The following is a 57,100-nucleotide window of genomic DNA, read 5'->3' as shown; positions in this document are numbered from 1 at the left end:
GGTTGCATGATTTATCTCATGCAACCTATTCGGCGTTGATCATCAGTGCCGGCGCCTCACAACCGCCGCCGAAAAGCTTCGAGAATGTCCCGCGTTCCCTTTTTCATTTGCAGTTGGGCAATGGCGTCCAGCGGGTGCCAAAGGCAATCGCTGATTTCATTCTGTGGCTTGGCCGCCGTCGAGTCGCTGACCGATGCTTCGAACACATGATGTTCGGTCTGCCCGTCACTGATTCGCATCAAGTAGAGCAGGTTCTCGACGTCCAAGCCGGTTTCCTCTGCCAACTCCCGTATGGCTGCCCCGGCATGGGATTCCCCGCGCTCGACGGTACCGCCCGGCAACGCCCAGCGGCTATTGGCTTTGCGAACCAGGAGGATATGGCGATTTTCCTCGCAGATGACGGTCGCTCGAATTTTCATGGCCGTGCTCGATCTGTGACTGTCATTAAAATGAAATATATCTGCAATATTTGAGCCTGGCATTAGCTGCTCCGTTCAAATATCGAGTTTTTCAAGGTCTTATCCAATACGACCGCGACGGAGCGGAGAAGACTGAGCTTATTCGTGCCTGCCATCGCTCCAATCCATCTCTCCGACCACTAGCACTAGGTTTTCGACCGGTTATCGCCTCAAATGAATCAGCTTCAAAAAAATGAATCCATGTTGGGTGCATTGGCCGTCCCCGATAGGGGAAGGAAGCGAGAAATGACCACCGTTGAAGACTTCAAGATCAAATCCCATGAGCTCCTGGTGGAGCTCGATACGGCGACATCGGAAATGATGAAACTCATATGTGTTCATCAAATGAGTGGATCGACTTGGGATGAGGCGGTCCAGCGTCAACATGAGGCCTATGAGCAGTGGGTCGCTTATCTGAACGAGCGGGGATAGCCGCCAATGCGCATCTTGAGGGTGCAAATTCTTTGAACGGCGCCTCAACGGCTCTGCCTAATCCTTGAACCGACAAGAGGATTAGGCCATGTCTGAATTAGCCAGTTATTTCTGGATCGCTGTTGCGGTGCTTTTGCTGCTCGTCGATTTGTGGGCGATCGTCAGTGTCTTTCGAAGCGACAAGTCGGCCGGCACCAAGGCTGGCTGGGCCCTGCTGCTGATCATCTTGCCAGTGCTAGGCCTGGTCATTTGGGGCGTAGCCGGGCCTCGCGGGGTCAAGGAAGGTCCTTCATCGCCGGAGCACAGCAAGGGCTAGCCAGGAAGAGGCTGTGGGAGCCACCTCAATGGTTTATCCAATTGCCGCCGGTGGTTTCGCAGTCTTCCTGGGCCTGCTGCAACTGCTCGATACCGTAGTAGTACCACGTCAATTTTGCATTATCGGGAAGAGTGGCCGACCCACCGCGCTTGTCCTTGCTGGTTGAGTGCGGGTTGGCCAACGCTTCCTGGGTCGGCTTCGCCTGGCATGTCGCCACGTATCCTTCGGCACAACGCTCGACTTTAAGCTTTTGGGTCGTGAGCGTTCCTTTGCTTTCATTGCTGCAAGACCAATCGAGGGTTTCCGCGGGCATGCCTTTGTATTCGTAGCAACTGTGGCTTTCGATTACTGGGACGGCCTGGCTCTGGGATCGAGTGATGACATCGCAGCCTTGGGCGAAGACGGCGACGGGGCTCGCACAAACGATCAATAGCAGGATTCTGGCATTCATGAGTTTCTCCCTTTGCGGTTTCTGCACCGGTGCCTATCAATTTCGAGGTGCAAAAAAAGCCCGCGTTCCATCAGTTTTCCAGCCGGTAGAACTCAGGGAGAAACAGGTCTGGCGCAGCGCGTCAGCGAAACTTGGGCAGAGGGGGTTCAGCAGGCTTGAGCGACATTAGCGCGCTTTGGATCGACGGGGCATCTTTGTCGATGTCGTTGAGCCGGTCCCGGATGCGCACTGCGGTGGGATGCCCGCCCTGGTGGTCGACCCAGTCGGCGATTTCCTTGCAGGCTGCCGTGAGCCGGGCCTGACGCGATTCGAGCAAGGTGAGCAGGGTGGTGATGGACTCTTTTTCGGACATGTCACACCTCCATTCAGGGGTTGATGAGGCAGCACAAAACCCGCCAGGGGCGGGCTGTGCCGTGGTTTAAGCGTAGTTGAGTTATTTCAGGTCTGTCGAAGAATCCGGCGTCCGGCTAGACAGCCGGTGCGTCGCAAACAATGCCAATGGTATCAGCTGGACTCCTTGACCCAGGACGGCGTGACGCTCGCCCGCCAGCGCACGTCGGTAATACCGTATTTTTCAGCCAGGGGCTTGGAGACCCGCTTGACCTTCTCTCTCCCGAATTTCGGTATGCGCCCGACCCCCGCGTCGCAACTGGCCCAATGCCAAGCCTCGGAGTTATTCATCGCTTCTGCGCGAATAATGAATGACTTGGGTTCGCCATGGAGCATGTAGTCGATGATGTAAAGCGATGGCCCGCCCATAAATCCTCCCTAATTAGTCCTATACGGATGGATACAAAGGCATGCGGAAAATTCCATCGAATTTCCAGACGGTCAAATTAATACCGCCCAGGCTCGAGCACGGAGCAATACCAGAGCGGTCGGAATTCGCGGCAAGGAACCAAACCCGGTTACCCTTCTCCAAGGTGAGCTTCAACACCGTAGGCCAGGGATCAAAGGCGACGCAGCGCGGCATCAACAAAAGGCAAGACATGAAAAACATCGCCAGGGTGCTGTTCGTCGCAGCCCTCACCATCGGTTTGTCGGGTTGCATTGGCGCCCCCATCGAACTGACGCCGCAAACCGAGCAACGTTTGCGCGAACACCCCCCGATCCGTTTCCTGCTGACATTCGATGATGGTCCCAGTGCCTCGTCTTTCTGGAACCCTAGCCTGGAGGTGCTCGACGCACTCGCAGACAATCCGGTACAGCCCGGCATCAAGGCGGTATTTTTCCTGCAGACTCGCGCACCACGTGCTGGTGGCAGTGATATTGGCCGCTCGGTCATGCGCCGTGAACAGCAGGAAGGCCATGTGCTGGCCTTTCATACGGCGACCCACTGGCACACCAATCACCGGTCGCTGAGCCCTGATGAGCTGGAGCAATCGCTCAACAATGGTGGGAGCGACATCGCTGCCATTAGCGGTGCGGCACCGATTTTGGTGAGGCCGCCATTCTGGAGCTTCGACAAGCGCACTGCGGCCGCCTACCGACAGCATGGCCTGCACATTCTGTTGACCGACCTGAGTGCTAATGACGGCAAAGTCTGGGGCATCACGATGAGCCCGCGGCGGCGGATCAACCTGACCCGGCAACTTTCCGAAGTGCGCGAGCGCATCGCCGCCGGGCAACTGCCAGCGGTGGATGGGGTTATTCCAGTGGTGGTGACGTTTCACGACATCAATCGTTATACCGCCCGGCATGCTCGCGAATACCTGCAAATCCTGCTCGAGAGTGCCAAGGCTACCGGCGTGAGGACCGACGCCAAGCCGTTCTATGATGACCACCAGGCGCTGGAGCGAGCGGCCTTGGCTCGGACGGTCGATCACAGCGCTGGGCCCGTGCATTTGCCGGGGCTGTGGGACTGGTTGTGGGATTCGGATTCCCACTGAGAGCGCCACGAATGCGGCGGGTGTCGCGACGTTCGGTTGGCCGCCCAGCGCAATCCGCGTGTATGGTAGGCCGTGCACCCTTGGTTAAAGTCGGAGGTGACCAATGAGTACTGCAATGCTGACGAAAATGCACATCAACGGTTATGACGTGCTTAGCGTAAACAGCGGCCCGTGGAGGGTCTGCACCCAGGCTGACCGGTTGGGTTCCTTTGCTTCCCGTGAGGAAGCGCTGGCCTACGCCGCCGCGTTGCCGACCCGAAGAGCCCGTAGTGGCCGGCCTGTAAACACGAAATAGAGGGGGCCGGTACATCCACTCTCTCGGTGACAGGTACACCGCTATCGCGAGCAAGCTCGCTCCCACAGTTTTTCCGGCTGTTCACCAAAAATCCCCTGTGGGAGCAGCTTGCTCGCGATGCCGGCGGGCCAGCCCGCGCCCGTCACGATGATCAGGCGCGGGCCAATTCCAACGGGACTTCCAGGGTAAACAGAGCACCTTGCCCCGGTCCGTCGCTATGGACATAAAGGCGGCCATTCATTTCAACCGCCGCCAGGGCGCAGCTGTGCAAGCCAAACCCATGGCCGTCCTTGCGGGTCGTGAAACCGTGATTGAAGATGCGGGCCAGGTTCTCCGGGGAAATGCCTTCGCCTCGGTCCTTGACGCTGAGGCATAGTGTCGTTTCGTCGAGGATGCGGATCCCCAGGGTCATCTCCCGTGGGTGCTCGCTGATGTGCGACATCGCGAATTTGGCGTTGCTGATCAGGTTGATCAGGATCAGCAGCAACCTATGCTTGTCGCCCATGATCGCAGGAACGTCCTGATACTCCTTGATGACGGTGACGTGATGCCGACTGAGCGCGCCCGAGTTCATGCGTAGCGCATCTTCGAACAGATCGCTGACATTGAGCGGTTCGATCAGCCTGGCTGCCCCTGCATAGGTTTGTTGAGTGGTGACGATTTCCTTGATGTGATCGATGCTCTTGGTCAACTGCGCCAGCTCATCGATAAGCACGGCTTGTTCTGCGGCGATGGAGTCGACCAGTTCGTTGAAATAACGCGGCAACAACCGACCTTTTTCATCATGGGTGATGAACTGGCCAAGATCTTCGGCATGCTCATTCATCATTTTGACCGCCTTGGTGAGCCCGATCGTCTTGCTGTTCCTCAACTTGCGGGTGACGAGTTCGGCTGAAATGTTCACGCTGTTCAGCACATTCCCGACGTTGTGCAACACATTCGTGGCGATTTCGGCCATGCCCGCCATTCGGGCCGCATCTACCAGTTCGCGTTCTGCCTCCATCAGTTCTCGGGTGCGCTCCTGCACGCGCTCTTCGAGCCGTTCATTGGACGTTTGCAGTTGCTGGTTGATCTGGTTGATGACGGCGTAGCTGCGAACCAGTCGCACCGCCAGGTAGATCATCAACAGCGCCATGAGGCTGGCACACGCGCCCAGGTAGATATGGTATTGACGGTCCGCAGCGGCGGTCCTGCGCTGGGTCTCGTTCAATAGCTCGGTGATGCTGTCCAGTTCCTGGGCCACCGGAATCACGCTGATGCGATCCAGCAGATCATTGACGATCGGTTGTTCCTGGATAATGGATTTGACGTGCTGGGTCAGGGCAATGAAAAGGGGCTGGCTGGTCGCAGGCAGTTGATCGACGTATTTTTCCAGATCACTCAATTGGCGCTGCACTTCCTCGGCTTTGTCCGAGGTGACATAAAGTGCGTACTCCAGCGTCGTCAGCGTCAGCTCACGAACATTGGAAGCTGTTGCCAGATGTTCCGTCGGGCTTTCGGCGCTCATCCCGTCGAGCAAGGTTTGAATACCGTCCTCGACCATCGGCAACGCATCCAGGGCGGTGCGTAGATTGGCGTTGTGTTGCTGGAATTGATCGACCAGCACCGTTTTGTTCTTGACCGCGTCCACGTAGCCGTTGCGTCTGGATGCCCAAAGAACGGCCAGTGGGCCAGCGTTATTGAGCTGCTCCAACTGCTCCCATCGACTGCCGGCCTCGAGTGGCGGTGTCAACGACAGGTTGTTGTTCATGCCGATCTTTTTCCTGAGGATCTTGACGTTCCAGTTTGCGTCGGCTTGCTTGAGCTGGCGAATGAAGTCGCGGGATTCGAAGTAGGTCGATGAGTCGTACGTGTATGACTTGATCAAAAAGAATATCAGAGCCGAAAAAACAACAAGCGCGATGGCCAATAGGGCGGGCCATTTATATTTTTTGATAATAGTGGTCACGCTATTCTCCTGTTCAGGGCGCTTATCGAAGGAGTCGGTGAATGCTCGAGGGCGGAGAGAGGCTCGAGGGGGAGCCGGAAGGGGGAAAAGTAAACGTCGTGCGGGGGTGGCGTGCCGGTTTGCTTTGGCCTGGGTACACGTTGAGCTCCCTGCTAACGATGAACGTCGGTTTCATGGCTGAGTGTAGCGCTAACGAGAGGGGCGATGCTTGCTGCGCAGCGCGCCGCAGTGAAGCAGGCGCGGCCGGATAGCCGCGCCGGTGGCATTACTTGATGTCGATGAAGGGCAGGGCGCCGTTTGGCAGCACGGTGGTTGGCAAGACACCATTCCAGCGTTCGGCCTTGGTCAGTTCCACCAGGTTCTGGTTGCTGGCCAGGGCCTGGGCCCGTGCCTTGATGGCTTCGGCCTCGGCTTTGCCGCGCAACTCGGTCGCCAGTGCGTCTGCCTTGGCCTGCGCAACTTGCGAATCGGCCTCCGCCTGGGCCTGGGTCACGCGAATCTGTGCTTGTACCTGCTCGGTGGCGAGCTGTTGTTCGCGGGTCTTGACCTGGACTTCCGCAGCCATGCGCGCTTCGATGGCTTTTTCGTAGGCGTCACTGAAGTCAATGTTCTCGACCTGGACGCTGTCGATGATCACGGGGCCGGTAATGGTCGCCTTGATGGCCGTGGAAATATCGTTGACCAGTTGGACGCGGTTCTGCACGGCAGCCACGGCGTTGAACTTGCCGAATACGTTTTCCACCTGGGTTGGCACCTGGCGGCTGATCATCCGGTCGCGGATACCTTCCAGGTCCTTGAACTGGGTATAGACCTTCGCGACATCGGAAGGCGCGATGTGCCAGGACACGGACACCTTGAGCTGGGCGGACTGTTGGTCCTTGCTGTAGGCCTGGAGGTCTTCATAAGCCGTCACTTGGCTCTGGACGCTGATCAGGCGTACCGACTCGATAAAGGGCGTCTTGAAGGACAGTCCCGGTTCAATCACCCCGACCAGCGCCCCGTTGCGCAGCAGAACGCCACGCTCGGTTTCGTCGACCGTGTACCAACTGCCAAAGAACACGCACAACAGGACGATGCCCGCGATTGCAGCAACGATGGAGCCGATGGTTTTACTGGTCACTTTTCTTTCCTTGATTGGCTTGGGAGCGTTTGCCATAGCGGTGTCCAATGTTGAAGCTGCAATTGGCGTTCTGAATGCCAGACACGAAAAAGCCCTGAATAATCAGGGCTTTAACGTTAAAAAATGGCGGAGGCGATGGGATTCGAACTCATGGACCTGTTACAGTCGACGGTTTTCAAGACCGTTGCCTTAAACCACTCGGCCACACCTCCGTACTGCGTTGCGGGCGCCATAATACCCGAATGAAACACACTGTCAAACTCTCTACGTAGCTTGTTACAGAGCGTCTGTTATGATCCTTGCCACTGAATGTTTCAAAACCGGAGGAGTGTCGCCATGCGCGAACAGGATTACGCAGTGAACAACAGCGTGCAGGCTGAGCAGCTAGAGGTTAGCCGCGTCCTGCGCAACACTTATGGCTTGCTGGCACTCACGCTCGCTTTCAGCGGTGTGATGGCTTATGTCGCACAACAGATGCGGGTGGGTTACCCGAACATCTTCGTCGTGCTGATCGGTTTCTACGGCCTTTTCTTCCTCACCAACAAACTCCGTGATTCGGCCTGGGGCCTGGTGTCGGCTTTCGCCCTGACCGGCTTCATGGGCTTTTTGCTCGGCCCGATCCTCAATCGCTACCTGCAAATGCAGGGCGGCGCCGAAGTGGTCAGCTCGGCCTTCGCAATGACCGCACTGGTATTTGGTGGCCTGTCGGCCTACGTGCTGATTTCCCGCAAGGACATGAGTTTCCTGGGTGGCTTTATCACCGCAGGTTTCTTCGTGTTGCTGGGGGCGACGCTGGCCAGCTTCTTCTTCCAGATCAGCGGCCTGCAACTGGCGATCAGCGCCGGCTTCGTGCTGTTCTCCTCGGTCTGCATCCTGTACCAGACCAGCGCCATCATTCACGGCGGCGAGCGTAACTACATCATGGCCACCATCAGCCTGTATGTATCGATCTACAACCTGTTCGTCAGCCTGTTGCAGCTGTTCGGCCTGATGGGTCGCGACGACTGATTGCATGGATGATGAGGTGAGAAGCCCGCTTTGGCGTGATGCTGTTCACCTAGAAACAACGGCGTTTTTCAGAGATGAAAAGCGCCGTTTTTTTTGGTTTTCCGTTTTTAGGTGCATTTTTGGGGGAGGGGATATCCATTTCTGCGGCAACGGATATACACACCAAAGCAAGTAAATCCCGAACCCCTCTCAAAAAAAACGGCACCACCCTTGGAAAAAGGGAAGTGCCGCTTTTGGAGCCCAGGTAAACGGTATTGCCACATGAAGTGGACTTAAGAGGCAAACCGCCGCAACCCCACCGGTGGTACAAAGGCTTCCAGCTCGGCCTCCACGGCCTCGATTATTCGTTCAACATCCGGGGCATTCATCACCGTCGCGCAGGGGATACCCGCAATGGCGATCATGGTCTCGCCGCTGGCACGGTCAAACAGCCGGGCAACCATGCTGCCAGGCGCATCCATGCTTGCTTCGAATCCCATGGGATGGAAGTGCCAGCGCATCAACTGGCAAGCATTGGGGAACGTAACCTTGCTGAAGGATCCTTTATTCATGTGTTGCCCGCCTTCTTCAATCGAGCGCTTCCTTTTGCTCATGTCAGGAAGGAAGAGCCATCATGGCTCTACCAGTGAGAACTAAAAATAGCACCTGAAAATGAAGCTCATGTGGATTTTTTCAGTCCGTTTTGCGATTGGTTCACTTTTTTTGATCTGGATCACGACTTAAACGGCAATGTCCAGAATGCCATCACGCTTGGCTGGGCTTGTCCCGAGGCTTGGACAATGGCTCTGGGACGCGGCTTTTCCAGGCGATGAGCAGGGCCAGGATCATCATCGCCAGGGCGACGGCGAAGGTCATGTGCAGACCGTTCGTCACGGCTGCGGGGCTGGCGCCGGTAATGTCATTCGTCGCCGCCGCGGCTGCAAACACCGCGCCGAGCACGGAGGCTCCGGTGAAAAAACCCAGGTTGCGCGACAAGTTGAGCAGCCCGGCGATGACGCCTCGCCTCTGGGCTGCTACATCGGCCATGACTGCCGTGTTGTTGGCCGTCTGGAAGAACGCATAGCCAAGGGTCGTCACCACGATAGCCGCGAGGTAGCCGACGGTGCCAAGGGTAGGGGGGACCAGTGATAACATCAGGCAGCCGAGCACCATGTTCGCCAGGCCGGCGAGTCGCATGGGGTGCACGCCGAAGCGATCCACCAGGCGCCCGGCAGGTACTCCGGCCAGCGCCGCAACAGATGGGCCTACGGCCAGCGCCAGTCCCACAAAGGCCGCCGGCAGTGCGAGGGTGATGGACAAGTAAAAAGGCCCGACCAGCAGCGTCGCCATCATGACCGTCGCAACCAGGGCGCTCGTCACCAGGCCTGATACCAATGATCTGTCGCGGAACACTTTCAAGGGAATCAACGGCGATACGGCCCGGGACTGGGCCCGAATGAATAGCCCGCCGCCCACGAGGGCGATCAGCAGCAGCGCAAGATTCAATCCGCCAAAGCTCCCGCGTCCGGAAGTCATGGACAAGGCATAGGTGGCGAGCGTCACTGCCAACAGCAAGGTACCGGTTACATCGAAGCGGGTTCCTTCGGGCTTCGGCGGCACTTCACGCACCGGTAGCGAATACCACGCCAGCCCTAGCGTCAACAGGCCCAGAGGGATGTTGACCAGGAACAAGGCCGGCCAACCGAACCCGCTGATCAGCATGCCGCCAAAGGACGGTCCGAGGGCTGTGCCCACTGCAGACAGTGTTGCCAGTAGCCCCATGGCGCTGCCGGTTTTTTCCTGGTCGACCGTCTCGCCCACCAGCGCCAGGGTCAGCGTCATCATGATGGCGGCCCCCAGGCCTTGCAGCGCCCGACCGGCGACCAGCAGCCAAAGCGAGGGCGCCAGGCCGCATACCGCTGATGCCAAGGTGAACAGGGCGATACCGGCCAATAGCAGCTTGCGCCGGCCCATCAGGTCTCCCAAGCGGCCGACACTGACAATCAGCGTGGTGATTGCCAGCAGATAGGCCAGCACCACCCATTGGACCTGCTGGAAAGAGGCTCCGAGCACCTCGGCCAGCGTCGGCAGTGCCACCGCAGCCACACTGGCGCCAAGGGAGGCCAGCAGCGTCGAGAGCGCAAGGCTGGCCAGGGCCCAGCGAGGTGAAAAGAGCCGGTGTGCGGGCGCGGTTGCCGGCCGGTTTTGTTGCGTGTTGACGGGTTTCATCGTGTCACCTGTATCCGTGGCGCTCGAAACGGAGCTGTCAGAACGTTACGCCTGGGCATAACATGGCGGAAGACGCAGCATTTGCACGTTATAGCTGCAACAAACGCCATCTGTTCAAATCGAGATACCGCCATGTCCTCGCCTGATCTCAATCTGCTCGTCACCCTTGATGTGCTGCTCTCGGAAGGCAGCGTGGCCCGGGCCGCCCGGCGCTTGCAGCTCAGCCCGTCGGCCATGAGCCGGGCACTGGCGCGGTTACGTGAAACCACCGGTGACCCGCTGTTGGTTCGGGCCGGGCGAGGGTTGGTGCCGACACCTCGTGCGCTGGAGTTGCGCGAACAGGTCAGCCACCTGGTGCAGCAGGCCCAGGCGGTGCTGCGGCCAGTGACGACCCCGGATCTTGGGCGCTTGAGCCGAACCTTCACGTTGCGCACCCGTGAAGGGTTCGTGGAAAACTTTGCCATCGACCTCATCACTCGCATCCACGAGCAAGCGCCCGGCGTGCGCCTACGCTTTGTGGAAAAGACCGACCGGGACAGCACGACACTTCGCGAAGGCACCGTGGACCTGGAGACCGCCGTCGTGGACAAGGACACCAGCCCGGAACTACGAACCCAGGCGTTGTTCAGCGACCGCTTGATTGGCGTTGTGCGCGCGGGACACCCGCTGAGCCAGGCAACGGTGAGCGCTGCCGGTTATGCCGCAGGCGGGCATGTCGGTGTGTCGATGCGCGGCCTGGATCATGGCCTTATCGACCAGGCCCTTGCGGCTCTGAATCTGTCCCGCGAAATCGTCACCACGGTGCCAGGCTTTTCCTCGGCGCTGGGACTGGCCCGCTCCAGTGACCTGATCGCCAGCGTGCCCGAACGCTACACCGCGAGCCTGCGGGTCGGCCTGCACAGTTTTACGCTGCCGTTTTCCGTACCTGGGTTCACGATCGCCATGCTCTGGCATCCGCGGATGGACGCCGATCCTGTGCATCGTTGGCTTCGAAGTTGTCTGCGGGAAGTATGCGCACGTAAACCGTAGAGATTTAGTAGATATTCGTTAATAGCATTTCGCTGGCACTTAGTTGGCGAAAGTGCGACGCCGTACGCAAATTGCTAGTTATCGATATTTAATATTTAAATAGTTTTTTGTCCGACAATCCGCAACTCGGGCGGTTTAGTTGGGGCACTAACGAGGCAGAACCCTATTGTTTATGGGCGTTACGGGCAGGGCGTGAAATTGAACGAAAAAAATTGCTAGACGTTTGATTTCCAATTGTGTCAGGTTTCTTACGTCCTCATTGGGCGAGTGATAGGACGATCTCGCCAGAGATTGTCTGTCTGACTAAAACTGTTCCATTTGCAAACAAGGAAGTGTGTTTATGTCGAAAGTCAAAAGCAGCGCTATTGATTCTGCCGAACAACTCCTCTGGGCGCCGCAATCATTGGCGGCTGCCAGTAATGCGTTCAACCAGATCAATAGTTTCAGCCACCAATACGACCGGGGCGGTAACCTGACCGTCAACGGCAAACCGTCGTACTCTGTCGACGAGGCGGCCACTCAGTTGCTGCGCGACGGTGCGGCTTACCAGGACCGGGACGGCAGCGGCAAGATCGAGCTGACCTACACTTTCCTGACTTCCGCCTCTTTCAGCACCATGAACAAGCATGGGATCAGCGGCTTCAGCCAGTTCAGTGCGCAGCAGAAAGGCCAGGCCGCCCTGGCCATGCAATCCTGGGCGGACGTGGCCAATGTCACCTTCACCGAAAAAGCCAGCGGCGGCGACGGTCACATGACCTTCGGCAACTACAGCGGCGGCCAGGATGGCGCGGCTGCGTTTGCTTATCTGCCAGGGACGGGTGCCGGCTATGACGGGACCTCCTGGTACCTGATCAACAGCAGCTACACCCAGAACAAGAACCCGGAACTGAACAACTATGGCCGCCAGACCCTGACCCACGAAATCGGTCACACCCTCGGCCTGGCCCACCCGGGTGACTACAACGCTGGCGAAGGCAGCCCGACCTACGATGACGCCACTTATGGCCAGGACACCCGTGGCTACAGCGTCATGAGCTACTGGAGCGAAAGCAATACCGACCAGAACTTCAGCAAGGGCGGCGTCGAAGCCTACGCCTCCGGTCCGCTGATGGATGACATCGCGGCCATCCAGAAGCTCTACGGTGCCAACACCACGACCCGTACCGGCGATTCGACCTACGGTTTCAACTCCAATACCGGTCGCGATTTTCTCAGTGCGTCATCATCGTCGGACAAAGTGGTGTTTTCGGTATGGGACGCAGGTGGCCGCGATACCCTGGATTTCTCCGGTTTCACCCAGAACCAGAAAATCAACCTCAATGACGCCTCGTTCTCCGATGTTGGCGGCATGGTAGGCAACGTCTCCATCGCCAAGGGTGCCGTCATCGAAAACGCCATCGGCGGCTCCGGCAGCGACTTGCTGATCGGCAACACGGTAGCCAACGAGCTCAAGGGTGGAGCGGGCAACGATATCCTTTGGGGGGCCGGTGGTGCAGACAAACTCTGGGGCGGCTCGGGGTCGGACACGTTCGTGTTCGCCGCCAGTTCCGATTCGCGGCCTGGAGCGACGGACCAGATCCTCGATTTCGTCAGCGGCCTGGACAAGATCGACCTGACCGGTATCACCAAGGGCGCGGGCCTGCACTTTGTGAGCGCGTTCACTGGTACGGCGGGCGATGCGGTGTTGTCGACATCGGGTGGCAACAGCCTGCTGTCGGTGGACTTCTCCGGGCACGGCGTGGCTGACTTCCTGGTCAGCACCGTTGGCCAGGCTGCGGTCTCGGATATCGTGGCCTGATGTCCCTTTCCCGTGGGGGCGGCTGCTCCTGCGGGACCTCGGCCAGGATGAAAAAATGCGTAGAAAATTCATGCCCAGTAGCGTTCGAGCAACCGCCGGGTTGCTCGCTACGCTGATGATGTTTTGTGGAGAAGCCGCCATGGCGCGCAGCCTGTTGTTAGCAGAACCCTCGCAGTTGGCCGGTCAGTGGCAGGCTGTTTTGTCGAGCCCGCAGGACAACGCGCAAACCCAGGCGCTGCAGGACAAACCGTCCAACAGTTGCCTCGTCGAACTCAAGGCGGATCAGACCCTGGGCGGGCAAACCGATTGCCTGGGCCAATGGCTGGGGGATGAGCCGGTTCGTTGGTTCACTGAACCCGACGGACTTTCCCTGATTGGCAAACAAGACTCCAGGACACACTTGGGCCTGCGTCAGGGAGACCATTATCAAATGACGTTGAAGTCCGGTTTGATACTCAGGCTTGAACGAAACAAGTCCCAGAGTGCTCATTAACGAATGAGTACAGTTGAGTCTTGAACGAAGTGCGCTTGTTTGAACAGGCGTGCTTTTCGGTGTCGGCCGAATCGAAAAACAAAGATTGGCAAGTTGAATAACGGCCAGTTCGCTGGCGAAGCCAACAACAAGGAAGATCATGAATAGGGTAAGGAGCGCTGCTGCGGCGCCGCTGTTTAAAGCGCTAGGCGATTATAAAAATATTTTGATCAGTGTTGGATGTTTTACCGCGCTGATCAATGTCCTGATGCTCGCGCCTTCGATTTATATGCTCCAAGTGTATGACCGCGGGTTGTCATCACAGAACGAGACCACGCTGGCGATGTTGTCATTGATGGTCGTCGGCTTCTTCGTATTCATCGGGCTGCTGGAAATGGTCCGCAGCTTCGTGGTCATCCGCATCGGCAGCCAGTTGGAGCGACGCTTCAATCTCCAGGTGTACAAGGCCGCGTTCGAGCGCAATCTGCGCCAGGGTGAAGGCAACGCCGGGCAATCCCTGGGCGACCTCACGCATATTCGCCAATTCCTCACCGGGCCGGCGCTGTTCGCGTTCTTCGACGCACCGTGGTTTCCCATCTATCTGCTGGTGATCTACCTGTTCAACGTGTGGCTCGGCGTGTTTGCCTCCGTCGGCACGCTGCTGCTGATCGGTTTGGCCTGCCTGAACGAGGCCATGACCAAAAAGGCCTTGGGGCAGGCCAGCGTCTACTCGCAACAATCCAGTCAACTGGCCACCAGCCATTTGCACAACGCCGAGACGATCCAGGCCATGGGCATGCTCGGCGCGCTGCGCAGCCGCTGGTTCGCCGTGCACTCACGGTTTCTGGGCCTGCAGAACCAGGCCAGCGACACCGGCGCGGTCATCAGCTCCTTGAGCAAGACCCTGCGCCTGTGCCTGCAGTCGCTGGTGCTGGGTTTGGGCGCGTTGCTAGTGATCAAGGGCGACATGACCGCCGGGATGATGATTGCCGGCTCGATCCTGATGGGCCGGGTGTTGAGTCCTATCGACCAGTTGATCGCCGTGTGGAAGCAGTGGAGCGGCGCCAAGTTGGCTTACCGGCGTCTCGACGTGCTGTTGCAAGCGTTTGCGCCCCAGGACGACGGCATGACGCTGCCTGTGCCTAAGGGCCAGGTGAGTTTCGAACACGTCAGCGCCGGGCCGCCAGGGCAACGCAACGCGACGCTGCAGCAGGTCAGCTTCAGCCTGGCCGCGGGGGAAGTGCTGGGTGTGCTGGGGGCGTCCGGTTCCGGCAAGTCCACCCTGGCCCGGGTGCTGGTGGGCGTGTGGCCGACCCTGGCGGGTACGGTGCGCCTCGACGGGGCCGATATTCATCGTTGGAATCGCGAGCAACTCGGCCCGCACATCGGCTATTTGCCACAAGACATCGAGCTGTTTTGCGGCAGCATCGCCGAGAACATCGCCCGGTTTCGCCAAGCCGATCCGCAAAAGGTCGTCGCCGCCGCGCAGCAGGCTGGGGTCCATGAGCTGATCCTGCGCCTGCCCCAGGGCTATGACACGGTGCTGGGGGAGGACGGCGGTGGTTTGTCCGGCGGACAGAAACAACGGGTTGCGCTGGCCCGGGCGATGTACGACCGGCCGAGCCTGGTGGTGCTCGATGAACCCAACTCCAACCTCGACACGGTTGGCGAAGCGGCGCTCGCCAGTGCCATCGCGCAGATGAAGGCCCAGGGCACCAGTGTCGTGCTGGTCACTCATCGTTCCTCGGCACTGGCCCAGGCCGACAAGTTGCTGGTGCTCGACGAAGGCCGGCTACAAGCCTTCGGCCCAAGCCAGCAAGTGTTGCGGGCGCTTTCCGGCCAGTCGGGTTCACAGGACAACGCGCCACGCAGCTCACCGCCGAACAGTCCCCAGGTGGCCCCCACCGGACTGAGCATGAGTCGCCAGTACCAGGCCGCCAGCAAACCCGGCGGCGCATGAGCAAGGAGCTCGACATGAATCTCGAACATACGCAGGACGTTGAGCGGCCGGAGCGCGACGCCCACTTCTTCACGCGCGTGGGCTGGGCACTGGCGCTCGTTGGCGCGGGCAGTTTTTTCACCTGGGCCAGCCTGGCGCCGTTGGACCAAGGCATCCCCGTGCAGGGCACCGTGGTGGTTTCAGGCAAGCGCAAGGCGGTGCAGTCGATGAGCAGCGGTGTGGTCAGCCGGATCCTGGTGCGCGAAGGCGAAGCGGTGAAGCAGGGCCAGCCGCTGTTCCGCCTGGACCAGACCCAGGCCGCCGCCGATGTGCAATCGCTGCAGGCGCAGTACCGGATGACCTGGGCGAGCCTGGCGCGCTGGCAAAGCGAGCGGGACAACCTGTTACAGGTAAGTTTCCCGGCTGAGCTGAGTCGCGATCCCGATCCACGCCTGGCCCTGGTGCTTGAAGGCCAGCGGCAACTGTTCAGCAGCCGCCGCGAAGCCTTCGCCCGGGAGCAGGCGGCGTTGCGCGCCAACATCGAGGGTGCGGCGGCGCAATTGGCGGGTATGCGTCGGGCCCGCAGCGACCTGACCGCCCAGGCCGAATCCCTGCGTCTGCAACTGGGCAGCCTGCAACCCTTGGCCGACAACGGCTATATCCCGCGCAACCGCCTGCTGGACTATCAACGCCAGCTGTCGCAAGTGCAGCAGGAACTGGCGCAGAACAGCGGCGAAAGCGGGCGGGTGGAGCAGGGGATCGTCGAGTCGCGGCTCAAGCTGCAGCAGCACAACGAGGAATACCAGAAAGAGGTGCGCAGCCAGTTGGCCGACGCCCAGCTCAAGAGCGAAACCCTGCAAGAGCAACTGAAATCCGCCGGCTTTGAGCTGCAACACAGCGAAATCCTTGCCACCGCCGATGGCATCGCCGTCAACCTGGGGGTGCACACCGAGGGCGCCGTGGTGCGCCAGGGCGACACCTTGCTGGAAATCGTCCCCCAGGGCACGCGGTTGGAAGTGGAAGGGCATCTGCCGGTGCACCTGATCGACAAGGTCGGCGCGCATTTGCCGGTGGACATCCTGTTTACCGCCTTCAACCAGAACCGCACGCCAAGGGTGCCTGGGGAAGTCAGCTTGATTTCTGCCGATCAAATGCTCGATGAGAAGACCGGCGCGCCGTATTACGTCCTGCGCAGCAGCGTCAGCGACGTGGCGATGGACAAGCTCAACGGCCTGGTGATCAAGCCCGGCATGCCGGCCGAGATGTTCGTGCGCACCGGCGAGCGCTCATTGCTCAACTACCTGTTCAAACCGCTGCTCGACCGAGCCGGCTCTGCGTTGACCGAAGAATAAGGATGTCCGGCGGTATGAAGCGTTTCTATTGGGTAGCCGTGCTGGCCGCTTCCGTGTGCAACAACGCCTGGGCCATGGGGCCTTTCGAGTTCTACGAGCGGGCCCTGCGCAATGACCCGGTCTACCTGGGCGCGATCAAGGAGCGCGATGCGGGCCAGGAAAATCGCGCCATTGGCCGCGCCGGGCTGCTGCCGCACCTGGGCTACAGCTACAACAAGGGTCACAACCAGTCCAAGGTCACGTACCTCAACGATCGCGGCGCCAGCCAGCATGATGATCGCAACTACAGCAGCTACGGTTCCAGCCTGACGTTGCAACAACCGCTGCTGGACTACGAGGCGTACGCGGCCTATCGCAAGGGCGTGGCCCAGGCGTTGTTCGCTGATGAAAGTTTTCGTGGCAAGAGCCAGGAGTTGTTGGTGCGAGTGCTGAGTCATTACACCCAGGCGCTGTTCGCCCAGGACCAGATCGACATTGCCCAGGCCAAGAAAAAGGCGTTCGAGCAGCAATTTCGCCAGAACGAGCATCTGTTTCGCCAGGGCGAAGGTACGCGCACCGACATCCTTGAGGCGCAGGCGCGCTATGAATTGGCAATCGCCGAAGAGATCGAGGCGCGAGATGAGCAGGATGCCGCCTTGCGCGAGCTGGGCTCGCTGATTGGCGTCCCGGCCCTGGATATCGGCGACCTGGCGCCGCTGCATGACACCTTCCAGACCTTTGCCTTGCAACCGGCCAGTTTCGACACATGGCACGCGCTGGCGGTGAGCAACAACCCCAGCCTGGCGTCCCAGCGACAAGCCGTCGACGTGGCGCGTTTCGAGGTGGAGCGCAACCGCGCCGGGCATCTGCCCAAGGTCAGCGCCTACGCGACGATGCGCCAGAACGAATCGGAAAGTGGCAATACCTACAACCAACGCTACGACACCAACACCATCGGCCTGGAAGTCAGCGTGCCGCTGTACGCCGGTGGCGGGGTCTCGGCGTCGACCCGCCAGGCCAGCCGCACTATGGAACAGGCCGAATACGAGCTGGAGGCCAAGACCCGCGAGACGCTGATCGAATTGCGCCGCCAGTTCAGCGCCTGTGTGTCCGGGGTGAACAAGCTGCGCGCTTATCAGAAGGCCCTGAGCTCCGCTGAAGCGCTGGTGGTCTCGACCCGGCAAAGCATCCTTGGCGGCGAGCGGGTCAACCTCGATGCACTCAATGCCGAGCAACAGCTCTACAGCACCCGCCGCGACCTGGCCCAGGCCCGTTACGACTACCTCATGGCCTGGACCAAGCTGCATTACTACGCCGGCACTCTCGGCCCGCAGGACCTGGCGAAGGTGGACGAGGCGTTTGTGTCCCGGGCGCCCATTCAATGACCTGTGGCGAGGGAGCTTGCTCCCGCTCGAGTGCGAAGCGCTCGCAGGCTTTTTTTGGGGCCGCTACGCAGCCCAGCGGGAGCAAGCTCCCTCGCCACAAAGACAAAAGCAAAGGCAAAGGCAAAGGCAAAGGCAAAGGCAAAGGCAAAGGCAAAGGCAAAGGCAAAGCAAACCACTAGGCCAGGACAGGCTCCATCAGGCCGCGCAACTCCAGGATTCTTGCAACAACTAAGGATGGTTCGTGATGAAAATCGATAACAACAAACAGCCCCGACAGACGGGGCGCGTGTTTCTGCCCAAGGCCCTCAACCGCGCCGTGCTCTGTGCACTGGCGACCTTGGGCACGGCCCAGGCGGCGCCTTATGTCGAGAGCGGCAGGGCGGGTAATCCAGACAGTTGGCGCAGCAGTGAATTCAACGCCGAATGGGGGTTGGGGGCAATCAACGCGCAACAGGCCTACGCCGCCGGGTATACCGGCAAGGGCGTCAAGCTGGGGATCTTCGACCAGCCGGTCTACGCGGCGCACCCGGAGTTCTCCGGCACTGGCAAAGTCGTGACCTTGGTCACCAGTGGTATCCGCGAGTACACCGACCCCTACATCCCGGTGAAAGCCGGTGATCCGTTCCGCTACGACGGTTCGCCCACCGTTGGCTCCGATGGCAAGCTGGGTTCCCACGGCACCCATGTCGGCGGGATCGCTGCCGGCAGTCGCGATGGCAGCCCGATGCACGGCGTGGCGTACGATGCGCAGATCATCAGCGCCGACAACGGCGACCCGGGCCCCGAAGACGGCATCATCCTGGGCAACGATGGCGCAGTGTACAAGGCGGGTTGGGACGCGTTGATCGCCAGCGGCGCACGCATCATCAACAACAGCTGGGGCATTGGCATCACCGATCGCTTCGACCAGGGCGGCCGCGATCCGGCGTTCCCGCACTTCACCGTGCAGGACGCGCAACTGCAATTCGATCAGATCAAGCCGCTGCTGGGCACCAAGCCTGGCGGCGCCTACGAGGGCGCCATCGCCGCAGCCCGCAGCGGTATCGTCACGATTTTCGCCGCCGGCAACGACTACAACCTCAATAACCCTGATGCCATCGCGGGCCTGGCGTATTTTGTGCCGGACATCGCGCCGAACTGGCTCACCGTGGCGGCGCTGCAAGTCAATCCGGACACCGCCAGCGCCGATCCTTACACCATCAGCACCTTCTCGTCGCGCTGTGGCTACAGCGCCAGTTTCTGCGTGTCGGCCCCCGGCACCCGGGTCTACAGCGCCGTGATCGGCGGCACCAGTGCCGACGACCTGACTGTCGGCTACGCCAACAAGAGCGGCACCTCCATGGCCGCGCCCCATGTTGCCGGCAGTGTGGCGGTGTTGATGGAGCGTTTCCCCTACATGACCGGCGCCCAGGTCGCCAGCGTCCTGCGCACCACCGCCACCGACATGGGCGCGCCGGGCGTCGATTCGTTATACGGCTGGGGCATGATCAACCTGGGCAAGGCCATCGACGGTCCATCGATGCTGGTGACCGAGCAGGACATCCCCGCAGAGTTTCGTATCGATGGCGCCTATGGTTCCGGTCAGTTCGTGGTGGACCTGCCGGGCATTGGCGCGATCATCGATGCCGGCAAACCCACGGAACGGGTGTGCAGCGGCATCCAATGTGGCCTGGACGTTTGGCGCAACGACATCGCCGGCCACGGCGGCCTGACCAAGGAGGGCATCGGCACCCTGGTGCTCACCGGCGCAAACACCTACAGCGGGCCGACCCTGGTCAATCAAGGGCGACTGGCGATCAATGGCTCGCTGGCCTCGGCCGTTACGGTCAACGACGGCGGCATCCTCGGTGGCAACGGGCGCATCGCCAGCCTGACCGCCAACCGCGGCGCCAGCGTGGCGCCAGGTAACTCCATCGGCACCTTGCAAGTGGCCGGCGATGTGACGTTCCAGCCCGGTTCGAACTACGCAGTGGAAGTCTCGCCCACCGCCAGCGACCTGATCGTGGCGGGCGGCAAGGCGTCCGTTGACGGAGCGACGGTGTCGTTGTCCCTGGAAAACAGCCCGACACTGCTGACGGCTGGCGAGGTGAAAAGCCTGTTGGGCAGGCAGTTCAATATCCTGCAGGCCGCCGATGGTATTGACGGGCGCTTCGCTGGCGTCTTGCCCAACTATGCGTTTCTGGGGGGCGACCTGGCGTACAGCACCAGTGGCATTCAACTGGCGGTCGAGCGTAACGACGCGTCATTTGCCAGCCTCGGCCTGACACCAAACCAGCGCTCCGTCGCCTCGGCCGCCGAACGACTGGGCGCGGGCAACGGACTCTACGAGGCCTTGCTGCTTTCGCCCAGCACCGCCGTGGCGCAACAGGCATTCCAGCAACTGTCCGGTGAAATCCATCCGGCCATTGGCACACTGTTGATCAACGACAGTCGTCAGTTGCGCGACGCCGTCGGTGATCGCCTGCGCCAGGACGCCCTGTACGACGCCGGTACGCCGACCGATGCCAGCAGCAATGCCTGGTTCAAGGTGCTGGGCGCTTGGGGCAAAAACGATGGTGGAAATGATCACGCCAGTACGACCAGTTCCATCGGCGGGCTGCTGGCCGGTGTCGACGGACTGATCAGCGACCAGACGCGACTGGGCTTCGTCACCGGCTACAGCGACAGTTCGTTGAGCATGGGTGAAGGCACCCATTCCTCGGCCAAGGCCGACAGCTATCACCTGGGGGCCTACCTGGGACATGAAATCGACGCGCTACGCCTGACCGTTGGCGCTGCCCACAGTTGGCATCGCATCGACGTCAAGCGGGACCTGCAATGGGGCGACGTCAGTGGCCGGGAGAAAACCAAGCGCGATGCCCGGACCACCCAGCTCTTCACCGAAGCGGCGTATCGCCTCAACTTGCAACCGGTAGCCCTGGAGCCGTTTGCCAACCTGGCCTATGTGCACCTGGACAGCGACAGCTTCCATGAAAACGGCGACAACGCGGCCCTGCACGGGGATGCCGACCGCCGCGATGCCGTGCTCTCGACCCTGGGCGTACGGGCCAGCCATGCCCTGGCCCTGTCGGATCAACAGCAACTGCAACTGTCCGGCTCCCTTGGCTGGCAGCACAACCTGAGCCATACCACGTCCGAACAGGACCTGGCCTTCGCCGGCAGTAGCAACACCTTCGCGGTGCAGAGCGTGTCCATGGACCGCAACGCCGCCGTGATCGGTGCCCGTGCCGGGCTTGCGGTCGCCAAGGATGTGCGGGTCAACCTCGACTACAACGGCCTGATCGGCTCCCGGGATAAAACCCACGGCGTGGGCCTGACCCTGGATTGGCAGTTCTGACCAAGAAGAAGGGCTGGATATACCCCCGTGGCGAGGGAGCTTGCTCCCGCTCGGGTGCGTAGCAGCCGCCCCGGGGGAGCGCTTCGCACTCCAGCGGGAGCAAGCTCCCTCGCCACAACAGCTGTACCTCCCGGTTCCCGTATTCCAACAACAAAAGAGAGCAACAACCATGGGCATCTACGACTACAAGAACCTCGGCACTGCCGAATCCAAGGCACTGGTCAGCGACGCGATGGCGATCATGCTGTATTCCTACCATAACCTCGACAATGGCTTTGCCTCCGGTTACCAGCACAACGGCTTCGGTGCCGGCCTGCCGGCCACCCTGGTGACCGCACTGCTGGGGGGCACCGATTCCCAAGGGGTGATTCCCGGCGTGCCGTGGAACCCCGATTCGGAAAAACTGGCCCTGGAGGCGGTACAGAAGGCCGGCTGGACGCCCATCAGCGCCGCGCAACTGGGTTACGCCGGCAAGGTGGATGGCCGCGGGACGTTTTTCGGTGAAAAGGCCGGCTACACCACTGCGCAGGTAGAGATCCTCGGCAAATACGACAGCGCGGGACACCTGCAGGAAATCGGCGTGTCATTTCGCGGCACCAGCGGCCCTCGGGAAAATCTGATCGGCGATTCCATCGGTGACGCGGTCAACGACCTGATGGCCGCGCTGGGACCCAAGGACTATGCGAAAAACTACGTCGGCGAAGCCTTTGGCAACCTGCTGGGCGACGTCGCGAAATTTGCCCAGGCCCATGGCCTGACGGGCAACGACGTGCTGGTCAGCGGCCACAGCCTGGGTGGGCTGGCGGTCAACAGCCTGGCGGACTTGAGCACCAGCCAATGGTCGGGGTTCTACTCCAGTGCCAACTACATCGCCTACGCCTCGCCAACCCAGAGCAGTACCGACAAGGTCTTGAACATCGGTTACGAGAACGATCCGGTGTTTCGCGCCCTGGACGGCTCGACGTTCAACCTCGCCTCGGTGGGTGTGCACGATGGGCAACAGGAATCGGCCACCAACAACATCGTCAGCTTCAACGACCACTACGCTTCGGCGACGTGGAACGTGTTGCCGTTTTCCATTCTCAACATTCCCACCTGGATTTCCCACCTGCCTACCGGCTACGGCGATGGCATGGGCCGGATCATGGGGTCGGTGTTCTACGACCTCACCGAAAAAGACTCCACCATCATCGTCGCCAACCTGTCGGACCCCGCGCGGGCCAATACCTGGGTGCAGGACCTCAATCGCAACGCTGAACCCCATACCGGCAGCACGTTCATCATCGGCAGCGACAGCGACGACCTGATCCAGGGCGGCCAGGGTAACGACTACCTGGAAGGCCGCGCCGGCAATGACACTTTTCGTGATGGCGGTGGCTACAACGTGATCCTGGGCGGGCAGGGCAGCAATAACCTGCAACTGCAGCAGTCGGTGAAGGATTTCAGCGTCGCCCATGACGGGGCCGGAACCCTGTATGTCCGCGACGCCCATGGCGCGATCAGCATCACCCGCGACATCGGCACGCTGGTCAGCAAGGAGTCCGGATTGTTCTGGGGGCTGCTCAAGGATGAGGTGAGCCACAGCGTCACCGCCAATGGCCTGGTGGCCGGCGCCAACCTGACGGCATATGCCTCGTCGATCAAGGGCAGTGTGGCCAATGACACCCTGGTGGCGGGAGCGAAGGGCGACTGGCTGTTCGGCCAGGACGGCAACGATGTGCTGATAGGCGGCGCGGGTAACGACACCTTCGTCGGTGGTGCGGGCAATGACCAGATGCAAGCGGGGGCCGGCAGTGACACCTTCCTCTTCAACGGCGCTTTCGGCCAGGACCGGATCAGCGGCTACGACGCGGGGGACAAGCTGGTGTTCCTCGGCGTGCCGGGCGCCGGGGCTGGTCATGACTACAGCCAGTACCTGTCACAGGTGGGCAATGACACGCTGTTCAAGGTCGGCGACAGTTCCGTGACCCTGGTGGGCGTTGGTCTGGGTCAGGTGGGGGGCGAAGGGATCGTGTTCGCCTGATATCGCCTTTGCGAGCAAGCCCGCTCCCACAGGGATGGATGGTGAATACAGGATTCTGCGAGCACCGGAAAACAAGTGTGGGAGCGAGCTTGCTCGCGATGGCGGCATTCCAGGCAAGTCACTGGAATTCAGTCAGTCTTCCTTGCGAATGGTTGCCACATCATCGGCGCGGACCCGGACTTTCCTGCCGGAAATATCCTCGAACTCGTAGAAACCGTCAGCGGTGCGGGTATTGGGGGTGTCCTTGGTCAAATACTGGGTACCGTTCTGCAAGGTCACCACGGTTGGCGACGCGCAGCCAGCCAGAGCCAGAAATGCCACGGCGACCATGGGCAGGCCCAGAAACCTGATGTTCATAACCATAACCTCTCAATTAAAAGGACACGGAGCAACTGATTCGACCGCGCCATCACGTTAGTCAACCGCCATTGGTCTCGCTTGCCGTAGGAAAGTTCATCGCTGACTGAAGGATTTCACCTTAAATATAGGAGACCGTTCATCTTTTGCTGTTGCCTGGCCGGTTTACAGCTGTTATCTGTATGCATAACCAGTGCTTAATATCCTTGGCGTTCTTTCCGTGGCAGTCCGTTCCCTCGACGATCCGTTTTACTACCTGAACAACTTCCAGCAGGTGCTCGCTTGGTTGACGCAGCGTTATGCCGATGTGCTCAGCACCGACGAGCAGCGCTTCATCGAGCACTTCGCAGCGCTGCCGCGTGGCGCCCAGGGCTTGCTGGTGCGGATGGTGATGCGCAAGGGGCTACGGTTTCGCCATAGCAAGCTGCATTACCCGGAAATTGGCGACATTGGTGCCGCCGTCGCGCCACTGTTGGCGCTGGGTTGGGTCGAGGAACAGGCCCCCATCGGGCTCGTCGAGCTGTTCGAGGTGCTGCTCAAGCCGGAAATCCTCCTGTGCCTGGGCCACCTGATCGAACACCCCAAGGCGAAAAAGACCGAATGGCTCCACGCCTTGGACGAACGCGTCAACCAGCCCCAGCCGTTCGATGCCTGGTGCCCGCAGTTGGATGACCGGCTGTACAGCCTGACGATCATGAGTCTGTGTGACCGGCTGCGGTTGATGTTTTTCGGCAACCTTTACCAGGACTGGTCGGAATTCGTCCTGGCGGACCTGGGCATCTTCACCTACGAAACCGTCGAGTTCAGCGCCGAGTCACGGGGCTTGCGCAGCCGCGAGGACGTCGATGCCTGCCTGTTCTTGCACGACTGCCAGCAGCGCTTCGAAGCTGGCGAGCCCCTGGATGAGATCGTCGCCCAGGTCAACGAACTGTCCCTGGACAATCCGTGGCTGGAGCGGCGCCGGGGCAAGTTGTTGTTCCAGATTGGCCAGCACGGCGAGCGCATCGGCGACTTCGCCTTGGCCTTGGGCATCTATCGCGATTGCACCTACCCGGGCGCGCGGTTGCGGATGGTCCGGGTACTGGAGCGCATCGGCGAATACGGCTTGGCCCTTGAACTCGGCGAGGTGGCGATGCAGGCACCGCAAAGTGCCGCCGAAACCCAGGCCTTGCTGCGGATCGTGCCCCGTCTTCGGCGCAAGTTGGGCGGCCCGCCGGTGCCACGGGGCCCGGTCCGGGAAGTGGAGCGCCTGGAGCTGCAACTGCCTCGCGTCGATCCGACCTTGTCGGTGGAGTACCACGTCCAGGCCCACCTGCACGACGACACCGCGCCAGTGCATTACGTCGAGAACAGCCTGATCAATTCGCTGTTCGGCCTGCTGTGCTGGCCGGCGATCTTCGCGCCGTTGCCGGGTGCATTTTTCCACCCGTTCCAGCGGGGGCCGGTGGACCTGCTCAACGAAGATTTTCATGCCCGTCGCGCCGAGCTGTTCGCAGCTTGCCTGGCAGAGCTGGACGATGGCCGCTATCGGCAGACCATCAGCCGTCGCTATGCCGAAAAGTGGGGCGTGCAGTCGCCTTTCGTATTCTGGGGCGCGCTGTCCGAGCCCTTGCTGGAGCAAGCCCTCGATTGCTTGCCGGCCGCGCATCTCAAGCACTGGTTTGACCGTTTGCTGCTGGACATCAAGGCCAACCGCGCCGGCATGCCGGATCTGATCCAGTTCTGGCCGCAGCACAAGACCTACCGCATGATCGAAGTCAAAGGCCCTGGCGATCGGCTGCAAGACAACCAGCTGCGTTGGCTGGAGTTCTGCCATGAGCACCAGATGCCCGTTGCCGTTTGTTATGTGCAATGGGCAGAGTCGGCTATCGTGAGCGAGCTTGCTCGCGATGGGGCCGCATGACCCCGGCATCCAGCTACAGCATCGCCGTGCGGGCGTTGTGTGAGTTCACCGCCAAGGTGGGTGATCTTGACCTGCGCTTCACGCCGTCGCCCACGGCCTTGGAAGGCATCGCTGGCCATCGCACCGTGGCGGCGCGGCGCAGCGATGGCTACCTGGCTGAGGTGGCCCTTGAAGGTCTCTACCAGACACTGAAAGTCAAAGGCCGGGCCGACGGCTACGACCCGACCCGCAACTGCCTCGAAGAAGTGAAGACTTACCGGGGCGACCTGAGCAAGCAACCGGCCAATCACCGCCAACTGCATTGGGCCCAGGCGAAAATCTACGGCTGGCTGATGTGCCAGAAACTACAGTTGCCGCATATCGACGTCGCCTTGGTGTATTTCGACATCGTCAGCGAAAAGGAAACCTGCTTTACGCAAAGCTTCGAGGCGGCGCAACTCCAGGCGTTTTTTGAAGCACAGTGCGCGCTATTCCTCGCCTGGGCCGAACAGGAAATGGCCCACCGTCAGGCCCGCAATCTCGGCGCACACACATTGGCTTTTCCTCACGCCAGCTTCAGGCCAGGACAGCGGCACTTGGCTGAGTCGGTGTTCAAGGCGGTCAGTACCGGCCGTTGCCTGATGGCCCAGGCGCCCACCGGCATCGGCAAGACCGTCGGCACGCTGTTCCCGATGCTCAAGGCCCTGGCGCCGCAGCGGTTGGATAAAGTGTTCTTTCTCACCGCCAAAACCCCGGGACGCAAGCTGGCGTTGGACGCCGCTCAAGTAATCACCCGCAGCGCGCCGTCGATGCCGTTGCGCGTGCTGGAAATGATCGCCCGGGACAAGGCTTGCGAACACCTGGACAAAGCCTGCCATGGCGAATCCTGCCCGCTGGCCCGTGGTTTCTACGACCGCTTGCCGGGCGCCCGGGCAGCGGCGAGCCAGGTCACGTTGCTCGACCAGGCGGCGTTGCGCGAGATTGCGCTGGCCCATGAGGTCTGCCCGTATTACCTCAGCCAGGAAATGGCCCGCTGGGCCGACGTAGTGGTGGCCGACTACAACTATTACTTCGACTTCAGCGCGTTGCTCTTCGGCCTGGCCCAGGCCAACGGCTGGACTGTCGCGACCTTGGTGGATGAAGCCCATAACCTGGTGGAGCGCGGGCGGCAGATGTACAGCGCGACCCTCGACCAGGCCACGCTGACCAGCGTGCGCAAAACCGCCCCTGAACCGCTGAAGAAATCCCTTGATAGGGTCAATCGCCAGTGGAACGCCTTGCATGCGCCCCAGGTGGCGGCCTATCGGGCCTATGAAAAGTTGCCGGACAAATTGCTCCAGGCCCTGGCTACCTGCACTACGGCTATTGGCGATTATCTAAACGATCATCCCCAAGGCCTGGACAGCGGATTGCAGGCGTTCTACTTCGACGCGTTGCAGTTTGGCCGGGTGGCGGAAACCTTCGACGAGCACTTTCTGTTTGACATCCACAAGCGCGAACTCGGCCGCCAGCGCAGCCTATCTACGCTGTGCCTGCGCAACGTGGTGCCGGCCGCATTCCTGCGACCCAGGCTGACGGCGGCCCGCAGCACGGTGCTGTTTTCCGCGACCCTGGGCCCCCGGCATTACTACGCAGACTTGTTGGGGACGCCGGGCGACACGGTATGGATCGACGTGGAATCGCCGTTCAAGGCCGAACAACTGGACGTACAGGTCGTCAGCCGCATTTCCACCCGTTTTGCCCATCGCCAGGCGTCCCTGGAGCCCATTGCCGCGTTGATGGCCCGCCAGTTCAACGAGCGCCCAGGCAACTACCTGGCTTTTTTCAGCAGCTTCGATTACTTGCAGCAAGTGGCTGGGCTGTTTGCCGAGCGGTACCCGCAAATTGCGCTCTGGACGCAATCGCGCGGCATGGGCGAAGCCCCCCGGCAGGCGTTTCTCGAACGGTTCATGGAGCACAGCCAAGGCATTGGCTTTGCGGTGCTGGGCGGCGCGTTCGGCGAGGGCATCGATTTGCCGGGTTCACGCCTGATCGGCGCATTCATCGCCACCTTGGGGCTGGCGCAGTTCAACCCGGTCAATGAGCAGATGAAACAACGCATGGCCGCAATCTTCGGCGATGGCTACGACTACACGTACCTGTACCCTGGCCTGCAAAAAGTCGTGCAGGCGGCCGGTCGCGTTATCCGCACCCAGCAGGATCGCGGGGTGGTGATGCTGATCGATGACCGGTTTGGCGAGGCGAGGGTGCAGCACTTGTTGCCGCGCTGGTGGTCAGTTACCCAAGAGGCCCACAAATCCCCTTGTGGGAGCGAGCTTGCTCGCGATGGCAGACTGTCAGCCAGTATTGATGCAAACTGACCCACCGCTATCGCGAGCGAGCTCGCTCCCACAGGTTGGAAGGCTTGAGGATTTTTCCTGGCGCCTGACTTGCTCCATACTTCGCGAAAAAAGAATCCACACGGATGCCCCGGCCAGATGCTTGAGAACGCCCCCAAGTCCCCACTCATGAACGAGGAGCAGCGCTTTCGCCTGCTCATCGACGCGGTGGTCGACTACGCCATCTACATGACCGACCCATCGGGCCTCATCACCAGTTGGAACTCCGGCGCCAGGCGCTTCAAGGGCTACGAGGAATCCGAGATCCTGGGCCAGCATTTCTCCCGTTTCTACACCGATCAGGATCGCGCCGCCGGCCTGCCGCAACGGGCGCTGGACACGGCCGTGCAGGAGGGGCGCTTTGAAGGCGAGGGTTGGCGGGTGCGCAAGGACGGCACGTTGTTCTGGTCCCATGTGGTGATCGATCCGATCATCGACAGCCAGAGCGGCACCTTGCTTGGTTTCGCCAAGATCACCCGCGACCTGACCGATCGTAAAATGGCCGAGGAAACCCTCAAGCAAAGCGAGCAGCAGTTCCGCCTGCTGGTGCAAAGCGTCACCGATTACGCCATCTACATGCTCGACCCGCAAGGCCAGGTCACCAACTGGAACCTGGGGGCGCAGCGGATCAAGGGTTATCTTCCCGCCGAGGCTATCGGCCGGCATTTCTCGATGTTCTACACCCCCGAGGATCGCGATAGCGGCGAACCACAACGGGCGTTGAGCATCGCCGCCAGCGAAGGGCGCTTCGAGAAAAAAGGCTGGCGCATGCGCAAGGATGGCACGCGCTTCATGGCCCACGTGGTCATCGATGCGATCCGCAGCGACACCGGCACGCTGTTGGGATTTGCCAAGATCACCCGTGACATTACCGATGCCACCCAGGCCCAGCAGGCCCTTGAGCAAGCCCGCGAGGCGCTGTTCCAATCCCAGAAACTGCAAGCCATCGGTCAGCTCACCGGCGGTATTGCCCATGATTTCAATAACCTGTTGACGGTCATCCTTGGCAACCTGGAAATCGTACGCAAGCGCATGGCCAACGAACCGAAACTCACTCAATTGCTGGACAACGCGACCCAGGGCGCGCTGCGCGGGGTTTCGTTGACCCAGCGCATGCTGGCGTTTGCCCGCCGGCAAAAACTGACCTACGAATCGGTCGAGCTGGCGGCCCTGGTGCAGGGTATCAGCGGCCTGCTGCAAAGCTCCCTGGGCCCATCGATACACATCCAGACCCGCTTCGCCGAGGCGCTGTCGCCGGTGCTGGCCGATGTCAACCAACTGGAACTGGCGATTCTCAATCTGGCGACCAACGCCCGGGACGCCATGCCCCATGGTGGCAAGCTCATGATTAGCGCCGATGAGCGGCAAGGGTGTGATGCGGCCCACGACAAGCCGATGGCCCCCGGGCGCTACATTTGCCTGGCGATTACCGATGAAGGCGAGGGCATGGATGAAGCCACGCTGGCCTCGGCCGTGGACCCATTTTTCACCACCAAGGGGGTTGGCAAAGGTACGGGCCTGGGGTTGTCCATGGTGCATGGCCTGGCGGAACAGCTCGGGGGGCGTCTGACGCTCAGGAGCGAGAAAGGTGTCGGTACCACCGCGCAGTTGTGGTTGCCGGTGGCAAACAACCCGGCACCGGGCAAAGCGTCGATCCAGGAAACAACGCAGCCAGTCGATGAGTTGAAAGTGCTGGTAGTCGATGATGACAGCCTGGTGCTGACCAGCACGCGCCTGTTGATCGAAGACCTCGGGCACCGGGTCCTTTGCGCGCCATCGGGCGCCCAGGCACTGGAGCTGTATGAGCGCAACCCGGACATCGACCTGGTCATCACCGACATGGCCATGCCGCAGATGGACGGTGCGCAGTTGGCGAAACTGTTGCGTGACCGCCAACCGGACCTGCCCATCATCCTGGCCACCGGTTATGCCGAACGCCTGGAAGGTTTCGCCACCCAATTGCCTCGGTTGATCAAGCCGTTCAAGCAGATTGACCTGGTGCAGATCATTGGGCAGACGATGAAATAGTCAGCCTCCTGTGGCGAGGGAGCTTGCTCCCGCTGGGTCGCGAAGCGGCCCCCATGTGGCGAGCGCTTCGCACTCGAGCGGGAGCAAGCTCCCTCGCCACACAAGAGCAGGCGCTTATTCAGTGTTCTTCTTGAACCCCCGCAAATTCATCGCACACAGGCAAAACTGCAACACGATCAACGCATACGCGTGGGTATGAAGGCCCCAGATCACCCACAGAATATTGCTTGCAATAAAACAACTGAATCCCGCCATCCGGCGTCGCGGTTGGCGTGAGCCGATCAACCAGGCGGCCAGCACCGTGACGAGCATCGCTGGCCATTGCACCCATCCAAGATAGTCCACACAAGCGTCCTCTTGCCCTTACGAACTAGAGACCCTGGCGGTTGGGGAGCGTTTCCCCGGATGTTGGATGCACCTGCGGTCCATTGGCTTGAACTTGCCGTGCGTCGGGTTCTTCTAATGAATCCGAATCATCAGAGAGGCTCGTCCTTCGCAATGCCCAGAATACTCACCGGGCCAACCCCGGAAGAAGAACTGACGGAACACAACGCCACACTGTTCGGTTCACCCAAGGAACGACTGGATTTCTATCGCCGGGAAATCCAGTACGAAACCAGTATCCTGGCCAACCGAACCGATGCTTACCTGGCCGCCCAATCTTTCCTGGTGATCGCCTTTGCTTCGTGCATGGCCAACCTGAACCCGGAGTGGGGCAAGTTGTTCACGCTGATCGTACCGCCATTCCTGGCCTTGCTGGGATTCCTCAGCTCGCTCAATGCCTGGCCGGGCATCAAGGCGGCCTACGAGATCATCGATCACTGGCATTTCAAGCAGAGCGAGCTATTGCGTGCCGAACCCTTGATGGGGCTGGCCTACGACGAATCGCCGCTGTTCAGCGAGCGGGAGTCGACGCACAAAGGCTACCGCAAGTCGCTGCTGTTCTCGGTGCGTACGCCATGGATCTTCGCCACCTTCTGGGTATTGCTGGGGGTGTATTCGGTCTATATCCAGATGGGCGATCCTGGCGGTTGAGCCACACGATCTTGCGGACGAACATCATTGTGGCGAGGGAGCTTGCTCCCGCTGGGCTGCGAAGCGGCCCCAAGCTTTGCGGTTGCTGCGCAACCGAGCGGGAGCAAGCTCCCTCGCCACAACAGCGTTCATCTCCTGCCGCAGTGCCTCACCTCGGCTGCTTGTGGCGCTCATACCATGCCAGGGTCGGTTGGGTCGTGACACCATGGACCAAAATACTCAAGGCCACCACCGACAGGGTGAGGTTGATGCACAGTTGCTCCACCTCCGGCTGCAGGTCGTTGTTCAAGGCGAAAAACAAATAAAACAGGCTGCCGATCCCGCGGATGCCGAACCAACCGATCAGCAGCCGTTGCGGTCCGTCGAGCAATCGCCCCCAGGGTAATGCCAGCACACTCAACGGGCGGATGACGGCAAACAGCAGGGCACCGATCGCCAAGGCCCGCCAGTCCCAATGGTTGGCCAGCACGACCCCAAGCAGGGTGACCAGAAACACTTCCATCGATCGCTCCACCAGGCTGCCGAATGCGAGCATGTCGCTCATCATGACCCCTGCGGCCAATTGACCATCGTCCAGCGACTCGGTATCGCCCAGAACAGCCTGTTGGGGATCGACGGTTTCGTGGCCCACCACCGGTTGCACCAGGTGTTCTGCCGGCGGCGCCGCTTCATCGGTGGATTTGACCTCAGCCTGGCGCAGCCCCAGGCCGGCGGCAAACACTGAGAGAAAACCATAGCCCTGGATCCACTCGGCCACGACGTAAGCCAGGGCAATCAGTGCCAGGGCCAGGTAGTCATTGGGCGACAGCGTGCTGTCGGCATTCCGGATGCGCATCGACAAGGTCAGCTTGCCAATGCCGCGGCCCATCCAGTAGCCGACCAGCAAACCGGCCGGCACCGCCCAGAGGACGTTACGCAGCAGCCATTCACCGAGAAAACCGCTGCCGTCTTCACGCAGCATCAACAGGCCGAGGATCACAAAAGGAAATGCCGTCCCGTCGTTCAGTCCCGCTTCGCCCGACAGGCCGAAACGTACCCGGTCGTCATCCCGCGCGTCATTGACCTGCACCAGCGCCGCCAGCACCGGGTCGGTAGGTGCCAACATCGCGCCGATCAGCATCGACACGCCCCAACCCAGGCCCAACAGATAATGCAATGCCAGGCACAGGCCGGCGATGCACAGGATCATCACCGGCCCGGCCAGCCCATAGGCGACACGCCAGGTACGGTTCTTGAGGGGCAAACGCAACTTGAGGCCGCTGACGAACAATGAAAACACCACCGCGACCTCCGTGAGGTGTTCCATCCAGACCGCCGAGTCGCTGATGTCCAGCTTCAGCACGTCCAATCCCATCGGCCCGATGGCAACGCCCAGTACCAGGCACATCGCCGAGGTGGTGACCGGCATCCAGCGCAGATAGGAGGAGGTCAAGGCCAGGGTCAGCAACACCGCACCGAGCACCGCTACCCATACCGTGAAAGTCATCGTTGCTCCTTGGATAGCGCTTGGTACAGCCGGCGAGTGAACCCCGTGGCGAGGGAGCTTGCTCCCGCTCGGCTGCGAAGCAGTCGTAAAAACCTTTTGACCGCGCCCCCTTGCATGGGCCGCTTCGCCTCCAGCGGGAGCAAGCTCCCTCGCCCCAACAGCGCCGTTGCCACATTCAACAGCTGGGGTGGTTCTCAGTATTCGAGGGCTGGAGCGAAACGAGGGTTCCCCTCGTGAATGGACAACCCGTTTATCCGCCTGCCCTTCAACCCAACGGAATTTTTCGTCGTTGCCGGTGCTCTGCAACAGAAGAGACGTGCTGATTCAGCGTCCGCCGAAACCCAAGAGGCCCTTATGACTGCGCTGACACCCCTCCAATCCCAGCCGGGAACCGTGCACCCTGTTACGCCTGACGGGCACGTACGCCAATGCTATGAACGACTGTTCCAGGGCCCCGACGACGCTGACAAGCAAGCCGTCGCCCAAGCGCTCCTCCAGGAATGCATCGCAAAGGCCGCGGCGCTTCCCCAGGAGATGCCCGATGACCCCATGGCGCTGCTGGCCTGGGTCGAGCAGCACAGCGCCGGCGTGGCCCGGCAATACGCTGACTACCTGGAGCGGCGCAAAAATGGCGGCGCGCGGGAGTTCTTCAGCAGCAAGGCCCACGCCTTGTACTTCCTGCAGGCTGTAGCGCCGACCAAACGGGTGGACGGCGCCTGGCTATATGGCGTGGTCAAGCACTGGCACGACCATCGTTTCGAGGGGTTGCTGTGCACCTACCTGGAAGAACTGGGGGACGGTCATCCCGCGCAAAACCATGTGGTGCTCTATCGAAAATTGCTCGCCGAACACGATCTGTCGGATGCCCCGGACATCGACGACGCCCTTTATCTGCAAGGCGCCGTGCAACTGGCCTTGGGGTACGCCGGCGACGAATACCTGCCAGAAGTCATCGGCTACAACTTGGGCTATGAGCAATTGCCCCTGCATCTGCTGATCAGCGCCTACGAGCTGAGCGAGCTGGACATCGATCCGTACTATTTCACCCTTCATGTCACCATCGACAACGCCAGCACCGGCCACGCCCATAAGGCCGTACAAGGGCTGCTGCAGCTGATGCCGATGGAAGCCGACCGGGAAGCCTTCTGGCACCGGGTCACGTTGGGCTATCGCCTCAACGACCTGGGGCAGGGCAGCCGGGACATCATCGGCGCGTTCGACCTGACCCGCGAAGTGCTGGACATGCTTGAACGCAAACGCCCGTTCGGCCAGCACATGCATTCCGATTACTGCAAGTTCGAAGGCAAGACCGTCAACCAGTGGCTTTCGGCGCCAGGCCAGTTGGAAGGATTCTTGGCGGCAATGCAGAACAAAGGCTGGATCAAACGCCATGAAGACCCGCAGAACAGCCGCTTCTGGACGCTGATCAACGGGGCTGGAGCGGCCATGTTCGGGGTGTTCAGCCCCTACGAAAAACAGCTGTTGCACGATTGGATAGCCGGTGACTGGCTGGACGAGGGTACAAGATCCGGCGTCCGGCGCGCTCCGGTTGCTGCTTGCGAGCCGACGACGCCGATGGACGATCCCGATGTACAAAGCTTGCAACAGGCACTGCAAGGGCGGACGCCCAACGAGCAGATGCAGGTTCTGATGCCCTGGCTCTGTGCTCGGCGTCATAGCCATCCGGCCGGCCTGTTGGCGACTCGTCGGTTCATCGAACTCAAGTCCGCACTTCGTTAGGGAGCCCTGCATGAATGAAGAACGCCTGTCCGAGCGGGACCTTGCGCTGTTGCAATTGGGCCGGCGCCTGCAAGCCGACGGCTACCGTTTCATTACCCCAACGCCGTTGACCCACGAGCGAGTCAACCAGCGACCCGGCAATGAACGCTCCAAGACCTTGCGGGACGTGTTCGGTTGGTCGCGGCCATTTGCGCCGGGACTGATCAGTGCCGATGAACAGCGGCAACTGCAAGAAGCCCATGTGCTGGAAGAGCGCGACGGCCTTCTGCGCAGCCGGGTGCGCTGGTCGAGCCTGGATGGCTTGCTGTTCGCTCATTCGCCGTTCCCCACCCAGGCCACCGATGCGGTGTTTTTCGGCCCTGACAGCTACCGTTTCGCCCAACTGATCCATACTCATCTGCAGCAGAACTTCACGGCGGTACATCGCGCCGTGGACATCGGTTGTGGCGCCGGCGTCGGTGCGATCGTGATTGCCCGCGCCCGGCGTGAAGCGCAAGTACTGGCGGTGGACATCAACCCGCAAGCCTTGCGCCTGAGCGCCGTGAACGCCGCGCTGGCCGAGGTGGGCAATGTCGAGGTCGCTCGCAGCGACGTGCTGCAGGACGTGCCAGGCAACTTCGACCTGATCGTCGCCAACCCGCCGTACATGGCTGATCCATCCGAGCGCGCCTATCGCCATGGCGGCGGCGCACTGGGCGCCGGGTTGTCGTTGCGTATCGTCGAACAGGCCTTGCCCCGGCTGACACCGGGCGGCTCGCTGGTGCTCTACACCGGCGTGGCGATGGTGGATGGGCGCGACCCGTTCCTGGAAGCGCTGGGTCAATGGCGTGACTCGGCGGATTTCGGCTGGACCTACAAGGAATTGGACCCGGACGTGTTTGGTGAGGAATTGCTGACGCCGGGTTATCAGGATGTGGAACGGATCGCCGTGGTGGCGTTGGTTGTAACCCGCATTGGCGCAGGTATCGGCGGGGTTATCGGAGGGATTATCGATGAACAGGCGCATGAAATTCGGCATTGAAGAGGAGTATTTCATCACCGATCTGCAAACCCGTTGCATGCCAGGCGAGCCACCCGCACAAGCGATCGCAGCTTGCCAGGCCGAGCTGGGCAAGCATTTCGCCCATGAAATGTTCCTGTGCCAGGTCGAGATGGCATCGCCCATCTTTCGCAGCCTGTCAGAGGCGGCCGATTACCTGAGCCAGGTGCGTACGGGCTTGAACCAGCGGTTGGCACCCTATGGCCTGGGTCTGCTCAGCGCCGGTTCACATCCGATGACGACCCAAGTACTGCAGCCGACCGACGAGCTGCATTTCCAGCAACTGTTCGATGATTACCAACGGGTGGCGAGGCGCAGCGTGCTGTCGGGCCTGCATATCCATGTGGAAGTTCCGGCCATTCAGGATCGAGTGCGGGTCATGAATGAGATCCTGCCCTGGTTGCCGATGTTCCTGGCCCTGAGCGCTTCATCACCGTTCTGGAACGGTGGCTACAGTGGCTTCAGCAGCTATCGACAAGTGGCCTGCGATGAATGGCCACGCATGGGCGTGCCGGAGTTTTTCGAAGATGAGTCGGCGTTCGCCAGCTACGTCGACATGCTCATGCGTACCGGGTCCATTCGCCAACCCAGCGATTGCTGGTGGGTGATACGGCCTTCCTCACGTTACCCCACGCTGGAACTGCGCATTTGTGATGCCTGTCCTCGGGTCGACGACGTCCTGTGCCTCGCTTCGCTGTTTCGCCTGATGGTGGCCCATGCCGTGGCGCAGCGCCGGCCTGGCGCCAACTACAGCCAGATGTCCCAGTGGGTCCTCAAGGAAAATCGCTGGCGGGCCAAACGTCATGGGATTCTCGCGGAGTTCATCGTCGAGGGGCAGGAGCAGCCGATGCTGATCGGTGAATGGTTGACCCTGGCCGAGCAAACCTTCGGTGAGACCGCAGCAGAGCTGGGTGTCCAGGATGTATTCGGGCAGGTGCGCCGCATGGTGCAGGAAGGCACCAGCGCCGACCGGCAAATCGTCCTTTTCGAACAGGGGCTGTTGCTGGGCGATTCCGTCGAACAGGCCCTGGGCCGCGTGGTCGATCAACTGCTCGCGGAAACCGTCGGGCTGCCGGTTGCCGATCCGGCGTTGCAACAGGTGGCAGGTGGTCCATGAGCAGCAAGACCCTGGATGACTACAACCGTATGCGTGACTTCGCCGCCACTCCGGAGCCAGCGGCGAAGCGCTCGCGCAAATCGGCGAAGACGGCCCATGCCTTGCAGTTCTGTATTCAAAAACACGACGCCTCGCGGCTGCATTACGATTTTCGGCTGGAACTGGACGGTGCACTCAAGAGCTGGGCGGTGCCCAAAGGCCCCTCCCTGGACCCGAAAGCCAAGCGCCTGGCGGTGCATGTCGAAGACCATCCGCTGGATTACGCCACGTTCGAAGGCAATATCCCCGAGGGCCATTACGGCGCCGGTGACGTGATCGTCTGGGACCGAGGCGTCTGGATTCCCCAGGGCGATCCCCACGAGGCCTATGAAAAAGGCCGGCTCAAGTTCGAGCTGCAAGGGGAAAAGCTCAGCGGCCTGTGGAACCTGGTGCGCACCCACATGCCCGGCAAGCAGGAGCAGTGGTTCCTGATCAAGCACCAGGACCAGGCCGCCCGCCCCGAAAGCGAATACGACGTGGTCCAGGCCGAGCCGGACAGCGTGCTCAGCGATCGCACCCTCGTGCCCAAGCGTCGAGCCAAGGCTGGCGCCAAAGCGGTGAAACAACCGGAAAAAGCCGCGCAGCCGAAATCGCCGAAGCGCACCTCGAAAACCTCCCTCAGCGGTGCGGTCGCCGGGCCGCTGCCAGACACCCTCAAGCCGGAACTGGCGACCCTGGTGGAAAGCGCGCCCGACGGCGAATGGCTCTATGAAATCAAGTTCGACGGTTACCGGGTCATGGCGCGGATCGAAAACGGTGACGTCAGGCTCCTCACCCGCAACGGCCATGACTGGACCCACAAATTGCCAAGACAGGCCGAGGCCTTGGCCGCACTGGGCTTGGAATCGGCCTGGCTCGACGGCGAGATGGTGGTTGCCAACGACCAGGGCGTGCCGGACTTCCAGGCCTTGCAGAATGCCTTCGAGGGCGGCAGCAGCGGCAAGATCGCCTATTACCTGTTCGACATGCCTTACCTCAACGGCATGGATTTGCGCAAAGTGCCGGTGCAAGAGCGCCGGGCCGCCTTGGCGGCCGTGCTGGAGCCCAACGAAAGCCCTTTGCTGCGGTTTTCCGATGCCTTTGAAGAAACCCCTGAAGCGCTGCTCAATAGCGCCTGCCAGATGCAGATGGAGGGGCTGATCGGCAAGCGCGTCGGCAGCACCTATGTGTCCCGGCGCAGCAACGACTGGATCAAGCTCAAGTGCAAGAATCGCCAGGAGTTCGTGGTGGTGGGCTTCAGCGAGCCCAAGGGCGCTCGCAGCGCCTTCGGTGCCTTGCTGCTGGGGCTGCATGATGCCGACAGCGGCCAGTTGCGCTACGCCGGCAAGGTCGGCACCGGGTTCAACGAAACCACCCTCAAAAGCATCTACCAGCAATTGCTGCCCCTTGAGACGAAGAAGGCCGCCGTGGTAAACCCGCCCACCGGTTACGAAACCAAGGGCGTGCACTGGCTCGAACCGAAGCTGCTGGCCGAAGTGGCCTTTGCCGAAATGACCAAGGACGGCTCGGTGCGCCATGCGGTTTTCCATGGCTTGCGCGACGACAAGCCGGTCAAGGACATTACCCAGGAGCTGGCCAAGCCCGTGAAAAAAAACGCTACGGCAAAAAAAACCAAAGCCAAGGATGAGCCTGGCGCGACACCGGCCAGGACCAAGAGCAAGGCCAAGGCAGCGGCCTTGGACGGCAAGGTCCGCATCACCCATCCGGAGCGGGTCATTGACGCCAGCAGCGGCACCACCAAGCTGCAACTGGCCGAGTACTACGCCAGCATGGCCGAATTCATCCTGCCGGAACTGGAAGACCGCCCGGTCGCCTTGGTCCGGGCGCCGGATGGCATCTCCGGTGAGCTGTTCTTCCAGAAGAACCCCGAGCGCCTGGCGATTCCCGGTATCACCAGCCTGGACAAGGAACTGACCGGGCAGCCGGTGATGATCATCAACAACGCCGAGGCGCTGATCGGTGCGGTGCAGATGAGCACGGTGGAGCTGCACACCTGGAATGCCACCTCCATCGATCTGGACAAGCCTGACCGTTTCGTCCTCGACCTTGACCCGGACCCGGCGCTGCCCTGGAAAAGCATGGTCGAGGCGACGCAGCTCACGTTATCGGTACTTGATGAGCTGGGGCTCAAGGCGTTCCTCAAGACCAGCGGTGGCAAGGGCATCCATGTGGTGGTGCCGCTGACGCGCAAACTGGGTTGGGACGAGGTCAAGGGGTTCAGTCATGCGATTGTCAGTCACATGGCCAAGCTGCTGCCAGACCGTTTTTCGGCGGTGTCCGGGCCGAAGAATCGGGTAGGGCGGATTTTCATCGATTACCTGCGCAATGGGTTGGGCGCTACCACCATTTGCGCTTATGCCGCCCGGACTCGGGAAGGGTTGCCGGTGTCGGTGCCGATCTTTCGCGAGGAGGTGGCCGAGCTCAAGGGGGCGAATTTGTGGAACGTGCACAATGTTCATGAGCGTCTGGCGGAGGTTGGGCATGAGCCTTGGGCTGGGCTCAAGCGAACTCGGCAGAGTATTACGGTTGAGATGCGCAGGCGTATCGGTATGAAGAAAGTTTAACCGGATCACCTCAAGCCGCTGTCATCGGCATTGTGCACCCCGAAGACGCATTCAGCCCACCGGGACACGCATATATTCCGGCTGCAGGTAGTTGAACCAGAGCAGGATCATTTCCACCAGGATCGTCACCAGGACCAGCAGGCCGACGCCCCAGACACTTGCCGAATACAGCAGGCCCTGTTCCTTCTTGAGGCCCATGAACTTGGGCAGCCCGACGAACAGCAGGAACGTCGAGTAGGCCGACGCCAGTAACAGCACTGCCACGGCCAGCCAGCGGCTCGGGTAAAGCCCGAAGATTCCGGCCAGGAAGTACGGCGTTGCGGTATAGGCGGCGAAGCCGATGCATTGGTTAACCGTCGGGCGCGCTTCGAAAGTGCGGGACATCCAGCGGATGAACAGCCCCATCAACGTGACGCCGACGACGATGGTCACGTACAGCAGCACGCACAATTGAAGCGCGCTGGCACTGCTGAGCCGTACCGTTTCGTTTTCGGCCAGGCTCCATCCGGTCCATGTCGTGCCGATGAACAGGCATACCGTGGGGATCAGCGCGAGCAGCAGCAAATGAGCCAGGTAATGGCGTGGATGCGCCTGTTCTTGCTCGCGTATGTCGGCCCAGGCGAATTCGGGCTGCGTGAACAGTTTGACGAAAGGTGCGGACATGACGACCTCCTGATCAGGACGGCCTCTGCATGAGGCCCTTATGGAGTTTGAGGTACAGAAAAAGACTCGGGTTTCATTTATTTGCTGGTCCTGGCCGACGGGGCGATAAAGGGAATGAAACACAACGGTAGAGGTCAACCCATCAGCATCCCCGAAGGACCGTCTGCCATGACTGTTGCCCAAATCCTGGTTGATTATTTGCGCAATCATGACCTGCGCCTGACCACAGCCGAATCCTGCACCGCCGGACAGATCGTCACATTGCTGGCCGAGGTGCCCGGCAGTGGTTCACTGATCGAAAGTGGTTATGTGGTGTACTCCCCTGAGGCCAAGCAGCGCTTGCTCGGTGTCAGCCCACGCACCATCGAGACCTTCAATCTCACCAGCCGTGAAGTCGCCGAAGAAATGGCCCTCGGCGCCTTGCACGATGCCAATGCCAATGCGGCGGTGGCCACCACCGGTCTGCTCGGGCCAGACGACAAGGACGGAATACCCGCCGGCACCGTCTGCTTTGCCTGGGCGTTCGATGTGGACGGTCAGCGAGCACTGTTCAGCCGTTGCGTGCGCTTCTTCGGCAGTCGCGGTCAGGTGCAATTGTGGGCCGCCGAATACGTGCTGCAACAACTGCCCGGCTTTCACCAGCGCGCCGTGGCCGGCGAGCGGCGATAGGAGGGCGGGCCATGAGCGATCCATACGAGCAGGACGACCACCGCAGCCGCCAGTTTCCGGTATGCGAAGACATGGCGTTCCAGCACAAGGTCTGGCGTTTCGAGCGAGTTGGCTGGTACGTGTTGGTGCTGTTGGTGATCCTGGCCTTGCTGGGGCTGTTCTCCCGTGGCCCGCTGAGCAACCGGGAGCTGCACAGCGACGACGGCAGCCTGGGCGTCGAGTATCAGGCCTTCCACCGCAACGGCTCCAGCAACGTCCTGGTCATCCGTCTCAAGGGCCAGCCCAACGCCGTGTTGGAAGTCGAGTTGGGTGGCGATTGGCTGGAAGGTTTCGAGGTGCAAGCGTTGCAACCTGCACCGCTGCGCTCGGCGGGCGCGGGGCAGGGCATGACCCTCTGGGTACAGGCCGATGAACGAGGGCAGGCCAGCCTGCACCTGTCATTGCTCGGCGACGGTTTCGGGACCTATCACAGCCGCATCGCAACCCCTGGCGGTGCCTCGGTGAGTTTCAATCAGTTCATTTTTCCTTAGGTGACCTATGGATTCGGTGCTGCGAGCGGCCGTGATGTACGCGGCGTTGATGGTGTTGTTCAAGATCGCCGGGCGACGTTCGCTGGCAGAAATCACCACCTTTGATTTCGTGTTGTTGATGATCATCGGCGAGGCCACTCAACAGGCGCTGTTGGGGGATGATTTCTCGATGACCAACGCGCTGATGGTGATCGTGACGCTGATTGCCATCGATGTCGGCTTCTCATTGCTCAAACTGCGCTCCCAATGGGTTTCGCACCTGATCGACGGTGGCCCGACCATCATCGTCGAGGACGGACGAATTCTGCACGGGCGGATGCGTCATGCGCGGTTGGTGGAGGCGGACATCATGGAGGCGGCACGCTCCAGCCAGGGCATCGAGGCCCTGGAGCAGATCAAGTTCGCGATCATCGAGCGCAATGGGAAGATTTCGGTGATTGCCAAGGAGTAACCCCGAGTGCTGGCGAACTTCATTGTGGCGAGGGGATTTATCCCCGTTGGGCTGCGAAGCAGCCCCAATAGGCCAACACTCGGGATCAGCCTGATATACTAGGTGAGCTTTTTAGGGCTGCTTCGCAGCCTAGCGGGGATAAATCCCCTCGCCACAAAAGCAGTCTCAACCTTGATCAGAGCATCGGCTTGCCCCCGGTAATCCCATAACGGGCTCCGGAAATGTAACTGCCTTCGTCCGAGGCCAGCAGCACATAGATCGGCGCCACTTCAACCGGCTGGCCGGGACGGCCAAGGGGTGTCTGGGAGCCGAAATTCTGTACTTCTTCCTCGGGCATGGTCGCCACGATCAGCGGCGTCCAGATCGGTCCGGGTGCCACGCTGTTCACGCGGATGCCCTTGGGGCCGAGCATTTGCGCCAAGCCGCCGGTGAAGTTGGCAATGGCGCCCTTGGTGGTGGCATAGGCCAGCAGCGTCGGCTTGGGCATGTCGGAGTTGACTGAACTGGTGTTGATGATCGAGCCACCCGGCTTCATGTGCGGCACGGCGGCCTGGCAGATCCTGAACATCGCGGTGATGTTGATATCGAAGGTACGCACCCATTCTTCGTCGGGAATATCCTCCAGGTTTTCGTGGGTCATCTGGAACGCGGCGTTGTTGACCAGGACGTCGATATGCCCGAAGCGGGCGACGGTTTCATCGACGATCTTGCGGCACAAGCCTTTGTCCGCCAGATCACCGGGCAGCAATAGGCATTGGCGCCCGGCCTGCTCGACCCAGCGTGCGGTTTCCCGGGCGTCTTCATGCTCGTCCAGGTAGGCAATCGCCACATCCGCACCTTCACGGGCGAAGGCAATGGCCACGGCACGACCGATGCCGCTGTCGGCGCCGGTGATCAGGGCGATTTTGTTCGCCAATCGTCCGGAGCCGGTGTAGCTCTGTTCGCCGCAGTCCGGGTAAGGGTCCATTTTGCGCTGGCTGCCGGGCACCGGCTGGCTTTGTTTAGGGAAAGGCGGGAAAGGGTAGTCGACCATCGTCGTTCTCCAGGTGGGTTGCGATGGAGGGTGGACTTTGGGTTTTCGGGCAGAGTTCGGTCGAATTGTCCGGCCAGTCGATGAGCGTAATAAGGCGTGTTTCGTCGGCGAATAGAGGGGCCTGGCGAACATTGGACGGGCCTGTATTCTCCAATGTGAGTACAGGTGTCGTTTAAGGAGCAGGGCAATGTTCAGCCACATACAGATCGGCGCGCGCGACCTGCCGACAATGGTCGCTTTTTATGATGCAGTCCTCGGCTGCCTGGGGCTGGAGCGTATCGAGGGCGAAAATGATTCGGGCCCGCCGGGAGAAGGCTGGCGTCAGCCCGGCAAGCATTGGCCCCAGGTTTTCGTCCAGTTGCCTTTCAATGGCCTGCCCGCTACGTGGGGCAATGGCATGCAAGTGAGCTTCGCCGCGGACTCCCCGCAAACCGTGCGCGCTGCCTGGGAGCAGGCGATTGCCATGGGCGGCTCTGACGAAGGCGCTCCCGGCCCGAGGCCGCAGTATTGCGAAGGCTATTTCGGGGCCTATTGCCGCGATCCGGAGGGCAACAAGCTGTGCTTTGTCCATGCGCCGGATATGCATGAATAAAGCACAGACCCCATTGCGGCCAGGAGCTTGTGTGGCGAGGGAGCTTGCTCCCGCTGGGGCGCGTAGCGGCCCCTATCTGAGGGCTGCTTCGCAGGCCAGCGGGAGCAAGCTCCCTCGCCACAGGATCAGCCCCTGGCCTTCAGGCTGCGCTCCATCCGCGTGATCCCTTCCTCCAGCAGTGCCCGCGGGCAGCCGAAGTTCAAGCGCACGAACTGACCGGCGTCGTCGCCAAAATCCAGGCCGGCACTCAGCCCCACCTTGGCTTCTTTCAGGAAGAAGCCCTGCGGGTCATCCAGTCCCAACCCGGAGCAATCCAGCCAAGCCAGGTAAGTGCCCTGGGGTACGGTCATGGTGATGCCCGGCAGGCGAGTGTTCACTGCATCGACCAGGTAATCGCGGTTGGCTTGCAGGTACGCCTTCAGGGCCTCTAGCCACGGACCGGCTTCGCTATAGGCCGCACGGGTCGCTTCAAGGCCCAGGGCATTGACGCTGTCGACCATGCCGGCCCGGGCGCTGTTGACCCGTTCGCGCAGCTTGGTGTTCTGGATAATGGCGAACGAGGTCTTCAACCCGGCGATATTGAAGGCCTTGCTGGCGGACATCAGGGTGATGGTGCGCTCGGCAATCTCCGGGCTGAGGGAGGCGGTTGGAATGTGCACACGGCCGTCGAAGCACAGTTCGGCATGGATTTCGTCGGAGATGATCCAGGCGTCCTGCTCCAGGCAGATGTCTGCCACGGCCTTGAGTTCCTGGCGGTCAAACACCTTGCCCAACGGGTTGTGAGGATTGCTCAGCAACAGCGCGCCACCGCCCTGCAAGGCCTCGCGCAACGCAGCCAATGGCGTGTGGAATTCACCGTTGACCGGGTGGAATGGCAATTCCACTTTGTTCAACTGCCAGTGACCTGGGGCGTTGCGCAGCGGCGGGTAGTTGGGCACCTGCACCACGACATTCTGCTGGGGCGCTACCAAGGCATGTAGGGCCATGTTGAAGCCCGGCTCGACACCCGGCAGGAACACAATCTGCTGGGGCTCGACGCGCCAGGCGTACTTGCTCCACAGATCGGCCACGACGGCGGCGCGCAGATCGTCCTGGGCCACGCTGTAGCCCAGCATCGGATGTTCCAGGCGCTTGTGCAGCGCGTCGATGATCACGGGTGGGGCGGGGAAGTCCATATCGGCGACCCACATCGGCAACACATCGGCCGGGTAGCGGCTCCATTTGGTACTGCCGGTGCCGTGGCGTTCCAATACCGTGTCGAAATCGAAAGTCATGGGGGTTCCATCAGTCAGTCATGAGATGGCGAACATCATAAAGCAAAGGCCAGTGAGAAAAGCTTGATGGCGTAGTGCCACCAACTGATGATAATCAGTTACAGTTCACTGTCGAAACGCCCCCAAGACGTGAACGGCATTGGTAACGGACCCTCCAGGCCTTTGAAAAGGACGACCCCCATGACATCGCCCGTGCGCTTTAACGATCACCACCGTAGAGCCGATCGCATCATGTTGGGGCTGCTTTGGCTCACGTTGTTGTATTCCCTGAGCCTGGCATTCCTGCACTCGACGTTTACCCAGGCGCTGCTGGTCGGAGCGACAACCTGCGTGGCGAGCACCGCGCTTTATCGCGTCCTGGTGGGCACTCGGGCCATGCGCTGTATTATCGCGGTGGCGTTGATGGTCATGGCGGCATTGCACATCAACCAGACCCAGGGTGTGATCGAATTCCACTTCGGGATCTTCGTGCTGCTGGCCGTGTTGACGTTCTACCGTGACTGGCTGCCGATTGTCGTGGCCGCCGCCACCATTGCGGTTCATCACCTCGGTTTTCACTGGCTCCAACACCAGGGTTATCCGGTGTTCGTGATGGATACCCACGGTGGCTGGTCGATGGTCTTTCTCCACGCGTTCTACGTGGTAGTGGAAAGTGTGATCCTGATTTACCTGGCGAACCAGAGCCTGGCCGACGCCACGGAAAACCAGGATGTGCTCGATAAGGTTCTGGTGGCGGCCGCGCAATTGAGCAACGACGCTGGCAGGCAGCACAACGAGGGCGTCAAGGTCTCGTCGAGCGAGCGTTTCGATCATTTCCTCCAGCAGGTCACCCAACTGGTGGACGGCGTGGTGCGCGACACCCGAAACCTCTCGGACCTGGGCCAGGACCTGTCCCAAGTCGGCCAGACCCTGGAAACCGGCGCCCGCCACCAACTCGATGAAGTGGCGCAGATGAGCGGAGCGATCAGCCATCTGGTCCAGGCCATGGAGAACATCGCCGGCCATGTCGACCAGACCTTGCAGCGTGCCGGCCAGGCCAACGAGCAGGTCAACCGCGGGCGCAGCACGGTTGACCAGACCCGAGAAGAGATCGTCGAGCTGGCCGGGCGCATCAACCTGACCAACGAAACCGTGCAAGTCCTGGCTGAACAGGCGCAACAGATCGGCCAGGTGCTGGATGTGATCAATGGTATCGCCGAACAAACCAACCTGCTGGCCCTCAACGCGGCCATCGAAGCCGCTCGGGCCGGCGAGCAGGGCCGTGGTTTCGCGGTGGTGGCCGACGAAGTCCGGACCCTGTCCCAAAAGACCTCGACGTCCACCACGCAAATCCAGCAGATCATCGCCAAGCTACAGCAGGGCAGCCGCCAGGCCGCTGTCGCCATGCAAGACAGCCGGGATGGAGTGGCGCGCTGCGTGTCCGCCAGCCAACTCGCTTCACAACTGCTCCACGCCGTGGTGGAAGACATCGCAGTGATCAACCATTTCAACGACCTGATCGCCACTACCACCCAGGAACAATCCAAGGCGTCGATGGGGATCAATGAGCGCTTGCAGAGCGTCCAGGCCGTGGCTGAGCGCAACGCCGACAACATTGGCATCCTGACTCGCAGCAGTCAGTGCTTGCCGCCGTTGGCAGAGCGTTTGGCGGTGTTGGGGCAAGCGTTTCATGGCAAAGCCGGGACGCTCTGAGCGGCAGGATCTGCAGTGACCACCGCGCCTACATACCGGTAGCAAACGCCGGAGGATGTTCGAGGGTCAGCCGTATCTCGCGAAACGCAACTTCGTACTGGCAGAGCATGCGCAACGCCCAATCAGCCCGCCCCCGAATGCGATTGTCGTCTTCGTGGGCCGGCTCCTGGCCGTTGAGCATCGACTCCACCTGCCGAATGATCAGCTGTTCCGGCAAATACATAATCCGGCAATTCTTGTAGCTCGACGCACGCAGCTCGGCGATGGGATAGGCGCCGCCAAGTCCAGCCGAGACGCCCACCAACAGCGCGGGTTTGTGCCCGAGCTCCTTGGTCCCGGCATAGAGGAAGAAGTTCTTCAGCGCGGGGCAGGCCATGCCATTCCACTCCGGGCTGATCACGATCAGTGCTGTGGCTTTGGCAAGGATCGATTGTTGGGCACGCCACACCTCATTGCAGTCTTTTTCCGGCCAAAGCGGCAATCGGCAGGCGGCCAGGTCAATCAAGTCGCTGGCGTCGCACAGGTTGAGATCCGTTAGTCGCTGGCGCAGATAACGCGCCACTTTGAGCGACTGACTGTCCCCGCGGTTGGAACCCGACAGCACAACGATGTGGCGCCTCATTGCGTCACCTCCGGTTGTGCGCTGGCCTTGGGCGCGGTACGGCGTGAGCGCACGACGGGCCAGAACAATTCCTCTTGCCAACTGATCGGTGACAGGTGCTCGATTCCGTAGGCTGGCGGGCGTCGGCGCGTGATTTTTGCCGTCCCGAACAGCACATCCCATAGAAACAACAGGTTGCCGAAGTTGCCTTTGTAATGAGTGACACCGTCCTCGGCCGTCAAGCCATGGTGAGCAGAGTGGGTGGATGGGGTGGAAATTATCCGCTCCAGAAGCCAGACCACGGGCCGCAAACCACGAACCCCATAAAGCTTGTCATCCCATGCAACACTGCTGTGCGCCGCGAAAATAACAGTCATCTTGATGATCAGGTAAACGTAGTAGACCGGCGCGAGGCCCAGGTAGATCAGCATGCCGGACAGCCAGATCCCGGGCATGAGCAGGTAATAAAAACTGTTGTTGCGGTAAACGATCCGGACACTCATGTAGGGCGCGGAATGATGGGCGCGATGCAACGCATAGAGGGCGGGAACCCGGTGAGTCAGGCGATGCCACCAGTATTGAGTCATGTCGTCCAGCAACAGGAACAACACGAACCCGGCGACCCAGGGGATCGCCACCAGCGCGTCCTTCATCTGCGGGGCAACCAGGCTGAGCAACTTGCCGCTCAGCCACATGACGGCGGGGAAGGTGATTGCGACCAGGATCCCGGAGCCGATGACTTCAATCAGTACATCACGCCTGCCGCCCGATGACTGGCGCAAGGCCGAGCAAGCAAGTTCCAGCAAAATGAAGGCGAGGAATATCCCGGCCACGACGACAGAAGGATTATTGGCGAGCATTGTTGTATTCATGGCACTCTCGATTAAGGCCCCAGCGGGCAATGCCATTTCATTAGAAGCCAGCGAGTCAGCCCTCCCAATGCGCGAAACGGACAGAATCGAGCGAGAAGCGGTCAATCGTTCACCCCAACGCTTTCACCGGGGCAAATTGGGCCAGGTGCTGGAGCGTTTCCTGGACAGTCACGCTGGAGGGAGGCAAAAAGACTACAACCTGATCGAGCTGGATCAGCTCTGGCGCGAAGCGGCGCGCGTCGATCCGGCGATCGGCTTGAAACTGTTTGCGCTATTTACGCCTCAGGACTGGCACGTCCTGGCTTATCTTTGCCTGTACAGCCCTGACGTCTTGTCGGCCATGCAGCTTTGGGCACGCTACGCCGCGCTCGCCTCGGATACGGATACGGTGCGCTTGCTCAATGACGAAAACGGCCTGGGCGTCGAGTTGAGTGTCGATGCGCCGGGGGATTTGGCGCGGTACGTCGTAGAGCACTATGGCGTAATGGCCGTTACGCAATTACGGCGAGGAACGGGACAGGACATACAGCCGATTCTCGCCAGATTCGCCCATTCGCGGCCCTCGTATTACCAACAGTACAGCCAATGGTTTGGAGACCGTATCGAGTTCGACTGCCCGGACAACCGTTTCTATTTCGATGCCCCAAGCGCACGCCTGCCGATGCAGACGCGTCATCACGGCATGTTGGAGCTGTTGACCCAGGAACTCGACCGCCGGGTCGCCGCGCACCGCAGTTTCACCGGCTGGTCGGCCAGGCTGGCCGACGGTGTTCGGCGATCATTGGCCAAAGGCGAAACGCCAACGCTGGTCGATCTGGCGCAAGCACTGCACCAGACGCCGAGAACCTTGCGCAGGCGCCTTGAGGAACAAGGCACGACCTTCAGGCAGTTGCTCGACCAGGTTCGCGGCGAACTGGAGTTGCTTTTGGAAATGCAGGGCGAATCCCCGGCGCAGATTGCCGCTCAGCTGGGTTACAGCGATACGACCGCGTACCTGCATGCACGAAGCAGATGGCGTGCGGTGAAGTAAGGCAATCAGCGAGCCCTCCCGATACGAATGTATCTCTGTGTATCCAAGGCCATTGTTGATACGGACGATTTCATTCAAGGCCGTCGCTGACACATGCGCGATACCTGGCCGACGTCAAATGAGCCCACCGAGACAGCCCCAGCCGTCTCACTGGCTCACCCCACGTCGGAGATAACATCATGAACTGGAAAAACCTCGGCATCGCTTCCTTGTTTGCCGCACTGAGCCTTGGCGCTGTCGTGGCCAATGCCCAAGACAGCATCAAGCCTCACACCTACATGTATGGCGACCACCTGGATGTCGCCAAGGTGCTTTCGGTCAAGCAAGGCTCGGGCTGCGGCGTCGTGGAGACACGCATGACCTATTTGGACTCGGCCGGCCAGATCCAGGCACTGGACTACGACGCCGTCGCCCAGGACTGCGCTCAGGACAATTGATCCAGGTCCGTGGGCCACTCACTCAAGGAGAGTCATCATGCTTGCAATTTCATCCGTTTGCGCCTGGCACCGTTGCCTGGTTCACACCGCCAGGGGCAGTGCGCTCAGTCTCGCACTGCTCGCTGCCAGCCCGGGAGCCTGGGCGGCCACCGCCGCGGTCGCGCCAGCCAGTACGGTTCAATCGTCTCAATCCGAGGCCATCCGCCCATACCGCATCCATGTCGATGACGCGAAGCTGGCCGAACTGCGCACGCGCATTGCCGACGCCCGTTGGCCGGACAAGGAAACCGTCAATGACGTTTCCCAGGGCGTGCAACTGGCCCAGGTACAGGACTTGGTGAAGTATTGGGGCAACGGTTATGACTGGCGCAAGGCCGAGGCCAGGCTCAATGCATTGCCCGAGTTCATCACCACGATCGATGGTGTCGACATCCAGTTCATTCATGTGCGTTCGCGCAATCCCAACGCCATGCCGCTGATCCTTACCCATGGCTGGCCGGGTTCGCAATTCGAGTTCCTCAAGACCATCGGCCCGTTGACCGATCCGACCGCCTACGGGGGGCGTGCCGAGGACTCTTTCGACGTCGTGATTCCGTCGATTCCAGGTCACGGCTTTTCCGGCAAGCCGACCGAGTTGGGCTGGGGCCCGGACCGCGTGGCCAAGGCCTGGGACGTGCTGATGAAACGCTTGGGCTACACCCATTACGTGTCCCAGGGCGGTGATCATGGGTCGGTCATCTCCGACGCCTTGGGCCGCCTGGCGCCGCCCGGTTTGCTGGGTATCCATTTGAACATGCCGGCGACCGTGCCGCCGGAGCTGGTGAAGCCGATCAACAGCGGCGAACCGGCACCGGCCGGGTTGAGCGCTCCAGAACGCACTGCCTACAACTCGCTGAGCAGCTTCTTCGGCCGCAATGCAGCCTACGGCGCAATGATGGTGACCCGGCCGCAGACCATCGGTTACCTGCTGGCAGATTCGCCCTCGGGCACAGCGGCATGGATGTACGAGAAATTTGCCGCCTGGAGTGACAGCGAAGGCAAGCCGGAGCGTGTGCTCAGTCGCGATGAAATGCTCGACGACATCAGCCTGTACTGGCTGACCGACACCGGCGCATCGTCCTCCCGTTTCTATTGGGAGAACAACAACAATAACTTCAGTGCGGTGGCGCAAAAAACCGCTGACATCAAGGTCCCGGTAGCGATCACCGTGTTCCCCCACGAAATCTACCGCGCACCGAAAACCTGGGCCCAGCGCGCCTACCCATCGCTGTCCTACTTCAACGAAGTCAGCAAGGGCGGCCATTTCGCTGCCTGGGAGCAGCCGCAATTGTTCAGCGAAGAGTTGCGCGAGGCATTCCGGCCATTGCGTAGCGCCGCGAAAGACACCGTCGCCCAGACCGCTCATTAAACCTTTCCTGGCGGCTCAGAACCGTGAGCCGCTCACCCGCCATTCGTTAGAGAGATTCACATGGACACGACTCTGAACCACCCATCCGCAGCGCGCCATGGTCGCTTCTTCACCCCAGCCCTCCTGGTGTTCGCGATGATGCAATTGGGCGCCTTGGGCTTCGCTTCGTCGCAGGCTAACGCCGCCGATATACCTGCCAGCACCATCGGCGCCATTACACCGGGCAGTCACACCTCGTTCGGGCCGCTGAAGCACGTCAAGGCTGGCCTGTTGGACGTTTCCTATGCCGAGGTCGGTCCCGCCGATGGGCCGGTGGTCATCCTGCTGCATGGTTGGCCCTATGACATTCACAGCTACGCGGATGTGGCGCCAGCGCTGGCAGAGAAGGGCTATCGCGTGCTGATTCCGTACGCCCGCGGTTATGGCGACACGCGCTTCCTGTCGGCCAAGACCCTGCGCAACGGCCAGCCTTCTGCACTGGCAAGCGATCTGATTGATTTCATGGACGCGCTGAAGATCAAGCAGGCCGTGCTCGGCGGTTACGACTGGGGCGCACGCACCGCCGACATTGTCGCGGCCCTTTGGCCGGAGCGGGTGAAGGCGCTGGTGGCGGTGAGTGGCTACCTGATCGGCAGCCAGGAGGCCGGCAAGACACCGCTACCACCGGCCGCCGAACTGCAGTGGTGGTATCAGTTCTACTTTGCGACCGAGCGCGGCCGCCTCGGTTACGAGAAAAACACCCACGACTTCGCCAAACTGATCTGGAAGCTGGCGTCGCCCAAGTGGAACTTCGATGACGCAACGTATGAGCGCAGTGCCGCCGCTTTGCAGAACCCCGATCATGTCGCCGTTTCAATCTTCAACTATCGCTGGCGCCTGGGCCTGGTCAAGGGCGAGGCCAAATACGATGCACTGGAAAAGAAACTGGCGACGTTCCCGTCGATCAGCGTGCCGACCATCACCTTGGAGGGTGATGCCAATGGCGCTCCTCATCCGCCCGCCGAAGCCTATGCCAAGCGTTTCACTGGCCAATACGAACATCGCCTGATCGATGGCGGTGTCGGCCACAACTTGCCGCAAGAAGCACCGCGGGCGTTCGCCCAGGCCGTGATCGACGCCGATCACCTCCAGTGAGGCCGCGTTCCCGGCATCTGAAGTGAAGGGGAACCCGAAACAACGGGTTCGCCTCCCAAAGGCTGATACCTCAAATCACCTTGGATCAGGCAAACATGCCGGCGAATCCGGCAACCGGATAGGCGTTTCGCTCCACATACTCTCGCGGCCCTGAGGCCCTGCCACAGCGGTATCCGAGTGGCGGGGACTTCTGTAGGCCATCGAAAACACGTGTGCGAGTGCTTGATATGGAAAACAACACGATCCGCTTTGCCTGCAACGGCTGCGGGATCTGCTGCAAGGGGCGGCTGATTCCACTGACGTTGGATGAGGCAAGGCAGTGGCTACACCGCGGACATGAGGTAGCGGTCATACTGGAGGCGTTCGATGAGTCAACCTGGCCTTCCGAGCCTAGGCAATTCGCCCACAGCGCCCAACGGGCCGTGGCCGTCACCAGTGGCGATGCCCAGATTCGAGTCGTGGCGGTACTGGCGGGCAATGCGCTGACGCAGTGCCGCAATCTCGGCGACGATGGTCGTTGCGGCATCTATGAAGAGCGCCCGCTGGTCTGTCGAATCTATCCGATGGAAATCAATCCGCTCATTGCCTTGCGTCCTGCCGACAAGGTCTGTCCGCCTGAGGTCTGGGAGACGGGCGAGGTCTTGTTCAGCGACCGCGTTGTCGATCCGATCCTGGCCGATCAGATCGAACGCTCCCGCCAGGCGGACAGGGACGATGCCCAGGCCAAGATTGCGCTGTGTGAAGCGATGGGCATGAACGTCGCCGCCTGGAAGGGCAACGCGTTGGCGGTGTACTTGCCTGATAGGGCGCAGTTGACTGAAGCGATCATTCGCTACGATCGCGCCCCCGTGGCACCGACAGGCCTGGATTGGAAAGTGCGGGTCGAAACGCCGGCCCTGGCCCAACGCCTGCTGCAAGTGGGGGTCGCGCTGGATGATCAACGGTCAACCGGCTATATCTTCCAGAATCTTTAGGCACCCAGCCAAACCATCACTTTGTGCCCCCCAAACTCCTGAAACATATTGTCATTTCTGGCCCGAGGTGACTGATGCGAGCTAGGGATCGTTAAATCGAGTAAGAAATTGCGTCAATCAGGCAAGCGACTCGAACCGCCGACCCAGCATACTGCGTCCATATTGATCAACGACTTACGGTGATGGCGAACAGTGTTCGCATCACCAAGCCGTGGGTCCGATGTTTCCAAGGAGTGAAATGTGCACACCGACTTCAACTGCGACCAGGGCGTCAGCGACATCAGTCGCCTGGCCGGTTCGGTCAGCCAGCTTGTGCCCAGCGAGGGCGACCAGATCACCGCCATTGCCGGCTTGAGCCTGCATCGGCGCAACGCGATCACCGCGCCGACGCACTGCATCTATGGCCTGGGTCTCGGCGTGACCTTGCAGGGCCGCAAGCAAGCCATGCTCGGGGACGAGATACTGACTTACGCGCCGGGCCAGTCGATGGTGACCTGCGTGGATCTGCCGGTCATTTCCCACATCTCCCAAGCCAGCGTCGCCAAGCCGTTCCTGGGCATGATGCTGAGATTCGACAGCACGATGGTGATGCAAGTGGCCGAGCGCATGCAGTTGTCACAACGCATGAGGGACGACGCGTTTCGACCGGTTACCGTACAAGCGCTGGATACCAGGGTGCTGGACGCCCTGCGACGCTTGATAGACCTGCTGGAGGAACCGTCGCTGCTTGAGACAGTCGCTCCGCTGATCAAGGAAGAGATCATCGCGCGCCTGTTGAGCGGTGCCCACGCGCCACAGTTGCTGCATGTGATCGCTGCCGGGTCACCCAGCCAGCACATCGCCAAGACGGTTGCCTGGCTGAAACTGAATTTTCGCCAGGCGTTGCGTATGGACGATCTGGCGGCACAAGCGCACATGAGTCCATCCACGTTTCGCCAGCATTTTCGCACCGTGACCGGAATGAGTCCGTTGCAATACCAGAAGCAGCTGCGGCTACAAGCCGCTCGGCAGTTGATGTTGAGCCAGAATGTCGATGCGAGCAGTGCAGGGGGCTTGGTTGGCTATGAAAGTGCCTCGCAGTTCAGCCGTGAATACAGCCGCCTGTTCGGCGCGCCACCGCAGCGGGATATCAAGCGCATTCGCTTGTGATCGTGAGGCTTGTCTGGCGTTGCGGCCAGACAGCCTCACACGCCTGTCACGCCAATTTGAAAGGTAACTCACGCAACGGTTTACCCGTCAGGCTCGCCACCGCGTTGGCAAAAGCGGGGGCCAGTGCCGGCAGGCCGGGTTCACCCATCCCCGTAGGAGGCTCGGCGCTGGGCACGATGTGGACGGCAAATGTCGGCATGTCGGTAATGCGCGGCACGCTGAAGTCAGCAAAATTGCTTTGTTGCACCACGCCATCTTTCAGCGTGATCGCGCCACCTGGCAGGCACATCGACAATCCCATCAGCGCCGCGCCTTGGACCTGGGCCTCGACACTGCGAGGGTTGACCGCCAGGTTGCAGTGCACACCGGCCGTCACGTTATGCAGCACCGGACGACCGTCCTGCACCGAGGCTTCGACGACGTAGGCCACCACCGAGCTGAACGACTCGTGGACCGCCACGCCCCAGGCATGGCCCGCCGGCAACTGGCGCTTGCCATACGCACTCTTGTCCACGGCCAATTGCAGTGCCTCGCGATGGCGTGGGCTCTGGTCGCCAAACAGCTTCATCCGGTAGGCCACTGGATCCTGCTTGGTCGTGCGGGCGATCTCGTCGATCAGCGTTTCCATCACAAACGCCGTATGGGTGGAGCCCACGCTGCGCCACCACAGCACGGGAACGTTGAGCTTGGGGTGATGAACCGTCAGCCGCATGGGCAGCGGATACGGATTACGCAGGCCTTCCGTGGCGGTCGGGTCGATGCCGTTTTTCACTCGCCCGCCAAACACGGTGCCGGTGATGATCGATTGGCCCACCAGGGCGTGGTCCCAGGCGAGCACCTTGCCGCTGTCGTCAAAACCGATGCGCGCACGGTGCAGGTGCATGGGCCGATAGTAACCGCCCTTGATGTCGTCCTCCCGGCTCCAAAGGGTGCGGATAGGGGCGTTGACCCCGGCGGTGCGCGCGGCCTTGGCGACCTCGCAAGCCAGTACGACGAAATCGTTGGTGGGCACGCCGCGCCGGCCAAAACCACCGCCGGCGGTCTGCACGTTCACCTGGATCTGCTCTGGCTTGAGGCCCAGCACCTTGGCGGCCGCGGCACCGTCACCGCCGGGGAACTGCGTACCGACCCACAGTTGAGCGCCATCCCCGGCGAGCTGCACGGTGCAATTGAGGGGCTCCATCGGGGCATGGGCGAGGTAGGGAAACACGAACTCGGCGTCCAGTTGATGCGGCGCGCTGGCAAGTGGCGTCATGTCGGCATCAAAGTGCAGTGGGCCGGGCTGGTTGGCCAGTTCCCGGTATTGAGCCAATTGTTTCTCGCTGTCCACTTTTTCTACAGCGCTCGCATCCCACTCCACCTTCAGCGCGTCGCGTGCCAGCTTTGCCTGCCAGTAACTGTCGGCGACCACCGCAACACCTTCGGCACCGCCGTCCAGTGGTACGCGCAACACGGCTTTTACGCCTTTCGTGGCACGTGCCGCGCTGTCATCCAGGGCGGCGATTTTGGCGCCGAACACCGGAGGTCGGGCGACGACAGCGGTGAGCTGCCCCGGCAGATGCATGTCGATGCCAAAATCCTGCTGGCCGCTGCTCTTGGCCTTGGCGTCGATGCGTGTCGTAGCCTGGCCGATGATGCGGAAATCCTTGGGATCCTTGAGCGTGATCTGCTCGGGCACCGGCATCGCCATCGCGGCTTCGGCCAGCTCGCCGTAGCTGGCTTTACGGCCTGCCGGGCCGAGGACCATGCCGGCCTGGGTGCTCAGGCTCGCCACGTCCACGTTCCAGCGCGCGGCGGCGGCACTCAGCAACATGGCGCGGGCACGGGCGCCGAGTTCGCGGTACTGGGTGTAGCTGTTCTTGATCGAGTTGGAACCGCCGGTCAGGTGGATGCCGAAATTCGGGTCCATGTAGGCGGCGTCACTGTTGCCGTTGCGACTGCGTACCAGGCTCCAGTCGGCATCGAGTTCTTCGGCAAGAATCATCGGCAAGCCGGTCTGCACGCCTTGGCCGAACTCCAGGCGGTTGATGGTCACCGTCACTTCGCCGCTGGGCGCGATTTGCACGAATGCCGTGGGTTGCTGGCTCGGTTTGAGTGGCACAGCGGCGCCACTGGTCTCTTGCGCCAGGGCCAGGTGTGGAAACGCCCCCAAGGCCAGCCCGCCGATGCCGACGATCTTGAGAAAACTGCGGCGCGGCAGCGTAGCGGGGCTGTCAGCCTCGTCGCGTTCAAGCAGGAGTTGCAAGGCGCGAGGGCGCTCGTTCGGAAAGATCTCGTTCAACATGGTCTGCTCCGATCAGGCAAGGGCTTTGGCGGCATCAGCCACCGCGGCGCGGATACGGGCGTAGGTGCCACAGCGGCAGATGTTGCCGGCCATGGCCGAGTCGATCTCGGCGGCCGTGGGCTGCTTGCCCTTGGGTTGGGCCTTGAGGAAAGCGGTCGCGCTCATGATCTGGCCGCTCTGGCAGTAGCCACATTGCGCCACATCATGCTTGACCCATGCATCGTGCACGGCGCTACCGACCGGATCGCTGCCGTTGGTTGCCGCTTCGATGGTGGTGATTTTCTTGCCTTCGGCGGCGGCAATGGGCGTCACGCAGGAACGAATGGCCTGGCCATCCAGGTGCACGGTGCAAGCGCCACACAACGCCGCGCCGCAGCCGAACTTGGTGCCGGTCATGCCCAGCGTGTCGCGCAAGGTCCAAAGAATCGGGGTGCTTGGGTCTACGTCGACCGTGTATTCACGGCCATTGATGTTGAGGGCGCTCATAGGGGTACCAGCTCCGGATGGTTTGGCTCTGGTTAACTATAGAAAGCTATGTTTGGGAGCGATTGCACGATCCGGGCGGATGATTGCCTAATCTTGCAAATTGACTGGAGCGCCATGAAAGAGCTACCAATGGCCTTCGGTAGCATTTCTCATGCAACGGCCAGCAAGCCGCTCTTCATCGCGCAATTCTTGATGCTGTTGTACAGGAAGTCGACGATTTCCTGCGCTTCTTCGACGGTTTTGTCGAAGACTGCAATCAACATCTTCTCCACGTCCTCGGCCGCATAGCCCACAGCCTGGAGGAAGATGGCGGCCTGCTTCCACGCAAGTTTGAAGGTGTCTCTGAGGATCTTGCCGATTTGCTCGATCCCTTCAATGCCCTTCAGGATGCCCTGATAGACGTATTCCAACCATTTCTTCGCGTCTTGGAACAATCCGACAAAGAACTGTTTGATCTTCTCCAGCAGGATGCCTGGGAGATTTTCCAGAGGACCGATGTCGACATCCAGGTCGAAGCTGGCGATGTCATGCGTGCTGCTGGCCAAGGTGAAGCTGAACGAGGCGTTGGCAAATATTCCCTGGCCTGTGGTGCCGAAGGCCAGGTCGGCATTGATGGTGTCGTCGATGCTCAGCGTGCCGAGTGGCCCAAGATCGATGGACTCGTTAATGCCGACGCTGGCCGAACCTTGTGCGTTGATTGAATCGATACCGTCGATA

General features: G+C 60.9%; 51 protein-coding genes and 1 tRNA gene (1 of these 52 running past the window's edge). 32 read left to right on the top strand and 20 right to left on the bottom strand.

The features are described from left to right. Positions 1–56 precede the first annotated feature (56 nt). The gene (locus BLT00_RS06650; protein ID WP_092143635.1) at positions 57–419 is read right to left on the bottom strand and encodes an NUDIX hydrolase; all 363 of its coding nucleotides are present in this window, start codon (positions 417–419) and stop codon (positions 57–59) included. A 285-nt stretch (positions 420–704) separates the two neighbouring features. On the opposite strand from BLT00_RS06650, the gene BLT00_RS06645 reads away from it, so the two are divergent. Further along, positions 705–890 carry a hypothetical protein gene (locus BLT00_RS06645; protein ID WP_003201747.1) on the top strand — a complete coding sequence of 62 codons (186 nt, stop codon included), beginning with the start codon at positions 705–707 and terminating at the stop codon, positions 888–890. An 88-nt stretch (positions 891–978) separates the two neighbouring features. After that, positions 979–1,206, top strand: coding sequence for a PLD nuclease N-terminal domain-containing protein (locus BLT00_RS06640; RefSeq protein ID WP_014338117.1), 228 nt, complete (start codon positions 979–981; stop codon positions 1,204–1,206). A gap of 25 nt (positions 1,207–1,231) precedes the next feature. On the opposite strand, the gene BLT00_RS06635 is transcribed toward BLT00_RS06640, so the two are convergent. The 3 genes from BLT00_RS06635 to BLT00_RS06625 all read right to left on the bottom strand — a co-directional run bounded on the left by BLT00_RS06635 (position 1,232) and on the right by BLT00_RS06625 (position 2,416). After that, complete coding sequence (locus BLT00_RS06635) at positions 1,232–1,657, bottom strand: hypothetical protein (protein ID WP_092143632.1); 426 nt, start codon at positions 1,655–1,657, stop codon at positions 1,232–1,234. 121 nt (positions 1,658–1,778) lie between these two features. After that, a complete protein-coding gene (locus BLT00_RS06630; protein ID WP_063321315.1) occupies positions 1,779–2,009 on the bottom strand; it encodes a hypothetical protein in 231 nt (76 codons plus the stop codon). 152 nt (positions 2,010–2,161) lie between these two features. Then, a complete protein-coding gene (locus tag BLT00_RS06625; protein WP_063321314.1) occupies positions 2,162–2,416 on the bottom strand; it encodes a DUF6555 family protein in 255 nt (84 codons plus the stop codon). A gap of 230 nt (positions 2,417–2,646) precedes the next feature. On the opposite strand from BLT00_RS06625, the gene BLT00_RS06620 reads away from it, so the two are divergent. Together BLT00_RS06620 and BLT00_RS32080 are read left to right on the top strand one after the other, a co-directional pair. Continuing rightward, a complete protein-coding gene (locus BLT00_RS06620) occupies positions 2,647–3,546 on the top strand; it encodes a polysaccharide deacetylase family protein (protein WP_063325087.1) in 900 nt (299 codons plus the stop codon). 103 nt (positions 3,547–3,649) lie between these two features. Continuing rightward, positions 3,650–3,841 (top strand): hypothetical protein, encoded by a 192-nt coding sequence (locus BLT00_RS32080; RefSeq protein ID WP_013693334.1) that lies wholly within the window; start codon positions 3,650–3,652, stop codon positions 3,839–3,841. A 151-nt stretch (positions 3,842–3,992) separates the two neighbouring features. On the opposite strand, the gene BLT00_RS06610 is transcribed toward BLT00_RS32080, so the two are convergent. The 3 genes from BLT00_RS06610 to BLT00_RS06595 form a co-directional block, all read right to left on the bottom strand. Then, complete coding sequence (locus BLT00_RS06610) at positions 3,993–5,789, bottom strand: DAHL domain-containing protein (protein ID WP_092143629.1); 1,797 nt, start codon at positions 5,787–5,789, stop codon at positions 3,993–3,995. Positions 5,790–6,054: 265 nt separating this feature from the next. Next, positions 6,055–6,909 (bottom strand): prohibitin family protein, encoded by an 855-nt coding sequence (locus tag BLT00_RS06600; protein ID WP_083569183.1) that lies wholly within the window; start codon positions 6,907–6,909, stop codon positions 6,055–6,057. 124 nt (positions 6,910–7,033) lie between these two features. Further along, a tRNA-Ser gene (locus BLT00_RS06595) sits at positions 7,034–7,121 on the bottom strand. A 124-nt stretch (positions 7,122–7,245) separates the two neighbouring features. Between BLT00_RS06595 and BLT00_RS06590 the strand changes: the two genes are divergently transcribed. Beyond that, the gene (locus BLT00_RS06590) at positions 7,246–7,917 is read left to right on the top strand and encodes a Bax inhibitor-1/YccA family protein (protein WP_003201763.1); all 672 of its coding nucleotides are present in this window, start codon (positions 7,246–7,248) and stop codon (positions 7,915–7,917) included. A gap of 272 nt (positions 7,918–8,189) precedes the next feature. On the opposite strand, the gene BLT00_RS06585 is transcribed toward BLT00_RS06590, so the two are convergent. Both BLT00_RS06585 and BLT00_RS06580 read right to left on the bottom strand, forming a co-directional pair. Further along, on the bottom strand, positions 8,190–8,468 hold the full coding sequence (locus BLT00_RS06585) for a DUF1652 domain-containing protein (RefSeq protein WP_003201764.1): 279 nt from the start codon (positions 8,466–8,468) through the stop codon (positions 8,190–8,192). 193 nt (positions 8,469–8,661) lie between these two features. Further along, the gene (locus tag BLT00_RS06580; RefSeq protein WP_092143623.1) at positions 8,662–10,125 is read right to left on the bottom strand and encodes an MFS transporter; all 1,464 of its coding nucleotides are present in this window, start codon (positions 10,123–10,125) and stop codon (positions 8,662–8,664) included. Positions 10,126–10,257: 132 nt separating this feature from the next. On the opposite strand from BLT00_RS06580, the gene BLT00_RS06575 reads away from it, so the two are divergent. The 8 genes from BLT00_RS06575 (at position 10,258) to BLT00_RS06535 (ending at position 23,439) form a co-directional block, all read left to right on the top strand. Beyond that, positions 10,258–11,154: a LysR family transcriptional regulator gene (locus BLT00_RS06575; RefSeq protein ID WP_063321308.1), complete on the top strand. Its 897-nt coding sequence runs from the start codon at positions 10,258–10,260 to the stop codon at positions 11,152–11,154. A 340-nt stretch (positions 11,155–11,494) separates the two neighbouring features. Next, positions 11,495–12,952: a serralysin family metalloprotease gene (locus BLT00_RS06570; protein WP_092143619.1), complete on the top strand. Its 1,458-nt coding sequence runs from the start codon at positions 11,495–11,497 to the stop codon at positions 12,950–12,952. A 70-nt stretch (positions 12,953–13,022) separates the two neighbouring features. Further along, positions 13,023–13,445, top strand: coding sequence for an AprI/Inh family metalloprotease inhibitor (locus tag BLT00_RS06565; protein ID WP_092143753.1), 423 nt, complete (start codon positions 13,023–13,025; stop codon positions 13,443–13,445). 139 nt (positions 13,446–13,584) lie between these two features. Further along, positions 13,585–15,384 (top strand): type I secretion system permease/ATPase, encoded by a 1,800-nt coding sequence (locus tag BLT00_RS06560; protein WP_092143616.1) that lies wholly within the window; start codon positions 13,585–13,587, stop codon positions 15,382–15,384. Continuing rightward, on the top strand, positions 15,381–16,715 hold the full coding sequence (locus tag BLT00_RS06555; RefSeq protein ID WP_092143613.1) for an HlyD family type I secretion periplasmic adaptor subunit: 1,335 nt from the start codon (positions 15,381–15,383) through the stop codon (positions 16,713–16,715). The genes BLT00_RS06560 and BLT00_RS06555 overlap by 4 nt, the downstream gene beginning before the upstream one ends. Positions 16,716–16,729: 14 nt before the next feature. After that, positions 16,730–18,079, top strand: coding sequence for a TolC family outer membrane protein (locus BLT00_RS06550; RefSeq protein ID WP_092143610.1), 1,350 nt, complete (start codon positions 16,730–16,732; stop codon positions 18,077–18,079). A gap of 244 nt (positions 18,080–18,323) precedes the next feature. After that, positions 18,324–21,416 carry an autotransporter serine protease gene (locus tag BLT00_RS06540; RefSeq protein WP_256572759.1) on the top strand — a complete coding sequence of 1,031 codons (3,093 nt, stop codon included), beginning with the start codon at positions 18,324–18,326 and terminating at the stop codon, positions 21,414–21,416. 169 nt (positions 21,417–21,585) lie between these two features. Further along, positions 21,586–23,439 (top strand): polyurethane esterase, encoded by a 1,854-nt coding sequence (locus tag BLT00_RS06535; protein WP_092143604.1) that lies wholly within the window; start codon positions 21,586–21,588, stop codon positions 23,437–23,439. Between the two features lie 132 nt (positions 23,440–23,571). Here BLT00_RS06535 and BLT00_RS06530 read toward each other — a convergent pair whose 3' ends face one another. Then, the gene (locus BLT00_RS06530; protein WP_003201785.1) at positions 23,572–23,796 is read right to left on the bottom strand and encodes a YgdI/YgdR family lipoprotein; all 225 of its coding nucleotides are present in this window, start codon (positions 23,794–23,796) and stop codon (positions 23,572–23,574) included. A gap of 220 nt (positions 23,797–24,016) precedes the next feature. On the opposite strand from BLT00_RS06530, the gene BLT00_RS06525 reads away from it, so the two are divergent. The 3 genes from BLT00_RS06525 to BLT00_RS06515 all read left to right on the top strand — a co-directional run bounded on the left by BLT00_RS06525 (position 24,017) and on the right by BLT00_RS06515 (position 30,084). Continuing rightward, the gene (locus BLT00_RS06525) at positions 24,017–25,699 is read left to right on the top strand and encodes a VRR-NUC domain-containing protein (RefSeq protein WP_092143601.1); all 1,683 of its coding nucleotides are present in this window, start codon (positions 24,017–24,019) and stop codon (positions 25,697–25,699) included. Next, a complete protein-coding gene (locus BLT00_RS06520) occupies positions 25,696–28,038 on the top strand; it encodes an ATP-dependent DNA helicase (RefSeq protein ID WP_092143598.1) in 2,343 nt (780 codons plus the stop codon). The genes BLT00_RS06525 and BLT00_RS06520 overlap by 4 nt, the downstream gene beginning before the upstream one ends. 117 nt (positions 28,039–28,155) lie before the next feature. Beyond that, positions 28,156–30,084, top strand: coding sequence for a hybrid sensor histidine kinase/response regulator (locus tag BLT00_RS06515; RefSeq protein WP_092143595.1), 1,929 nt, complete (start codon positions 28,156–28,158; stop codon positions 30,082–30,084). A gap of 114 nt (positions 30,085–30,198) precedes the next feature. Here BLT00_RS06515 and BLT00_RS06510 read toward each other — a convergent pair whose 3' ends face one another. Further along, positions 30,199–30,429, bottom strand: a complete 231-nt coding sequence (locus tag BLT00_RS06510) for a hypothetical protein (protein ID WP_063321299.1) — start codon at positions 30,427–30,429, stop codon at positions 30,199–30,201. A gap of 153 nt (positions 30,430–30,582) precedes the next feature. Here BLT00_RS06510 and BLT00_RS06505 point away from each other — a divergent pair, with 153 nt between their 5' ends. Next, positions 30,583–31,119 (top strand): hypothetical protein, encoded by a 537-nt coding sequence (locus BLT00_RS06505; RefSeq protein ID WP_092143592.1) that lies wholly within the window; start codon positions 30,583–30,585, stop codon positions 31,117–31,119. Between the two features lie 148 nt (positions 31,120–31,267). Here BLT00_RS06505 and BLT00_RS06500 read toward each other — a convergent pair whose 3' ends face one another. Further along, complete coding sequence (locus tag BLT00_RS06500; RefSeq protein WP_092143589.1) at positions 31,268–32,605, bottom strand: cation:proton antiporter; 1,338 nt, start codon at positions 32,603–32,605, stop codon at positions 31,268–31,270. 354 nt (positions 32,606–32,959) lie between these two features. Between BLT00_RS06500 and BLT00_RS06495 the strand changes: the two genes are divergently transcribed. From BLT00_RS06495 to ligD, 4 genes are read left to right on the top strand one after another with little or no spacing between them, the layout of a single operon-like run. Further along, on the top strand, positions 32,960–34,345 hold the full coding sequence (locus tag BLT00_RS06495; RefSeq protein ID WP_092143748.1) for an iron-containing redox enzyme family protein: 1,386 nt from the start codon (positions 32,960–32,962) through the stop codon (positions 34,343–34,345). Between the two features lie 10 nt (positions 34,346–34,355). After that, positions 34,356–35,366 carry a methyltransferase gene (locus tag BLT00_RS06490; protein WP_092143586.1) on the top strand — a complete coding sequence of 337 codons (1,011 nt, stop codon included), beginning with the start codon at positions 34,356–34,358 and terminating at the stop codon, positions 35,364–35,366. Next, a complete protein-coding gene (locus BLT00_RS06485) occupies positions 35,338–36,501 on the top strand; it encodes a carboxylate-amine ligase (RefSeq protein WP_092143583.1) in 1,164 nt (387 codons plus the stop codon). Before BLT00_RS06490 ends, BLT00_RS06485 begins: the two co-directional genes overlap by 29 nt. Beyond that, positions 36,498–39,104, top strand: coding sequence for a DNA ligase D (gene ligD / locus BLT00_RS06480; protein WP_092143579.1), 2,607 nt, complete (start codon positions 36,498–36,500; stop codon positions 39,102–39,104). The genes BLT00_RS06485 and ligD overlap by 4 nt, the downstream gene beginning before the upstream one ends. A 51-nt stretch (positions 39,105–39,155) precedes the next feature. Here the strand turns inward: ligD and BLT00_RS06475 are convergent, their stop codons facing one another. Further along, positions 39,156–39,767: a Yip1 family protein gene (locus BLT00_RS06475; protein ID WP_092143576.1), complete on the bottom strand. Its 612-nt coding sequence runs from the start codon at positions 39,765–39,767 to the stop codon at positions 39,156–39,158. 168 nt (positions 39,768–39,935) lie between these two features. Here BLT00_RS06475 and BLT00_RS06470 point away from each other — a divergent pair, with 168 nt between their 5' ends. The 3 genes from BLT00_RS06470 to BLT00_RS06460 are packed head-to-tail and all read left to right on the top strand — an operon-like array spanning position 39,936 to position 41,417. Next, on the top strand, positions 39,936–40,436 hold the full coding sequence (locus BLT00_RS06470; RefSeq protein ID WP_092143573.1) for a CinA family protein: 501 nt from the start codon (positions 39,936–39,938) through the stop codon (positions 40,434–40,436). An 11-nt stretch (positions 40,437–40,447) separates the two neighbouring features. Then, a complete protein-coding gene (locus BLT00_RS06465; RefSeq protein WP_092143570.1) occupies positions 40,448–40,966 on the top strand; it encodes a hypothetical protein in 519 nt (172 codons plus the stop codon). Between the two features lie 7 nt (positions 40,967–40,973). Continuing rightward, positions 40,974–41,417 carry a DUF421 domain-containing protein gene (locus tag BLT00_RS06460; protein WP_092143567.1) on the top strand — a complete coding sequence of 148 codons (444 nt, stop codon included), beginning with the start codon at positions 40,974–40,976 and terminating at the stop codon, positions 41,415–41,417. Between the two features lie 175 nt (positions 41,418–41,592). Here the strand turns inward: BLT00_RS06460 and BLT00_RS06455 are convergent, their stop codons facing one another. After that, positions 41,593–42,450, bottom strand: coding sequence for an SDR family oxidoreductase (locus BLT00_RS06455; protein ID WP_092143564.1), 858 nt, complete (start codon positions 42,448–42,450; stop codon positions 41,593–41,595). Between the two features lie 187 nt (positions 42,451–42,637). On the opposite strand from BLT00_RS06455, the gene BLT00_RS06450 reads away from it, so the two are divergent. Then, entirely contained in the window at positions 42,638–43,042 is a 405-nt protein-coding gene (locus BLT00_RS06450; protein WP_092143562.1) for a VOC family protein, read from the top strand. Positions 43,043–43,167: 125 nt separating this feature from the next. Here the strand turns inward: BLT00_RS06450 and BLT00_RS06445 are convergent, their stop codons facing one another. After that, positions 43,168–44,316, bottom strand: coding sequence for a MalY/PatB family protein (locus tag BLT00_RS06445; protein ID WP_092143559.1), 1,149 nt, complete (start codon positions 44,314–44,316; stop codon positions 43,168–43,170). 180 nt (positions 44,317–44,496) lie between these two features. Between BLT00_RS06445 and BLT00_RS06440 the strand changes: the two genes are divergently transcribed. Then, positions 44,497–46,008, top strand: coding sequence for a methyl-accepting chemotaxis protein (locus tag BLT00_RS06440; RefSeq protein ID WP_092143556.1), 1,512 nt, complete (start codon positions 44,497–44,499; stop codon positions 46,006–46,008). Positions 46,009–46,036: 28 nt separating this feature from the next. On the opposite strand, the gene BLT00_RS06435 is transcribed toward BLT00_RS06440, so the two are convergent. Both BLT00_RS06435 and BLT00_RS06430 read right to left on the bottom strand, forming a co-directional pair. Beyond that, complete coding sequence (locus BLT00_RS06435; RefSeq protein ID WP_092143554.1) at positions 46,037–46,630, bottom strand: NADPH-dependent FMN reductase; 594 nt, start codon at positions 46,628–46,630, stop codon at positions 46,037–46,039. After that, entirely contained in the window at positions 46,627–47,481 is an 855-nt protein-coding gene (locus BLT00_RS06430) for a sterol desaturase family protein (RefSeq protein WP_092143551.1), read from the bottom strand. The genes BLT00_RS06435 and BLT00_RS06430 overlap by 4 nt, the downstream gene beginning before the upstream one ends. A gap of 67 nt (positions 47,482–47,548) precedes the next feature. Here BLT00_RS06430 and BLT00_RS06425 point away from each other — a divergent pair, with 67 nt between their 5' ends. From BLT00_RS06425 to BLT00_RS06400, 6 genes are all read left to right on the top strand, one after another. Beyond that, positions 47,549–48,511 (top strand): AraC family transcriptional regulator ligand-binding domain-containing protein, encoded by a 963-nt coding sequence (locus BLT00_RS06425; protein ID WP_092143745.1) that lies wholly within the window; start codon positions 47,549–47,551, stop codon positions 48,509–48,511. A gap of 179 nt (positions 48,512–48,690) precedes the next feature. After that, positions 48,691–48,948, top strand: a complete 258-nt coding sequence (locus BLT00_RS06420; RefSeq protein ID WP_092143548.1) for a DUF2790 domain-containing protein — start codon at positions 48,691–48,693, stop codon at positions 48,946–48,948. Positions 48,949–48,985: 37 nt separating this feature from the next. Next, positions 48,986–50,356: an epoxide hydrolase family protein gene (locus BLT00_RS06415; RefSeq protein WP_092143545.1), complete on the top strand. Its 1,371-nt coding sequence runs from the start codon at positions 48,986–48,988 to the stop codon at positions 50,354–50,356. Positions 50,357–50,416: 60 nt separating this feature from the next. After that, positions 50,417–51,490 (top strand): alpha/beta fold hydrolase, encoded by a 1,074-nt coding sequence (locus BLT00_RS06410; RefSeq protein ID WP_092143542.1) that lies wholly within the window; start codon positions 50,417–50,419, stop codon positions 51,488–51,490. 227 nt (positions 51,491–51,717) lie between these two features. Continuing rightward, positions 51,718–52,464, top strand: a complete 747-nt coding sequence (locus tag BLT00_RS06405; RefSeq protein ID WP_072345182.1) for a YkgJ family cysteine cluster protein — start codon at positions 51,718–51,720, stop codon at positions 52,462–52,464. 240 nt (positions 52,465–52,704) lie between these two features. After that, a complete protein-coding gene (locus BLT00_RS06400) occupies positions 52,705–53,613 on the top strand; it encodes an AraC family transcriptional regulator (RefSeq protein ID WP_072345184.1) in 909 nt (302 codons plus the stop codon). A 46-nt stretch (positions 53,614–53,659) separates the two neighbouring features. On the opposite strand, the gene BLT00_RS06395 is transcribed toward BLT00_RS06400, so the two are convergent. The 3 genes from BLT00_RS06395 to BLT00_RS06385 all read right to left on the bottom strand — a co-directional run. Beyond that, positions 53,660–55,897 (bottom strand): xanthine dehydrogenase family protein molybdopterin-binding subunit, encoded by a 2,238-nt coding sequence (locus BLT00_RS06395; RefSeq protein WP_092143539.1) that lies wholly within the window; start codon positions 55,895–55,897, stop codon positions 53,660–53,662. A 12-nt stretch (positions 55,898–55,909) separates the two neighbouring features. Next, a complete protein-coding gene (locus BLT00_RS06390) occupies positions 55,910–56,383 on the bottom strand; it encodes a (2Fe-2S)-binding protein (protein WP_072345188.1) in 474 nt (157 codons plus the stop codon). Positions 56,384–56,532: 149 nt separating this feature from the next. Further along, positions 56,533–57,100 carry the 3' portion of a hypothetical protein gene (locus BLT00_RS06385; RefSeq protein WP_092143536.1) on the bottom strand. The gene runs 3,341 nt beyond the window's last position, so the window shows 568 of its 3,909 coding nt (coding positions 3,342–3,909); the start codon falls outside the window, past its right edge; its stop codon occupies positions 56,533–56,535.

Source organism: Pseudomonas sp. NFACC51, from assembly GCF_900103575.1.
Taxonomy (GTDB): domain Bacteria; phylum Pseudomonadota; class Gammaproteobacteria; order Pseudomonadales; family Pseudomonadaceae; genus Aquipseudomonas; species Aquipseudomonas fluorescens_Q.
This window is presented reverse-complemented; position numbering and strand designations above follow the sequence as displayed.

Excerpts from the sequence above, each read along its gene's own strand:
- BLT00_RS06645 (WP_003201747.1), top strand. The coding sequence starts at position 705 with ATGACCACCGTTGAAGACTTCAAGATCAAATCCCATGAGCTCCTGGTG.
- BLT00_RS06405 (WP_072345182.1), top strand. The coding sequence starts at position 51,718 with ATGGAAAACAACACGATCCGCTTTGCCTGCAACGGCTGCGGGATCTGC.
- BLT00_RS06430 (WP_092143551.1), bottom strand. The coding sequence starts at position 47,481 with ATGAATACAACAATGCTCGCCAATAATCCTTCTGTCGTCGTGGCCGGG.
- BLT00_RS06565 (WP_092143753.1), top strand. The coding sequence starts at position 13,023 with ATGCCCAGTAGCGTTCGAGCAACCGCCGGGTTGCTCGCTACGCTGATG.
- BLT00_RS06390 (WP_072345188.1), bottom strand. The coding sequence starts at position 56,383 with ATGAGCGCCCTCAACATCAATGGCCGTGAATACACGGTCGACGTAGAC.
- BLT00_RS06520 (WP_092143598.1), top strand. The coding sequence starts at position 25,696 with ATGACCCCGGCATCCAGCTACAGCATCGCCGTGCGGGCGTTGTGTGAG.
- BLT00_RS06535 (WP_092143604.1), top strand. The coding sequence starts at position 21,586 with ATGGGCATCTACGACTACAAGAACCTCGGCACTGCCGAATCCAAGGCA.
- BLT00_RS06445 (WP_092143559.1), bottom strand. The coding sequence starts at position 44,316 with ATGACTTTCGATTTCGACACGGTATTGGAACGCCACGGCACCGGCAGT.
- BLT00_RS32080 (WP_013693334.1), top strand. The coding sequence starts at position 3,650 with ATGAGTACTGCAATGCTGACGAAAATGCACATCAACGGTTATGACGTG.
- BLT00_RS06635 (WP_092143632.1), bottom strand. The coding sequence starts at position 1,657 with ATGAATGCCAGAATCCTGCTATTGATCGTTTGTGCGAGCCCCGTCGCC.
- BLT00_RS06550 (WP_092143610.1), top strand. The coding sequence starts at position 16,730 with ATGAAGCGTTTCTATTGGGTAGCCGTGCTGGCCGCTTCCGTGTGCAAC.
- BLT00_RS06470 (WP_092143573.1), top strand. The coding sequence starts at position 39,936 with ATGACTGTTGCCCAAATCCTGGTTGATTATTTGCGCAATCATGACCTG.
- BLT00_RS06585 (WP_003201764.1), bottom strand. The coding sequence starts at position 8,468 with ATGAATAAAGGATCCTTCAGCAAGGTTACGTTCCCCAATGCTTGCCAG.
- BLT00_RS06415 (WP_092143545.1), top strand. The coding sequence starts at position 48,986 with ATGCTTGCAATTTCATCCGTTTGCGCCTGGCACCGTTGCCTGGTTCAC.
- BLT00_RS06640 (WP_014338117.1), top strand. The coding sequence starts at position 979 with ATGTCTGAATTAGCCAGTTATTTCTGGATCGCTGTTGCGGTGCTTTTG.
- BLT00_RS06495 (WP_092143748.1), top strand. The coding sequence starts at position 32,960 with ATGACTGCGCTGACACCCCTCCAATCCCAGCCGGGAACCGTGCACCCT.
- BLT00_RS06530 (WP_003201785.1), bottom strand. The coding sequence starts at position 23,796 with ATGAACATCAGGTTTCTGGGCCTGCCCATGGTCGCCGTGGCATTTCTG.
- BLT00_RS06395 (WP_092143539.1), bottom strand. The coding sequence starts at position 55,897 with ATGTTGAACGAGATCTTTCCGAACGAGCGCCCTCGCGCCTTGCAACTC.
- BLT00_RS06500 (WP_092143589.1), bottom strand. The coding sequence starts at position 32,605 with ATGACTTTCACGGTATGGGTAGCGGTGCTCGGTGCGGTGTTGCTGACC.
- BLT00_RS06460 (WP_092143567.1), top strand. The coding sequence starts at position 40,974 with ATGGATTCGGTGCTGCGAGCGGCCGTGATGTACGCGGCGTTGATGGTG.
- BLT00_RS06455 (WP_092143564.1), bottom strand. The coding sequence starts at position 42,450 with ATGGTCGACTACCCTTTCCCGCCTTTCCCTAAACAAAGCCAGCCGGTG.
- BLT00_RS06515 (WP_092143595.1), top strand. The coding sequence starts at position 28,156 with ATGCTTGAGAACGCCCCCAAGTCCCCACTCATGAACGAGGAGCAGCGC.
- BLT00_RS06580 (WP_092143623.1), bottom strand. The coding sequence starts at position 10,125 with ATGAAACCCGTCAACACGCAACAAAACCGGCCGGCAACCGCGCCCGCA.
- BLT00_RS06450 (WP_092143562.1), top strand. The coding sequence starts at position 42,638 with ATGTTCAGCCACATACAGATCGGCGCGCGCGACCTGCCGACAATGGTC.
- BLT00_RS06440 (WP_092143556.1), top strand. The coding sequence starts at position 44,497 with ATGACATCGCCCGTGCGCTTTAACGATCACCACCGTAGAGCCGATCGC.
- BLT00_RS06505 (WP_092143592.1), top strand. The coding sequence starts at position 30,583 with ATGCCCAGAATACTCACCGGGCCAACCCCGGAAGAAGAACTGACGGAA.
- BLT00_RS06435 (WP_092143554.1), bottom strand. The coding sequence starts at position 46,630 with ATGAGGCGCCACATCGTTGTGCTGTCGGGTTCCAACCGCGGGGACAGT.
- BLT00_RS06630 (WP_063321315.1), bottom strand. The coding sequence starts at position 2,009 with ATGTCCGAAAAAGAGTCCATCACCACCCTGCTCACCTTGCTCGAATCG.
- BLT00_RS06590 (WP_003201763.1), top strand. The coding sequence starts at position 7,246 with ATGCGCGAACAGGATTACGCAGTGAACAACAGCGTGCAGGCTGAGCAG.
- BLT00_RS06475 (WP_092143576.1), bottom strand. The coding sequence starts at position 39,767 with ATGTCCGCACCTTTCGTCAAACTGTTCACGCAGCCCGAATTCGCCTGG.
- BLT00_RS06650 (WP_092143635.1), bottom strand. The coding sequence starts at position 419 with ATGAAAATTCGAGCGACCGTCATCTGCGAGGAAAATCGCCATATCCTC.
- BLT00_RS06570 (WP_092143619.1), top strand. The coding sequence starts at position 11,495 with ATGTCGAAAGTCAAAAGCAGCGCTATTGATTCTGCCGAACAACTCCTC.
- BLT00_RS06485 (WP_092143583.1), top strand. The coding sequence starts at position 35,338 with ATGAACAGGCGCATGAAATTCGGCATTGAAGAGGAGTATTTCATCACC.
- BLT00_RS06540 (WP_256572759.1), top strand. The coding sequence starts at position 18,324 with ATGAAAATCGATAACAACAAACAGCCCCGACAGACGGGGCGCGTGTTT.
- BLT00_RS06490 (WP_092143586.1), top strand. The coding sequence starts at position 34,356 with ATGAATGAAGAACGCCTGTCCGAGCGGGACCTTGCGCTGTTGCAATTG.
- BLT00_RS06425 (WP_092143745.1), top strand. The coding sequence starts at position 47,549 with ATGCGCGAAACGGACAGAATCGAGCGAGAAGCGGTCAATCGTTCACCC.
- BLT00_RS06625 (WP_063321314.1), bottom strand. The coding sequence starts at position 2,416 with ATGGGCGGGCCATCGCTTTACATCATCGACTACATGCTCCATGGCGAA.
- BLT00_RS06560 (WP_092143616.1), top strand. The coding sequence starts at position 13,585 with ATGAATAGGGTAAGGAGCGCTGCTGCGGCGCCGCTGTTTAAAGCGCTA.
- BLT00_RS06555 (WP_092143613.1), top strand. The coding sequence starts at position 15,381 with ATGAGCAAGGAGCTCGACATGAATCTCGAACATACGCAGGACGTTGAG.
- ligD (WP_092143579.1), top strand. The coding sequence starts at position 36,498 with ATGAGCAGCAAGACCCTGGATGACTACAACCGTATGCGTGACTTCGCC.
- BLT00_RS06420 (WP_092143548.1), top strand. The coding sequence starts at position 48,691 with ATGAACTGGAAAAACCTCGGCATCGCTTCCTTGTTTGCCGCACTGAGC.
- BLT00_RS06465 (WP_092143570.1), top strand. The coding sequence starts at position 40,448 with ATGAGCGATCCATACGAGCAGGACGACCACCGCAGCCGCCAGTTTCCG.
- BLT00_RS06620 (WP_063325087.1), top strand. The coding sequence starts at position 2,647 with ATGAAAAACATCGCCAGGGTGCTGTTCGTCGCAGCCCTCACCATCGGT.
- BLT00_RS06575 (WP_063321308.1), top strand. The coding sequence starts at position 10,258 with ATGTCCTCGCCTGATCTCAATCTGCTCGTCACCCTTGATGTGCTGCTC.
- BLT00_RS06410 (WP_092143542.1), top strand. The coding sequence starts at position 50,417 with ATGGACACGACTCTGAACCACCCATCCGCAGCGCGCCATGGTCGCTTC.